The 57,671-nt window shown below is 62.8% G+C and carries 49 protein-coding genes (2 of these 49 only partly in view); 18 read left to right on the top strand and 31 right to left on the bottom strand.

The genetic code is table 11. The annotated features are described in order from the left end of the window. Together EK373_RS29040 and EK373_RS29035 are read left to right on the top strand one after the other, a co-directional pair. Positions 1–67: the final stretch of an SdrD B-like domain-containing protein gene (locus EK373_RS29040; protein WP_129648460.1), read on the top strand. Its footprint begins 5,534 nt before the window's first position; the window shows 67 of its 5,601 coding nt (coding positions 5,535–5,601); its start codon lies beyond the left edge, outside the window; its stop codon occupies positions 65–67. Between the two features lie 4 nt (positions 68–71). Beyond that, positions 72–5,282, top strand: a complete 5,211-nt coding sequence (locus EK373_RS29035; protein WP_129648458.1) for an OmpA family protein — start codon at positions 72–74, stop codon at positions 5,280–5,282. A 406-nt stretch (positions 5,283–5,688) separates the two neighbouring features. On the opposite strand, the gene EK373_RS29030 is transcribed toward EK373_RS29035, so the two are convergent. From EK373_RS29030 to EK373_RS29020, 3 genes are all read right to left on the bottom strand, one after another. Next, the gene (locus tag EK373_RS29030; RefSeq protein ID WP_129648456.1) at positions 5,689–6,012 is read right to left on the bottom strand and encodes a hypothetical protein; all 324 of its coding nucleotides are present in this window, start codon (positions 6,010–6,012) and stop codon (positions 5,689–5,691) included. Between the two features lie 203 nt (positions 6,013–6,215). Next, positions 6,216–7,316 (bottom strand): right-handed parallel beta-helix repeat-containing protein, encoded by a 1,101-nt coding sequence (locus tag EK373_RS29025; RefSeq protein ID WP_129648454.1) that lies wholly within the window; start codon positions 7,314–7,316, stop codon positions 6,216–6,218. A gap of 240 nt (positions 7,317–7,556) precedes the next feature. Beyond that, complete coding sequence (locus tag EK373_RS29020; protein ID WP_129648452.1) at positions 7,557–7,823, bottom strand: DksA/TraR family C4-type zinc finger protein; 267 nt, start codon at positions 7,821–7,823, stop codon at positions 7,557–7,559. 376 nt (positions 7,824–8,199) lie between these two features. Here EK373_RS29020 and EK373_RS29015 point away from each other — a divergent pair, with 376 nt between their 5' ends. Next, a complete protein-coding gene (locus EK373_RS29015) occupies positions 8,200–8,538 on the top strand; it encodes a hypothetical protein (protein ID WP_129648450.1) in 339 nt (112 codons plus the stop codon). Between the two features lie 11 nt (positions 8,539–8,549). Here EK373_RS29015 and EK373_RS29010 read toward each other — a convergent pair whose 3' ends face one another. Continuing rightward, complete coding sequence (locus tag EK373_RS29010; RefSeq protein WP_129648448.1) at positions 8,550–9,008, bottom strand: TIR domain-containing protein; 459 nt, start codon at positions 9,006–9,008, stop codon at positions 8,550–8,552. A gap of 106 nt (positions 9,009–9,114) precedes the next feature. Between EK373_RS29010 and EK373_RS29005 the strand changes: the two genes are divergently transcribed. The 3 genes from EK373_RS29005 (at position 9,115) to EK373_RS28995 (ending at position 13,115) form a co-directional block, all read left to right on the top strand. After that, positions 9,115–9,858, top strand: coding sequence for an endonuclease/exonuclease/phosphatase family protein (locus EK373_RS29005; RefSeq protein WP_129648446.1), 744 nt, complete (start codon positions 9,115–9,117; stop codon positions 9,856–9,858). Between the two features lie 19 nt (positions 9,859–9,877). Then, positions 9,878–11,914, top strand: a complete 2,037-nt coding sequence (locus tag EK373_RS29000; protein ID WP_129648444.1) for a 3-hydroxyacyl-CoA dehydrogenase NAD-binding domain-containing protein — start codon at positions 9,878–9,880, stop codon at positions 11,912–11,914. Between the two features lie 139 nt (positions 11,915–12,053). Beyond that, positions 12,054–13,115, top strand: coding sequence for a cyclic nucleotide-binding domain-containing protein (locus EK373_RS28995; RefSeq protein ID WP_129648442.1), 1,062 nt, complete (start codon positions 12,054–12,056; stop codon positions 13,113–13,115). Between the two features lie 15 nt (positions 13,116–13,130). Here EK373_RS28995 and EK373_RS28990 read toward each other — a convergent pair whose 3' ends face one another. The 11 genes from EK373_RS28990 to rrtA all read right to left on the bottom strand — a co-directional run bounded on the left by EK373_RS28990 (position 13,131) and on the right by rrtA (position 22,810). Further along, positions 13,131–13,481, bottom strand: coding sequence for a PilZ domain-containing protein (locus tag EK373_RS28990; protein ID WP_129648570.1), 351 nt, complete (start codon positions 13,479–13,481; stop codon positions 13,131–13,133). A gap of 34 nt (positions 13,482–13,515) precedes the next feature. Beyond that, on the bottom strand, positions 13,516–14,571 hold the full coding sequence (gene holB / locus EK373_RS28985; RefSeq protein ID WP_129648440.1) for a DNA polymerase III subunit delta': 1,056 nt from the start codon (positions 14,569–14,571) through the stop codon (positions 13,516–13,518). A gap of 21 nt (positions 14,572–14,592) precedes the next feature. Next, positions 14,593–15,249: a dTMP kinase gene (gene tmk / locus EK373_RS28980; RefSeq protein WP_129648568.1), complete on the bottom strand. Its 657-nt coding sequence runs from the start codon at positions 15,247–15,249 to the stop codon at positions 14,593–14,595. Continuing rightward, the gene (gene mltG / locus EK373_RS28975) at positions 15,249–16,271 is read right to left on the bottom strand and encodes an endolytic transglycosylase MltG (RefSeq protein WP_129648438.1); all 1,023 of its coding nucleotides are present in this window, start codon (positions 16,269–16,271) and stop codon (positions 15,249–15,251) included. The genes tmk and mltG overlap by 1 nt, the downstream gene beginning before the upstream one ends. Positions 16,272–16,280: 9 nt before the next feature. Beyond that, positions 16,281–17,087 (bottom strand): aminodeoxychorismate lyase, encoded by an 807-nt coding sequence (pabC, locus tag EK373_RS28970; RefSeq protein ID WP_129648436.1) that lies wholly within the window; start codon positions 17,085–17,087, stop codon positions 16,281–16,283. Next, a complete protein-coding gene (locus tag EK373_RS28965) occupies positions 17,084–18,550 on the bottom strand; it encodes an aminodeoxychorismate synthase component I (RefSeq protein WP_129648435.1) in 1,467 nt (488 codons plus the stop codon). The genes pabC and EK373_RS28965 overlap by 4 nt, the downstream gene beginning before the upstream one ends. 16 nt (positions 18,551–18,566) lie before the next feature. Beyond that, positions 18,567–19,811 carry a beta-ketoacyl-ACP synthase II gene (gene fabF, locus EK373_RS28960; RefSeq protein ID WP_129648433.1) on the bottom strand — a complete coding sequence of 415 codons (1,245 nt, stop codon included), beginning with the start codon at positions 19,809–19,811 and terminating at the stop codon, positions 18,567–18,569. A 151-nt stretch (positions 19,812–19,962) separates the two neighbouring features. Further along, positions 19,963–20,205: an acyl carrier protein gene (gene acpP / locus EK373_RS28955; protein WP_066920125.1), complete on the bottom strand. Its 243-nt coding sequence runs from the start codon at positions 20,203–20,205 to the stop codon at positions 19,963–19,965. A gap of 158 nt (positions 20,206–20,363) precedes the next feature. Further along, positions 20,364–21,116, bottom strand: a complete 753-nt coding sequence (gene fabG, locus EK373_RS28950; protein ID WP_129648431.1) for a 3-oxoacyl-ACP reductase FabG — start codon at positions 21,114–21,116, stop codon at positions 20,364–20,366. Continuing rightward, a complete protein-coding gene (gene fabD / locus EK373_RS28945; protein WP_129648429.1) occupies positions 21,113–22,072 on the bottom strand; it encodes an ACP S-malonyltransferase in 960 nt (319 codons plus the stop codon). Before fabD ends, fabG begins: the two co-directional genes overlap by 4 nt. Before the next feature lie 93 nt (positions 22,073–22,165). Continuing rightward, positions 22,166–22,810 carry a rhombosortase gene (gene rrtA, locus EK373_RS28940; protein WP_129648427.1) on the bottom strand — a complete coding sequence of 215 codons (645 nt, stop codon included), beginning with the start codon at positions 22,808–22,810 and terminating at the stop codon, positions 22,166–22,168. 85 nt (positions 22,811–22,895) lie between these two features. Between rrtA and gspH the strand changes: the two genes are divergently transcribed. The 7 genes from gspH to EK373_RS28905 are packed head-to-tail and all read left to right on the top strand — an operon-like array spanning position 22,896 to position 28,233. Continuing rightward, positions 22,896–23,519, top strand: coding sequence for a type II secretion system minor pseudopilin GspH (gene gspH, locus EK373_RS28935; RefSeq protein WP_157994590.1), 624 nt, complete (start codon positions 22,896–22,898; stop codon positions 23,517–23,519). Next, positions 23,509–24,078, top strand: coding sequence for a type II secretion system minor pseudopilin GspI (gspI, locus tag EK373_RS28930; RefSeq protein ID WP_198683729.1), 570 nt, complete (start codon positions 23,509–23,511; stop codon positions 24,076–24,078). The genes gspH and gspI overlap by 11 nt, the downstream gene beginning before the upstream one ends. Beyond that, positions 24,075–24,749, top strand: coding sequence for a type II secretion system minor pseudopilin GspJ (gene gspJ / locus EK373_RS28925; protein WP_129648421.1), 675 nt, complete (start codon positions 24,075–24,077; stop codon positions 24,747–24,749). The genes gspI and gspJ overlap by 4 nt, the downstream gene beginning before the upstream one ends. Then, positions 24,746–25,708, top strand: coding sequence for a type II secretion system minor pseudopilin GspK (gene gspK / locus EK373_RS28920; protein ID WP_157994589.1), 963 nt, complete (start codon positions 24,746–24,748; stop codon positions 25,706–25,708). The genes gspJ and gspK overlap by 4 nt, the downstream gene beginning before the upstream one ends. Then, on the top strand, positions 25,708–26,979 hold the full coding sequence (gene gspL / locus EK373_RS28915; protein WP_129648417.1) for a type II secretion system protein GspL: 1,272 nt from the start codon (positions 25,708–25,710) through the stop codon (positions 26,977–26,979). The genes gspK and gspL overlap by 1 nt, the downstream gene beginning before the upstream one ends. Next, the gene (gspM, locus tag EK373_RS28910; protein WP_129648415.1) at positions 26,979–27,476 is read left to right on the top strand and encodes a type II secretion system protein GspM; all 498 of its coding nucleotides are present in this window, start codon (positions 26,979–26,981) and stop codon (positions 27,474–27,476) included. Before gspL ends, gspM begins: the two co-directional genes overlap by 1 nt. Positions 27,477–27,483: 7 nt before the next feature. Then, the gene (locus EK373_RS28905; RefSeq protein WP_129648413.1) at positions 27,484–28,233 is read left to right on the top strand and encodes a type II secretion system protein N; all 750 of its coding nucleotides are present in this window, start codon (positions 27,484–27,486) and stop codon (positions 28,231–28,233) included. A gap of 16 nt (positions 28,234–28,249) precedes the next feature. Here EK373_RS28905 and EK373_RS28900 read toward each other — a convergent pair whose 3' ends face one another. From EK373_RS28900 to EK373_RS28875, 6 genes are all read right to left on the bottom strand, one after another. After that, positions 28,250–28,789, bottom strand: a complete 540-nt coding sequence (locus EK373_RS28900; RefSeq protein WP_129648411.1) for a TerB family tellurite resistance protein — start codon at positions 28,787–28,789, stop codon at positions 28,250–28,252. A gap of 118 nt (positions 28,790–28,907) precedes the next feature. Continuing rightward, on the bottom strand, positions 28,908–29,351 hold the full coding sequence (locus tag EK373_RS28895) for a hypothetical protein (protein WP_198683728.1): 444 nt from the start codon (positions 29,349–29,351) through the stop codon (positions 28,908–28,910). A 36-nt stretch (positions 29,352–29,387) separates the two neighbouring features. Then, positions 29,388–32,750, bottom strand: a complete 3,363-nt coding sequence (locus tag EK373_RS28890; protein ID WP_129648407.1) for a UvrD-helicase domain-containing protein — start codon at positions 32,748–32,750, stop codon at positions 29,388–29,390. After that, positions 32,743–35,412, bottom strand: a complete 2,670-nt coding sequence (locus EK373_RS28885; RefSeq protein ID WP_129648405.1) for a PD-(D/E)XK nuclease family protein — start codon at positions 35,410–35,412, stop codon at positions 32,743–32,745. The genes EK373_RS28890 and EK373_RS28885 overlap by 8 nt, the downstream gene beginning before the upstream one ends. An 11-nt stretch (positions 35,413–35,423) precedes the next feature. Then, on the bottom strand, positions 35,424–36,695 hold the full coding sequence (locus EK373_RS28880; protein WP_129648403.1) for an aminotransferase class I/II-fold pyridoxal phosphate-dependent enzyme: 1,272 nt from the start codon (positions 36,693–36,695) through the stop codon (positions 35,424–35,426). Positions 36,696–36,835: 140 nt separating this feature from the next. After that, positions 36,836–37,690 carry a maleate cis-trans isomerase family protein gene (locus EK373_RS28875; RefSeq protein ID WP_198683726.1) on the bottom strand — a complete coding sequence of 285 codons (855 nt, stop codon included), beginning with the start codon at positions 37,688–37,690 and terminating at the stop codon, positions 36,836–36,838. 131 nt (positions 37,691–37,821) lie between these two features. Between EK373_RS28875 and EK373_RS28870 the strand changes: the two genes are divergently transcribed. Both EK373_RS28870 and EK373_RS28865 read left to right on the top strand, forming a co-directional pair. Further along, positions 37,822–38,571: an electron transfer flavoprotein subunit beta/FixA family protein gene (locus EK373_RS28870; protein WP_232831358.1), complete on the top strand. Its 750-nt coding sequence runs from the start codon at positions 37,822–37,824 to the stop codon at positions 38,569–38,571. After that, positions 38,571–39,512: an electron transfer flavoprotein subunit alpha/FixB family protein gene (locus tag EK373_RS28865; RefSeq protein WP_129648401.1), complete on the top strand. Its 942-nt coding sequence runs from the start codon at positions 38,571–38,573 to the stop codon at positions 39,510–39,512. The genes EK373_RS28870 and EK373_RS28865 overlap by 1 nt, the downstream gene beginning before the upstream one ends. Before the next feature lie 84 nt (positions 39,513–39,596). On the opposite strand, the gene EK373_RS28860 is transcribed toward EK373_RS28865, so the two are convergent. The 5 genes from EK373_RS28860 to EK373_RS28840 all read right to left on the bottom strand — a co-directional run bounded on the left by EK373_RS28860 (position 39,597) and on the right by EK373_RS28840 (position 45,267). Continuing rightward, positions 39,597–40,076: a peroxiredoxin gene (locus EK373_RS28860; RefSeq protein WP_129648399.1), complete on the bottom strand. Its 480-nt coding sequence runs from the start codon at positions 40,074–40,076 to the stop codon at positions 39,597–39,599. Between the two features lie 160 nt (positions 40,077–40,236). Then, on the bottom strand, positions 40,237–40,869 hold the full coding sequence (locus EK373_RS28855; RefSeq protein ID WP_198683724.1) for a GntR family transcriptional regulator: 633 nt from the start codon (positions 40,867–40,869) through the stop codon (positions 40,237–40,239). Between the two features lie 215 nt (positions 40,870–41,084). After that, on the bottom strand, positions 41,085–42,002 hold the full coding sequence (locus tag EK373_RS28850) for a hydroxymethylglutaryl-CoA lyase (protein WP_129648395.1): 918 nt from the start codon (positions 42,000–42,002) through the stop codon (positions 41,085–41,087). A gap of 73 nt (positions 42,003–42,075) precedes the next feature. Next, positions 42,076–43,791: a dihydroxy-acid dehydratase gene (gene ilvD / locus EK373_RS28845; protein ID WP_129648393.1), complete on the bottom strand. Its 1,716-nt coding sequence runs from the start codon at positions 43,789–43,791 to the stop codon at positions 42,076–42,078. A 90-nt stretch (positions 43,792–43,881) separates the two neighbouring features. Next, on the bottom strand, positions 43,882–45,267 hold the full coding sequence (locus EK373_RS28840) for a class II 3-deoxy-7-phosphoheptulonate synthase (protein ID WP_129648391.1): 1,386 nt from the start codon (positions 45,265–45,267) through the stop codon (positions 43,882–43,884). 262 nt (positions 45,268–45,529) lie between these two features. Here EK373_RS28840 and EK373_RS28835 point away from each other — a divergent pair, with 262 nt between their 5' ends. The 3 genes from EK373_RS28835 (at position 45,530) to EK373_RS28825 (ending at position 49,258) form a co-directional block, all read left to right on the top strand. Next, positions 45,530–46,687, top strand: coding sequence for a saccharopine dehydrogenase family protein (locus EK373_RS28835; RefSeq protein ID WP_129648389.1), 1,158 nt, complete (start codon positions 45,530–45,532; stop codon positions 46,685–46,687). 1 nt (position 46,688) lies between these two features. Continuing rightward, positions 46,689–48,209 carry an L-piperidine-6-carboxylate dehydrogenase gene (gene amaB, locus EK373_RS28830; protein WP_129648387.1) on the top strand — a complete coding sequence of 507 codons (1,521 nt, stop codon included), beginning with the start codon at positions 46,689–46,691 and terminating at the stop codon, positions 48,207–48,209. 74 nt (positions 48,210–48,283) lie between these two features. After that, a complete protein-coding gene (locus EK373_RS28825) occupies positions 48,284–49,258 on the top strand; it encodes a ketopantoate reductase family protein (RefSeq protein ID WP_129648385.1) in 975 nt (324 codons plus the stop codon). 7 nt (positions 49,259–49,265) lie between these two features. On the opposite strand, the gene EK373_RS28820 is transcribed toward EK373_RS28825, so the two are convergent. The 5 genes from EK373_RS28820 to hrpA form a co-directional block, all read right to left on the bottom strand. Continuing rightward, positions 49,266–51,584: a TonB-dependent receptor gene (locus EK373_RS28820; protein WP_198683723.1), complete on the bottom strand. Its 2,319-nt coding sequence runs from the start codon at positions 51,582–51,584 to the stop codon at positions 49,266–49,268. A 169-nt stretch (positions 51,585–51,753) separates the two neighbouring features. Further along, a complete protein-coding gene (locus EK373_RS28815) occupies positions 51,754–52,410 on the bottom strand; it encodes a hypothetical protein (protein WP_129648381.1) in 657 nt (218 codons plus the stop codon). A gap of 13 nt (positions 52,411–52,423) precedes the next feature. Next, entirely contained in the window at positions 52,424–53,812 is a 1,389-nt protein-coding gene (locus EK373_RS28810; RefSeq protein ID WP_129648379.1) for a selenium-binding family protein, read from the bottom strand. Between the two features lie 247 nt (positions 53,813–54,059). Beyond that, a complete protein-coding gene (locus EK373_RS28805) occupies positions 54,060–54,518 on the bottom strand; it encodes an anthrone oxygenase family protein (protein WP_129648377.1) in 459 nt (152 codons plus the stop codon). Positions 54,519–54,557: 39 nt separating this feature from the next. Beyond that, positions 54,558–57,671 carry the 3' portion of an ATP-dependent RNA helicase HrpA gene (hrpA, locus tag EK373_RS28800; protein WP_129648375.1) on the bottom strand. Its footprint extends 780 nt past the window's final position, so only the last 3,114 of its 3,894 coding nucleotides appear in the window; its start codon lies beyond the right edge, outside the window — the gene reads right to left on this strand; it ends in the stop codon at positions 54,558–54,560.

Below are 57,671 nucleotides of genomic sequence, written 5' to 3'. Positions count from 1 at the left end.
GCCTGAAGTGTTCTGGCGACGCGGCGGCTCTCCGAAGCAAGCAGCCGTGCAAGCAACCAGCAGGTGAACGGATGATGCATCACAAGTATCTATCGCTCTTGTGCGGAACATTGCTTGCAATCGCCGCGGGCGCCGAGCCTGTCACCGAAACGTCGCCCGGCAGCGCTGTCGAGCGGCATTTGTCGAGCGATGAGGCGATCTCGCAATGGACGCATGACGCGCAACGGATCAACACTGAAGCCGGCGACATGATCGTTCAGACGCAAGTGACCAAAGAGGAGCTCGAGACGGTCAAGCTGCAGAACGTGATTCCGCCGATCCGGTTCGAGTCCGGCGTGGCCGACATTCCGCCCGGATACATCGAATCGCTGCGCAAAGTGCTCGACAGTATGCGCGAGCGTCGCAACGTGCGACTGCACCTCGTGGGACACGCCGACGATCAACCGCTGTCGGACGCACTCGCTCGCCAATACGGCGACAATGCGGGCCTGTCGCGCGAGCGCGCTGGCGAAGTGGCGGAGTTCCTGCAAGAACGATTGAACCTGCGGCCGGAATCCATCTCGTACGAATGGGCTGGCGATACCAAACCGATCGCGACGAACGCAACGGCCGAAGGACGGGCGCGGAATCGTCGGGTGGAAGTCGAGGTGTGGTACGACGAGATGCGCGAGCGCGCCGCTCGGGAGGACGTGCTCCTCAAGGAGAACTTCCGGCGCATCAAGGTGTGCCGCATGGAGACGGTATGCAAAATGCGCTTCATGGAAGGGCACTCGCGCCGGGCTCGCATCAGGAATCTCGTACCGCCGCTGCGTTTCAAAGACGAAACCACCGAAGTGCCGGATGCTTTCGTCGAACACATCCGCAAGAGCCTGCACAACCTGCAGGGCAAGCAGAACGTGACGGTCAAGTTCATCGGCTACACCGACGACGTTCCGCTGGTCGGACGCGATGAGCGCATCTACGGTACGCATGTCGTTCTGTCCAAGGCTCGGGCGCATCGCGTGGCGCTTGCCATTCAAGAACGGCTGCTGCTGTCCTCGGCAGGAGTGTCGAGTGACGGACGGGGCGCAACCTTGCCGCTCGCGTCCAATGACACCGACCAGGGCCGCGCGCTGAATCGGCGCGTGGAGGTCGAGTTCTGGCACGACGATCCGCTGCAAGAGATGCCCGAGGAGCCACAGCTGTGTCCAAGCGAAGGTGGTGAGGAGATCGTCACCAAAGTCTACGAGCCCTCCTGGGGGCGCATCGAGCCATTACAGCTCGAGGGCGGACGCGCCATCATCCCCGCCGGCTACACCGATCGACTGCGTCGGGCGATGAACGATATCGCCGACCGAACGAATGTCCGGCTACGTTTCGTTGGGTACACGAAGAACGAGCGGCTGGATCGCCGAACCGCGAGCGTCTACGGCGATGACGTGGGTTTGTCCGCCGCACGCGCCCGTCGGGCGATGGACGCGATTCGCGAGCAGATGCAGCTTTCCCCATCGCAGGTAGAGCACGAGGGACGCGGCTTCGTGCACTCAGGCGATGTCGTGAATGTCGGCTTTACGCAAGACGAGACTTCGTACATCGTCGTGCAAGTGGTGTACGACGAGGCCGCAATCGTCGACGACTACGATGGCGTGGATATCACCAAGCTCACGCGCGAGTTGTCTCCGAAGAACCCATTCGGCTTGAACCTGATGCGCATTACCGTCGATGGCCAGCCGGTCGACGACAAGAACCGCAGCTCCGCTGACATTCAGCGCTGTACCGACGTGGCAATGGATCGTGCCGATATCCAGTTTCAGTTCGACAATCTGCAATCGAACCGGCGCTTGAGTGTGGCCGCCTCGCCGACGACGGTAGTCCTGCACGATGCGCCGGTGGATTTCGCCGCATTGGAGTCAGACCACGAGCAATCGGTGGAGTCGCTGCCTGAAGAGTCCGCGCCAAGCGACGAAACAGACTGGATCACGGACGACCGTGAAGAGCCGGAGGCAAGCGACGCACCTGACGAGCAACTGCCGCGGTTTATCGGCCCGCCCGTGCGGTTCCGCATGTACGCGAACTATTCGGCTTTCCTCGATCGTGCCGAAGTACGCATCTTTGCCGCCGATCAGTCGCTGCAAGCGACGCCCGTCGCAATCGCGGTGATCGATGCCAACGGCTTCGCGGAATGGCAGGCCACCGCCGATGGCGTCGAAGCGCCTTCGCGCGAGTTGAAGTACGTGCTACGTGCGTACGACAAGACAGGCAACTTTGACGAGACCAGTCCGCAGCCACTGTGGCTCGTGCACGGGACCGAGGCGGTGAGCGACCCCGATCCCGATGCTGAGCCCAGGCACGATGAAGCACTGCTCGCCGGCTACGGGGAGAGCGCACTCTCGGTGAGCAACATTCGTCTGGGCAGCGGCACTGTGAAAGTACGCGGCAGTGCCATTCCCGCACATCACACGGTGTGGGTTGCGGGCAAGCAGGTGCCGGTCGATGCCGGCGGCAATTTCGTTGCCGAGGAAGTCCTGCCGTCCGGTCTGCACACCATGGAAGTTGCGGTGCTGGATGAAACAGGCAGCGGCTCGCTGTATCTGCGCGATCTGGAGTTCGAGCGCAACGACTGGTTCTACGTCGGCGTCGCCGATCTCACCGTCTCGGAGAATCGAACATCGGGCCCAGCCGACCTGCTGCAGGGTGAGAATGCACCGTACGACTACGACTCGAGCTTCGATGGTCGCCTGGCGTTCTACATCAACGGCAAGTTCAGCGAGCATTGGGGAGTGACCGCGAGCGCCGACACTCGTGAAGGCCCCGTCGAGGATCTCTTCAGCAACTTCCTCGACAAGACGCCCGAGTCGCTGTTCCGCCGCATCGACCCTGACTATCACTACCCGACATTCGGTGACGATTCGATCATCGAAGACGTCGCCCCCACGCTCGGCAAGTTCTATGTGAAGGTGAATCGGGATCAGAATCACGCACTGTGGGGCAATTTTAAAATCAACTATCTCGGCAACGAGCTCGCCCATGTCGATCGCGGCCTGTATGGCGGCAATCTGCACTTCCAGTCCGAAGGGACCACGAGCTTCGGCGAACAGCGTCTGGCGCTGGATGGCTTTGCCGCAGAACCAGGCACGCTCGCAAGTCGCGAGGAATTCCGCGGCACTGGCGGCTCACTCTACTTTCTGCGCAATCAGGACATCCTGGTGGGCTCCGAGCGCGTCCGCATCGAGCTGCGCGACAAGGATTCGGGGCTGGTGACGGGCGTGAAGAACCTGCAGCCCGTGCTCGACTACGACATCGATTATCTGCAAGGCCGCGTCCTGCTCACTGAACCGCTCAGTTCGACCGCCGACGACAATCTGCTCATTCGCAGCGGCGGCCTGAGCGGCGATGAGGCGCACCTGGTGGTTCGCTACGAGTACACGCCGGGCTTCAGCGATATCGACGCGCTGGCGACCGGCGGACAGGGCCACTACTGGATCAACGACCATGTGAGGGTCGGCTTGACCGCGAGCGCGAGCGAGGAGGGCGATGCGGACAGCTCGCTCAACGGCGCAGACGTGACATTGCGAATGAGCTCGGACTCCTGGCTGAAGCTGCAAGGCGCGAAGAGCGAAGGCCTGGTCTCCAGCTCGATGTATTCCGATGACGGAGGTTTCGGATTCGTGAGCGACGGCGCGACCATCCTCAACGAAGCGGGCGCCAGCGCCTATCGTGCCGACTTGAGCGTCGGGTTCGATGACTTCGTCGACGCCATTCCTGGGCGCATCACGCTGTACACCCAGACGCTGGGCGAGGGCTACTCCGCGCCGGGTTTGACGACGCCCACCGATACGCAACACAACGGCGGCACCTTGCGGGTACAGGTGACGGAGCAACTCCAGGTGCGCGCGAAGGCCGACAAGAAGGCGCAGGAGCAGGGGTACAGCATCAATGCACAGGAGCTCAACGTCGGCTACCAGCTCACCGAACGCTGGAACGTGAGCACTGGTGTGCGCAAAGATGAACGCGAGTACGAAGGCGCGATTGTTCCGGTGAGCCTGCAGCAGGGCGAGCGCACCGATGGCGTACTGCAGGTCGGCTTCGATTCGCGTTCGACGTGGCGCGCGTATGGCTTCGCACAGAACACGTTATCCCGCTCGGCCGAACGTGAGGCCAATGGCCGCGTCGGACTGGGCGGCTCGTATCGGTTCACAGATCGATTCCGCGCTGACGCGGAAGTCTCCGATGGAGATCTGGGCCCTGGCGGCAAAGTCGGCACGAATTTCCTGTATTCCGAGCGCACCAGTCTTTATCTGAATTACGCGCTGGAGAACGAGCGGACCGACAACGGTCTGCAGGGCCGTCGCGGCAATCTGATCTCCGGCATGAAGCGCCGCTTGTCCGATTCAAGCAGCATGTATGTGGAAGAACGTTATCAGGACACCGAGTCAGCTTCGGGCCTGACGCATTCCACCGGCATGTCGCTTGCGCCGAATGAGCGCTGGAACTTCGGCACGAACACCGACATCGGCACGCTGGTCGACTCCCGTACCGGTGCAAAAATCGATCGCGAGGCAGGCGGTGTGCGCATGGGCTACGGGTTCGAGTCAGTGCAGTTTTCCAGCGCCGTCGAGTATCGTGTGGACAAGACGCGCCAGCCGGATCAGGCGCTCGCCGAGCGCACCACTTGGCTGTATCGAAACAGCTTCAAGTATCAACTCACGCCCGACTGGCGTTTGCTCGGCAAGTTCAATCATGCCGACAGCAAGAGCTCGCTCGGACAGTTCTACGACGGCGGCTACACCGAAGCCGTCGTGGGCTATGGCTTCCGGCCCGTCGAGCACGACCGTTTGAACGCACTGGCGAAGTACACCTACTTCTACAATGTGCCGACGACGGAACAGGTGACTCCTCAGTACGTCGCCGCGCAATTCATTCAGAAGAGTCACATTGGCGCGCTCGACTTGACCTACGACCTCACGGATCGCTGGTCGGTTGGCGGCAAGTATGCTTACCGGCTCGGTCAGATCAGCCTGGATCGGGAGGCCCGCGAGTTCTTCGATAACTGCGCGCAGCTGTACATCCTCCGAACGGATCTCACATTCGCCGAGCAATGGGAAGGGTTGATCGAAGGCCGCATGCTCGACATGACGGATCTGAACGAGCAACGCAGCGGCGCGCTGGTCGCTGTGTACCGCCACGTCGGCAATCACGTAAAGGTCGGCGTCGGTTACAACTTTACGGACTTCTCCGAAGACCTCACGGATCTGAGCTTCGAGCACCAGGGTGCGTTCTTCAACATCGTCGGAGCGCTGTGAGCCGCTCCACTGAATTCTTTGTGTCATCGCGAGGTAAGTTCATGAAGAGGCTTTATCTGATTGGCGTGGCCCTGTGCTGTGTGACTGTGTCTGGATGCGTCGTTCACGATCATCATCGACCGAGGTTGCCAGGTGCGAAGGTCGTCGTGCCGGTTCCGGTCGTCGTCGGCGGCCAGGCGCATTGCCCACCGGGTCAAGCGAAGAAAGGCAACTGCTGAGAGCTCGAAGCTCGCACTCAGCGAGGGCGTTAAAGGATTTCGGCGCGCCAGCCAAAGCCTGGGCGGAAGCTGCCGAGCGCTTTGGATTGGACCCCGGATAGGGATCTCCATAAGGCGCATAATGCATATTATGTCATCTCAAGGATGCGCCTCGTATGACCATCCGATGCCTCTCGTATCCACCAACTTCAGTCACTGCCGTACTCACGGCACACGGCTGGAGACCCCTGCAGAATCGGCTGCACAGCCACCTCGTTCCAGGCGGAGCCATTCGCGAGCTGAAGTCGTTCGACGACCAGCAAGGAAAGCATCGTGTAATGGTCCTTGGTGGGTTTGTCGAGCTTGACCATCCAGCACTTCCGCGCGTCTTGATGCAGACGGCCGCTATGCCAACCGCCCTCGATTGATTTCGAGGTGATGCGAATCACCCCACCACTCGTAAGGGGCAACTCGGCGTGGGCAGTGGCGGTCAATGCGAGTGCCAACGATAGGGCCGAGAGAATCAGTTTCATGTCTGGACTCCTTGCAAACTTGACCGCGGTGATCGCGCTCTGGCGGGTTAGGCAATGAAGACATTGTGTGGATCGGCGCTGCGCCCGCCATCGGTCGAAGGAGCCAGATAATTCGCCGATTGCCAGCGCCGAACGACGTCTCACCTGTCAGAAGCCGGGCCACGTTGCGCTGGCCCGGCTGAGCTGCACTGTCGCGAGTCTCGTTACGGAGCGCAGTTCAAGATGTCAACGGCCCTGTTGGCAGTCACGGTGCCGGGGCCCGACGGTGCGACATAGCCGCTGCTGTTGGGCGCGCAAAAGATTCCGATGCTGTTGCCCACGATGGTTCCGCTCGCATCGCTGAACACCACGGAGGCAGTCTTCGCCACGTGAACTCCGGTGCCGACGTTGTTGCTGACAAAGTTCTTGTTGCCATTCACCGAATTGAAGAAATGAATGGACGACCCGCTGTCCGCGAGCAGGCCGACGCCGGTGTTGTTCACCACCGTGGTGTCGGATAGCTCGAGCACGCCACCGGAGCGCGCGACGCCGCCGGTTGTATTGTTGCGTACCAGGACGATGTCGGGCCCGATGCCGTCCGGCGTCAGGCTGGTGGCATTGACCGTGCCGCCCTTGAACGCGAGCAAGCCTGTGACGTTCTGCTCGATCGTGCTGTTGCTGACCAGTGCCACGCCGCCGCGGGATGCATAGACACCGACGTTGCTCGAGCGGATCGTCGCCTGGGTGATTTCCATCGTGCCATTGTCGGACGCCACCATCGCGAGGTTGGTCTGCTCGGCGATGATGTTCCTGAACACGGCGTGGGAGTTCTTGTTGACCGCTGCACCTCCCTGCGGCCCTCGCAGCGTCAGATTTTCGATTCGGACATCGTGAGCACCGTTGGTCACGTTCACCGAGAACAGCGGCGCCGAGGGCGCCTGTATAGTCGCTGCCTCCACAACGCCGTTCAGGGTGACGTTACTGCGCTCGATCACGACAGCTTCAGTGCAGGTCCCTTTGATGTAGATAGTCAGCAGTCCCAAGCCGTTCGCATGCAACTGCAATACGTCGTTGATGCTGCCGCCCGCTGCGCAGTCGACCTCAGCATCCACATACCTGTCTCTCGCCTGCAGCTCACCGACTTGCATCTCGAGCTGCTTCACGTGCTTTCTCAGCTTCTTCAGCTTCTGTTCGACCTGCGGCAACGTCGTGGCATCGGCCTCCTCCTCCTGCGCCACAGAAAACGTACTCACACTCAACAAGGCTGTCGCTACACATACGCCCAGTACTGTGCGCAAGCCGTTGTGACGATCGATGTCTCTCATGATGACTTCCTATCGGGTTTTTATTGATGTGCACGAAGCAGTTGTGCTCCGGCGCGGACGTCGTCACGGCTGTCGAGTCGCGGCTCGATCCGTGAGCGGACGTCCCATCTTAGTTGTTGCCCGTTGATCAGATCTGAGAGGAAACTCTCTCGTTTTCAAATCCACGTTGCAGAAACTCAACGGCAAACTGCTCGCGAGTCATGAGCTCGCGAGCTTGGAGATGTTTCTAAATGTTCTTCGTCAGCGCAGCTGGCTGTCTTTACTGCCGCGCCGGTTGTAGCCGCTGAACGCAGCCTGCTCTTTATCTTCAGCTTCCTGGCAGAGGATGCACAGGCGCACGCCCGCGATGGCTTTGCGGCGGGCCTCGGGAATCTCGGCGCCGCAGTCGGCACAGTGGGTCAGGCCCGGACCGCTGGGCAGCAGACTCTTGGCGCGCTCGACGGCGTCCTTCACGGTCGCGTCGATCTGATCCTGAACTGCGCCGTCACCGGCCCAACCTGTGGCCATTGTCACCTCGCCGCCTGATGCCGTTCCGAACGGCCATAGATGAGGGCGAGTGTAAGCGCGTGCAAGGTCTCGGGCGCATCCCGCACCGGCATCATATTGAGACGATTACGCTTCTATGCTGACCTGCCGGAGAGCACTACCTAAGCAAAGCGACCACATCGGGGCGTCCTCCGGATCGCACTGCCAAAAAACTCTCTCAGGGCCGTTGCCTTTCGAAGTCGCTGGAGTATATTCCGGCCATAGACGCTTGAGCGGATGGAAAAAATGCCGCCGGGCGACTGAGTAACTTCTCAGCTATCGCTCGCCGTTGTTGTTGCTGGAATGATCGTGTGATCCTTGGCGCCATCAGCGGCTAACCCATCCGGGAGTCAGTTGAATGAGCAGCGCCTGGGAGAATTTTTTCGCCGCGACGGTCGTGCTTGCCTCGGCCGGGCCGATCAAGCATCGCCTCGTCGAAGCCTATCGCGAGCACCTTGCCGATCTGGAAGAAGACGAACTGCCGCGGGAGATCCGCGACGAATTCAGCTCATTGAGCTCCGCCATGTGCTGCGTGCGCCCGATGAAGGGCGAGAATGCGATTCAGGCGACCGTCCGCAAGATGTCCGACCTGGAGGCCGGCGGCTTCGCCGTTCGGATCGTTGGCATGCTTGGTGTCCTGGCCCGCCTGCAGGCGGCGCAGCGAGCGCCGAAGCTGCGCGCCGTGGGCGAAGACTGAGTCCCTTTCGACTAGTCCAGCTTGAACTCGATCGTGTCCCAGCGGGCCGTGTCCTCGTGACGGGCCTGCCGGCGGATCGCGTCCGCGATCGAGCGCTCGTTCCACTCGACGATCTCATCGCCGAGCGCCTCCAGCTGCACCGGCACCTTCTCCCTGACGCCGAATTTCTCCAGCACGATCACCGGCTTTTCGAAGCCCTTGGCGCAGTTCAACTGGAAGTCGATCAACTCCCGATGCCGCTGGTACAGCGCCGCCGGCACGATCACCACCTCGGCCAGGTTGATCTGCTTGCGTAATTCGTCCTTCATCGCCTCGCGCGAACTGGTGGCGAACTCCGGGTTGCTACAGTTGCGGTAGTAGAAATTGTGCGAACTCTCCAGATACTCGAACACGCGGTGATAATCGTCCGAGGGCTCGAACGCATGGCTGACGAACACCCGCACCGGATTTTGTTGAGAAACGCTGCCCACTTGGCTGGCTCCCGCCGCGATGATGGCCCCATTCTAATCCATAATGCTGCTGTAGAATGCGGCCCCGCCCGCGGTCCCACGCCGATGGTTTGAGCTCACGCCACAGATGCGCTTCGTCCTGTACAACATCCGGTACGCCACCGGTTTCGGCCCGGCCTTCCACCTGCCGGTGCCGGGCGCAGGCTACCTCCGCAGCAATCCGCGCGTCCTGAATGGCATTACCGAGTGGCTCAAGTCCCTGGATCCGGACCTGGTGGGGTTGATCGAGATCGACACCGGCTCGATCCGCTCCGGGCTGGTCAACCAGGCCAAGCAGATCGCCGATTCGCTCGGCCATTACTCGACCTACCAGTGCAAATACGGCACCGCCTCCATCAACCAGCTGATGCCCATCGTACGCAAACAGGGCAACGCGTTTCTGGCCGCGCCGCGCGTCGAGGGCGAGCGCTTCCATTATTTCGAAACCGGCATCAAGCGCCTGATCATCGAGCTGGAACTCGAGGAGTGCGCGATCTTTCTCGTGCACCTGTCGCTGAAGTTCCGCCATCGCCACGACCAGCTGCGTCACCTGCACGAGCTGGTGAAGCGCGCCAGCAAGCCGGTGATCGTGGCCGGCGACTTCAATACCTTCTGGGGCGATCACGAGATCTATCTGTTCATGGAGGCCTCGGGCCTGAAGAGCGCCAATCGGCTCGGCCTGCCCTCCTACCCCAGCAACAAGCCCCGCAAGGAGCTGGACTTCGTGCTGTATTCCAACGGCATCGAGGTCACTCAATTCGATGTGCCGGACGTGCGGTTCTCCGACCACCGGCCCTTGATCTGCGATTTCAACATCCGGCCCAGAACCTGAACAACAAGCGGAGTCGATCATGACCGAAGCTACGGCCGCTGCCAGCGGCGCCGCTCATTGGCGTTTGGAAACCGAAGCGAACGGCATTGCCTGGCTGATCGTCGACAAGGCCAATGCGGCGGTGAACAGCCTGTCGCGAGAGGTGATGGAAGAGCTCGACGCCATTCTCACGGCGCTGGCTCGCACGCCGCCCAAAGCATTGATCGTTACCTCGGCCAAACCCGGATTCATCGCCGGCGCCGACATCAAGGGATTCGTCGGCATCGACTCGCCCGAGGCCGCTTATCAGATGATCCGGCAGGGTCAGCAGGTGGTCGACAAGCTGGCCAACCTGCGTTGTGTCACCGTCGCCGCGATCAATGGGTTCGCACTCGGCGGCGGCCTGGAAGTCGCCCTGGCCTGTCGTTACCGCGTAGCCGCCGACGATGCCTCGGTCACGCTCGGATTTCCGGAAGTGCAGCTGGGTGTGCATCCGGGCCTGGGCGGCACAGTGCGCGCCGTCCAACTGGCCGGGCCGATTGCCGCGATGGATCTGATGCTCACGGGCCGACACATCCGGCCCAAGCAGGCGCTGCAGATGGGCCTGGTCGACAAGCTCGCCCCGGCCGCCCAGCTGCGTGACGTCGCCCGCTCGATGGCGCTCAGTCCGCCGCCCGTAAAGACGATGTCGCTGAAGCATCGGCTGCTGAATCTGGGGCTGGTACGGCCCATTCTCGCCGGGCAAATGCGCTCGCAGGTCGCGAAGCGCGCACGCCCCGAGCACTACCCTGCTCCCTACAAGCTGATCGAGTTGTGGCAGGAATATGGCGCCTCGGGCGAGCGCGCCTACGAGGCCGAAGCCCGCTCGATGGGCAACCTGTTGTGTACGCCGACGTCACGCAATCTCGTGCGTGTGTTCTTCCTGCAAGAGCGGCTGAAATCCGCAGGCAAGAGCGGCGAGCCGCTGAAGCATGTACACGTCGTCGGTGCCGGCGTGATGGGCGGCGACATTGCTGCCTGGTGCGCAGCGCGCGGTCTCACCGTCACGCTGCAGGATCGCGAGGAAAAATACGTCGCGCCCGCCATGGAGCGCGCAAGAAAATTCTTCGAGAAGCGTTACCCCGATCCAGCCAAGCGCAATGAAGTGCTCGCTCGGCTGCAGGCCGACGTTCCCGGGGCCGGCGTGCCGCAGGCGGATCTTGTGATCGAAGCGATCTTCGAGAACCTGCAGGCGAAGCAAGAGTTGTACGCCCGTCTCGAGCCGCAGATGAAGCCGAATGCCGTGCTCGCCACCAACACCTCGAGCATCGTGCTCGAGCAACTCGCCGAAAAACTTACGCAACCCCAGCGACTCATCGGTCTGCATTTTTTCAATCCCGTGGCGCGCATGCCGCTGGTCGAAGTGATTCACGCGGCGGACACGGATCCCAAAGAAATCCAGGCGGGCCTCGCCTTCGCACGGCAGATCGACAAGCTCGCCATCCCTTGTCACAGCGCGCCGGGATTTCTCGTCAATCGAGTGTTGATGCCGTACTTGAGCGAAGCGGTGCGCGCCGCTCAGGAAGGCATTCCACTCGCGCTGATCGATCGGGCCGCGGAGGAGTTCGGCATGCCGATGGGACCCATCGAACTGGCCGACGTGGTCGGTCTGGACGTGGTCATGAGCGTGGGCAAAGTTTTCTTCGAGACCGGTGCCGAAGTGCCGCCGGTGCTGGCGACGCGCTTCTCGGCCAAGAAATTTGGCAAGAAAACGGGTGAAGGCTTCTATGTGTGGCAGAACGACAAGCCGGTGAAACCGCCCTATACCGGTCAGAGCGCGCCCGATGATCTGCAGGATCGCCTGCTGCTGCCTTTGGTCAACGAAGCGGTCGCGGTGCTGCGGCAACGCATCGTGGAGGATGCGGATCTCATCGACGCTGGCGTGATCTTCGGTGCGGGCTTTGCGCCGTTCCGAGGCGGTCCTTTGCAATACGCGCGTGCGCGCGGTGTCGATGCCGTCGTCGCCCGATTACAAGAGTTACAAAATTCCCACGGTGACAGATTTGCGCCGGACGAAGGGTGGGATTTACTGCGTTGATCGAGGCCGGTAGCGCGGTCTTACCGGCAAAGGGGCTGTGCTACCATCCCCGACGGATCTGTCAGCCCAGATCTGCCCTGGATCCGCGGCGCCGTCCGTCGCGTTGCTCGGGCAACCGGCCCTTCGATACTGGAGACACATGGAGAGCAAGCCGCTCGATCTTGGCCTGCTTCGGTCATTTTCCCCGCTCGACGGATTAAAGCCCGAGAATCTGCAGACGCTGGCGCGCAAAACCGTGCTCCGCGAACTCTCTGCGGGGCGCTTGTTGTTCAAGGAGGGCGACAGCGACAAGCGCACGTATTACCTGGTGAGCGGTGTCCTCGAGTTGCTGCGTGACGATCGAGCCGTCACCGTGTTGCGTGGCGGTTCTCCGGAAGCTCGCAACCCCATCGCACCATTCACACCGCGACGTTACACCGCGCGCGCCGTATCCGATCGCGTCGAGTTCATGGTCATGGACAGCGACATGCTCGACATGATGCTCACCTGGGATCAAACCGGCTCCTACGAAGTCGGCGAGTTGAGCAGTGCGAACGAGCAGACGCCCGCGAGCGACGACTGGATGACGACACTGTTGCAGACCAAGGCGTTCCATCGCATTCCGCCGGCGAACATCCAGGCGATCTTCATGCGCATGCAACGCCAGGAAGCCAAGGCCGGCGACGTCATCATCAAACAAGGCGACGACGGCGATTATTTCTATGTGATCGTCAAAGGCCGATGCGTGGTGACGCGCGAGACGCCGCTGAACAAGGCCGGCATCAAGCTCGCCGAGCTCAGCATGGGCGACACCTTCGGCGAAGAAGCCTTGATCGCCGATGCCAAGCGCAACGCCAATATCACCATGCTCACCGACGGCGCGCTGATGCGCCTGGCCAAGGACGATTTCCGCAAGCTGCTGAACGAGCCGATGCTGCACTGGGTGACGTTCGATCAAGCCAAGGACATCGTCGCCAAGGGCGGCAAGTGGCTCGACGTGCGGTTGCCCAGCGAGTTCGACAACTTTCACATCGAAGATGCGCTCAACCTGCCGCTGTACTTCATCCGGCTGAAATTGAGAACGCTCGACCCGAAGGTTCACTACGTCGTGGTCTGCGATACTGGCCGACGCAGCTCCGCCGCAGCCTACATTCTGGCCGAGCGGGATTTGAATGCGTCGGTACTGAAAGGCGGGATGAACGCGGCGAATTTGAAGAAATAGCGCCGCCGGAGCTGCTCACATCGTGTGCGTCGGCTTATCGCCGCCGAGGGCGCCCGCCAGATAGCTCTCGATCTTGCGCTGAGTATTGCCCCGATCCTGTTCGCTGAACTGCACGCCGATGCCGGCGGTGCGTTTGCCCTGCGCGCCCTTCGGCGTCATCCAGATCACACGGCCGGCGACCGGTAGCTTTTCGTCCTCGCCCATCAGGTTCAGCAGCATGAATACTTCATCGCCGAGCCGGTAATTGCTGTTGGTCGGAATGAACAGGCCGCCGTTCTTCACGAACGGCATATAGGCCAGGTACAAGGCGCTCTTGTCCTTGATTGTCAGAGTCAGCAAACCGGGCTTGCTGCTGGGTTGACGCATCACCATGCGATCTTTCCGACCTTGAGAAAAAGACTCAGCTCGCGCGCGCCACCGGCGCCTTCCCAGGCGCCAGCACTTCCAGCAGAGCGATCAGCCAGGATTCCACGGCCAGCTCGCGTTGGAGCGCGGTACGGGCCAGTTGCGCTTTCAAGGCCCGGGTGCGGTCCACCATGCTGTACAGCGCGCTTATGTTCAACGGCCGCGACGGGCTTGGCAAGTGCGCAGGTCCCCCTGGGAACGTGACCCGATCGTCACTTCCGGCAATCCCTGTGCGCGCGAGCGCCGACAGCCACAAGTCGAGCCAGATCAGCCGGTCGATGAGCGCGTCTTTTTCCCACTCCGCCGCGACCTGGGTCACATCGGCGTCGCCGCTGAGCAAATCGCGTAGGGATTTCTGCATGTGCTGGTTGAGCGCATCGAAGGCGCCATCGGCGTAGGCCAGCGCTTTGAGCGGGGCCCCGCCGCTGAACTCCAGCAGCGCCGGCGAGACTGCCTTGCCCGACTCCTGCTGCAGCCAGGCCATCGCATCGGCCGTCGATGGACGCGTGATAGTGAGCTTCTGACAGCGACTGCGCACGGTCGGCAACAGGCCCGACGGCCGCGATGTGAGCAACACGAGCAAGCTGCCCTTCGAAGGCTCTTCCAAGGTCTTCAGCACGCTGTTCGCCGCGCCCGGCGTCATCTGATGGGCCGGCTCGATGATGGCGACCTTATAGCCTTGTCGGAAGCTGGTCTTCGACAACTCCTCGCAGGCCGCGCGCACCTGATCGACCGAGAGCTGCGTCTTGTCTGCTTCGGGCGCGACCCAGTACAGGTCCGGATGCGAGCCCGCTTTGATGAGCGCACAGCTCGCGCACGCGCCACAAACTTCGAGCGCGCCATCGACCGACTTCTCACAAAGCACCGCCGCCGCGAGCCACGCTGCAAACGATTCGGTGCCGAGCCCTTCGGCGCCCTGCACGAGAATCGCGTGCGGCAAACGGTTCGCCGTCCACGCCTGACGCAGCTGTCCGATCGCCGCCGAGTGCCACGGCAACAAGCGGGGGCTCGGCAAGGGTTGCGGCTCGGCTTGTTCCTCTTTCTTGGCCATGACTTGAATTGTAACTGTGGGTTATGAACGCTGCGCCGGGGACAACTTCAACAGGCGCTCGGCGATGACCTGCTGAATGGCGACAGTCACCGCTTCCAGACTCTCGGTGGCATCGATGATGGCGAAGCGCTTCGGCTCCTGGCGTGCACGATCGAGATAAGCCGCACGGACCCGCTCGAAAAATTCCTGCCGCTCCTGTTCGAAACGATCGCTCGTTCCTGCAGCTGCATTTCTCGCGCTGGCGCGCGCCGCACTGACCTCGAGCGGTGCATCGAGCAACAGCGTCAGATCGGGACGCAACGTTCCTTGCACCATCCGTTCCAGTGTCGCGATGTTCTCGGTCGGCAAGTGCCGGCCGCCGCCCTGGTAGGCGTAGGTCGCATCCGTGAACCGGTCGCAAATCACACATGCGCCACGCGCCAACGCCGGTCGAATGACATTCTCGATGTGCGTCGAACGCGCCGCGAACATGAGCAGCAACTCGCACGTGCTCGGCATTGGCTCGTCGTTCGTTTCCAACAGCAACTCACGAATGCGCTCGGCGCGGTGCGTGCCGCCGGGCTCACGCGTCACCACCACCTCGACGCCCTGCTCGGCGACGAAATCCTTGAGACGACCGATCTGCGTGGATTTGCCCACGCCCTCGCCGCCTTCGATAGTGATGAACTTACCGTGCATCATCTCTTACTGCGCAACTTCTGCAGATAACGTTTTACAGCGGCGTTGTGCTCGGCCAGCGTCCGCGAGAAGTAATGACTGCCATCGCCATTACCCGTCGCTACGAAGAACAATGCGCCGTTGCTCTCGGGATTCACCGCTGCCCGCAGGGAATCCAGTCCGGGCAGTGCGATGGGTGTCGGCGGCAAGCCCGAGCGCGTGTACGTGTTGTACGGGGTATCGCGCAACAGATCCGTGCGGCGGATGTTGCCGTCGTACGCGCTCATCATGCCATAGATGACCGTCGGATCGGTCTGCAGTCGCATGCCCCGCCGCAGGCGCTCGACGAACACGCCCGCGATCTGCGGCCGCTCGGAATCCAAGGCCGTTTCCTTCTCGACGATGGAGGCCAGAATCAGCGCTTCGTACGGGCCGGCCAGCGGCAAATCCTTAGCTCGCGATTCCCAGACCGTCTTCACTTCCTGCTGCATGCGTCTGAACGCCATGCCGAGCAATTCGATGTCGGTGGTGTTGCGGGCGAAGCGATAGGTGTCCGGAAAGAACTGCCCTTCCGGATGCAGATCGGGCTGGCCGAGCGCGCGCATGATGTCTTCCGGCGAACGCGCGGCATAGTCGCCGCGGATCGATGGCGACTGCGCAAGCGCTTTGCGAATGTCGGCGAAGGTCGAGCCTTCGATGAAGGTGATGCTATGGAGCAGAACCTCGCCTGAGTTGAGCAGCTCGAGCAACCCGCTCGGCGTCAGCCCCGGCGTGAGCTGATATTCGCCTGCCTTCAACGAGTGATCGCGCCTGGTGATGCGCGCCCACGCCGTGAAGACCAACGGCTGATCGAGCAGGCTCTGATCGTTGAGCGCGCTCGCGACGGTACGTAGCGATGCACCCCTTGGCACTTCGAACACCGTCGGCTCGGTGAGCGTCGCGATCGGCGTCTGCAGCCACTGATGGCTCCACCATGCCAGCGCGCCTGCCGCCACGATGCCCAACGGAACCAACACACCGAACAGACGCAACAGGGTTCGCATTCCGATCCTTCACTCGCTCAGCGATAACGCATTCGCCAGACGTGTCGCTACGTCGGACGTTGTCCATTGCCACGACTCGAGCGAGGCCACCGAACGGATGCCACGCACCGCGTTGGTGATGAAGACTTCGCTCGCCGTTGCCAGATCGTGCGGCCACAGCGGCTCTTCGCTGACCGCCAGTTTCAGTTTCGCGGCCGCTTTGATCACTTGCGCGCGCATCACGCCCTGCACGCCGCAGAAGCGCAGATCGGGCGTCACCAGCACATTGTCACGAACGATGAACACATTGGCCGAGGTCGCACACACGACTTCGCCTTCGGTGTCGAGCATCAAGCCCTCATCGACCTCGCCTTCGCGCCACTCGCTCTGCGCCAGCACCTGTTCGAGTCGATTCAGATGCTTGATACCCGCGAGCCGAGCGTTGCGTCCGAGTCGGATGTCACACCACCGCAGACGTAACGCCCCGTGCGGCACTGGATTGAAGGGATGCAGCGCCACGACCCGAGTGCTCGACATCGCATCGCTCGGCCGATAGCCGCGTCCACCCGCTCCACGGGTCACGATGATTTTCAAGACGCCGCGATCCGCCTCGGCCGTAATCTGCGCGATCTCACGCAGCAATGTCTGTCGATCCGGCGGGGCGATGCCCAAGCGGGCGCACCCGGCAAACAAACGCTGGCAATGATCGTCGAGAAAGCGCACGCGGCCGTTGACCAGCAACGCCGTCTCGAACAATCCGTCGCCGTATTGAAAACCACGATCGTCGGCGGGAATGTGCGCCGATGCTTCGCCGTTGACGAGCATGGCGAGCGTCATGACACGACACCGTCGGTATCCGAACCCAACGCTCGCAGCACGCCGCGAGCTTTCGCACGCGTCTCGGCCAACTCGCGCTCGGGCACGGAGTCGGCAACGATGCCGGCCCCCGCCCTCAGAGTGAGTCGCTCGCCCGCCACTTCGAGCGTGCGAATCAGGATGTTCGTGTCCATGCTGCCGTCCCGGTTGAGATAACCGAGCGAGCCGGTGTACGCACCACGCGCCACCCCTTCGAGCTCCGCGATGATCTCCATGCAGCGGACCTTGGGACAGCCGGTGATCGTGCCGCCCGGAAACACCGCACGCAGTACATCGCCGGGCGTCGCCTCGGGGCGCAGTGTGCCGCTCACATTGGAAACGATGTGATGGACGTGCGCATACGACTCGATGGTCATGAGCTCGTCGACCTTCACGGTGCCCGCTTCGCAGATTCGCCCCAGGTCATTGCGTTCCAGATCGATCAGCATCACGTGCTCGGCCCGCTCTTTGGGATGAGCGTGCAGCTCGCGCGCGAGATCGACATCGGCGGCAGCAGTCTGGCCTCGTGGACGCGTACCCGCAATGGGCCGCGTGGACACATGGCGCTCGCGCACCGATACCAATCGCTCCGGCGAAGAACTGACGACTGTGATCCCTTCGAGGCGCACGATGCCGCTGAAGGGCGCCGGATTGGTTTCGCGCAGTCGTCGATACAGATGCTGAGGCGTGACGCCTGCGGTCAGTTTCGCTTGCCAGCTGCGCGAGAGGTTCGCTTGATAGATGTCGCCGGCGGCGATGTATTCCAGCGCGCGCTCCACACTCAGCAAGAACTTGTCCGGCGCATCTTCAGTCACATCGCCCGCGACCAATGGCGCCTGAGGCGAAATCATCGCGGGCGCGTGCACGAGATCATTTGCCATGCGCGCCAACAAGGACTCGAACGCCGCTTCGGCGACCAGCCAGGATTTGCCGCTGTTCCGCTCGTGAACAATTGCTGCGGGCACTCGAATCGCGGAGGCAATCGGGCCTGCGGCCGGCAATGGAAGATGCAATCGCGGCTCGATTTCGCCAGCGAGCTCATAGCCGAGATAAAGCAACCAGCCCCCGCTGAACGGCAGCTCGTTGTCTGCACGAGCTCGAACGCGCTCGGCTTGCCACCAATGATCCAGCGCGGGAAGGAATTTGGCCGGTCCTGCGGATCCCTGCGCGGACGACATTCGGGCGTCCTGCCCAGCACCCTCGACCGCGCCGGTTCGACCGCTCAGCGTGCCATCACGCCGCAGCGACAGGTGCCCCTGCGGATATGCGAACAGGATATCGAAGCGTGTGCGCGCGTTGCCGGCAGCGGCACTTTCGAAGAGCGCGGGATAGCGGTCGGGAAAAGCGGCGTGCAACGCCAACAGCGCCGAGGCATGTGCGCTGACGGGTTGGATCAATGGCGCTCGCTCGATCGACAGGGACGTGGGCGACTCCGGGCCGCTCATGAAGCCCCTCGGCCGATCAATCGAGCTTCTTGAAGATCAGGCTGCCGTTGGTGCCGCCGAAGCCGAACGAGTTCGACAGCGCCACCTTGATCGGCATCTTGCGCGCGACTTTCGGCACGTAGTCGAGATCGCAACCCTCGCCGGGATTGTCCAGATTGATGGTCGGCGGAGCGACCTGATCGCGAATTGCGAGAATCGAGAAGATCGCTTCCACCGCGCCGGCGGCGCCGAGCAGGTGGCCGGTCATCGACTTGGTGGAGCTGACCGCGAGCTTCGAGGCGTGATCGCCGAAGGCGCGCTTCATCGCAAACGTTTCGGCGAGGTCGCCGAGCTCGGTCGAAGTCGCGTGCGCGTTGATGTACTGCACTTCGCTCGGATTGAGCTGCGCATCCTTCAACGCATTCGCCATGGCAAGACGCGCGCCCTCGCCGTCTTCCGGCGGCGCGGTCATGTGATGAGCATCGCCACTCATGCCGAAGCCGACGAGCTCGGCATAAATGCGAGCACCGCGCTGCTTCGCGTGCTCGTATTCCTCGAGTACGACGGAGCCGGCGCCATCGGACAGCACGAAGCCGTCGCGATCCTTATCCCACGGACGGCTCGCCGCCTGCGGGTCGTCATTGCGCGTCGACAACGCGCGCGCCTGGCAGAAGCTGCCGAGACCGAGCGGCGTGGTCGCCATTTCACCGGCGCCCGCGATCATCACATCGGCATCGCCGTATTGAATCAGACGCATGGCCAGACCGATCGAGTGGGTCGAGGTCGTGCAGGCCGTCACCGTGGCGATATTCGGCCCGGTGAGCTTGAAATCGATCGAGACGTGGCCGGAGATCATGTTGATGATGCTGCCGGGCACGAAGAACGGAGAGATGCGCTTCGGGCTCTTGGTCTCCATCCACTTGGTGTGATTTTCCTCGATGGTGTCGAGGCCGCCGATGCCGGCGCCCATCGCCACTCCGATGCGTGCCGCATTCTCCGGCGTCACCACGATGCCGGAGTCCTTGATGGCATCGGCCGCGGCTGCATAGCCGTAGTGCATGAACGGGTCCATGTTCCGCAGGCGCTTGGCCGGCAGATATTTCTCCGCATCGAAGTCCGCCACTGCGCCGTGAAAGCGCACGGGAAATGCGCTCGCATCGAAACGAGTGATCGGCACGATGCCGCTCTTACCTTCGAGCACGTTGCGCCACGCCGTATCGAGCTGCGAGCCGACGGGAGAGACGATGCCCAGACCAGTGATGACGACGCGTCGCTTGGACAAACGGTTACCTCAGAAGCGTAACTACGGAAGACGTGGAGAATACATGGAGGGCGACTGGCGGAAGACCGTGGTGATTGCGGCCTTCCTTGATGCTTCAGCGTGGCGCTGCCGAGATGTCGACGTGGGCGCCGACAGCTCGTGTGCGAGGCCTTTAGGCCTGGTTGCGGCGCTCGGTGATGTAATCGATCGCCTGCTGCACGGTCGTGATCTTCTCCGCGTCCTCGTCCGGGATCTCGGTCTCGAACTCCTCTTCCAGCGCCATGACCAACTCGACCGTGTCGAGCGAGTCGGCGCCCAGGTCGTCGACGAAGGAAGCGTCGTTGGTGACTTCTTCCTCTTTCACCCCCAGTTGTTCGGCGACGATGGCTTTGACCTGCTGTTCAATACTGCTCATTTGTGTACGAGTCCTCTATGAGGTGCTTAAACCCTTCGCTCGAGACCGACCCTTTTTGTTCATGGGTGGGGTCGCACGGGGGGCGTATTCTAAGTTAAGAGCCCTAAAGGGCCAACATTTGCGAAACTTATCGGTGTCTGGGCCTGACTTGGCGTCGATCAGACCATGTACATGCCGCCGTTGACGTGCAGCGTTTCACCGGTGATATAGCCGGCCTGTGGCGACGCAAGAAACGCCACAGCATGGGCAATATCCTCGACAGAACCCAGTCGTCCCAACGCAACTTGTGCGCTCAGCTGCTGTTGTTGCTCGGCCGGCAGCTTGGCGGTCATGTCGGTCGCGATGAAGCCGGGCGCCACCACGTTCACCGTGATGCCGCGCGAGCCCACTTCGCGTGCCAGAGATTTGGAGAAGCCGATGATGCCGGCCTTGGCCGCGGCGTAATTGGTTTGCCCGGCATTACCCATCACCCCGACCACCGAGGCGATGCTGATGATGCGTCCCCGGCGGGCCTTCATCATGCCGCGCAGGACCGCTTTCGACAGCCGGAATACCGACGCGAGATTGGTGTTCATGATGTCGTCCCACTCCTCCTGCTTCATGCGCAGGAGCAGGTTGTCGCGGGTAATTCCTGCATTGTTCACCAGAATGGTGAGCGCGCCTTCCTTGCCTTCGATGTCCTTGAGCGCGTTCTCGCTCGAGGCCGCATCGGCGACATTCAGCACGAGGCCGCGGCCCTTGAAGTTGCCGGCGGCAAGCCAGTCAGTGATGCCTTGAGCGCCGGCTTCGGAGGTCGCCGTGCCGATGACCGTTGCACCATTGCGCGCCAATTGCTCGGCAATGGCGCGGCCGATGCCACGCGAAGCGCCGGTGACCAGCGCGATGTCCTGCGACAGCACTTGCTCGCTCATGACTGACTCCGGCAGGCCGCGAGCGCCTGTTGCAAGCTCTCGGGATCCTCGATCGAGAGCATCGCGATGTCCTTGTTCTTCTCGATGCGGCGATTGAGCCCGGTCAGCACGCCTTTCGGCCCACACTCGATGATCGCCTTGGCGCCGCCGCCGAGCATGGCGCGCACGGTTTCGGTCCAGCGCACCGGCTTCACCAGCTGTTGCACCAACGCCTGGCGAATGCTGTCCGGTCCCTGATGCGTTTTCACATCGACCGTATAGATGTCGCGCACTTCGGGCTGCGCGAACGACACGCTTTGTAACTTCTCGGCCATTCGATCGGCCGCTGGCTGCATCAACGCCGTGTGCGAGGGCACGCTCACCGGTAGCTTCATCGCGCGCTTCGCGCCCTTGGACTTCAGCACTTCGATGGCGCGATCGACCGCGATGGCATTGCCGGCGATCACGACCTGACCTGGAGAATTGAAATTCGCAGCCTGCACGATTTCGCCAGCGGCGCCACTCTGGGTGGCTGCGGCGCAGGCCGCTTCCACTTCGGCATCCTCGACACCGAGAATCGCGGCCATCGCACCCTGCCCGGCGGGCACGGCTTCTTGCATGGCCCGGCCACGAAACTGCACCAGTGCGACCGCGGTTTTGAAATCCAGCGCGCCCGAGCAGACCAATGCCGAATATTCGCCGAGGCTATGGCCGGCCATCGCCGCAGGCAGCGGACCGCCGTGCTTGCGCCAGACCCGCCAGGTCGCGACACCCGCTGTGAGCATCGCCGGCTGAGTGCGCTCGGTGGCGCCGAGTTGATCCTCGGGACCTTGCTGGCACAGCTGCCACAGGTCGTAGCCGAGCACCGACGACGCTTCGGCAAAGGTTTCCTGCACCAGCGGTTCGGCACTCGCCAGCGCGGCCATCATGCCGACCGACTGCGATCCCTGCCCGGGGAATACAAAGGCAAAACTCATTGAGCTCCTGTGGGTCTTCGGCCACTTTCGTGACCCGACCGTGCATGACCAACCGCATGCGGCGCGCGATTATAACGATCCGCCTCCGGGTGGCTAGATCCTTGACTTTACGGCCACTTGCCTGTGGGCGTGCAACCACAGGATGAGCCCGGCCGCGAGCCCGCCCAGGGCGCCATACCGATGCGCTTCCACAACGACCGGCAGATCGCCCATCAACAGCAGCCCGCCGTGCTGGTATTCCCAGGCCAATTTGCCGACCAGAATCGCGGTCAAGGCCAGCGACAGCCGCTTGGGCTGGTACTGCCACCACGACACCGCCCCTGCCGCGAGCGCGCCGTGCAGAACCCCCGATAAACCGACGTACCAGAGGATGTGTGGCTCCCAACACACAAATGCGAGGTCGATGGCCAGCGCACCGAACAGCGCAATCAGCAGCCAGCCCCGCCAGGAATAGTCGCCCTTGAAAAGTGCGGCGATCAGCGCGACCCCGCCGGCGTTCAGCAGCATGTGCCAGGTGTTCAGGTGGACCAGGTGAGCTGTAAAGAGCCGCCAGTATTCTCCCTGCAGAACGGCCTCGCGCTCATAGCGCAGCCACTGCCGCCCGTCTTCGCCGAGTAGCGACAACAGAACCAGCCCCAGCCAGAGCAGTCCAATCACCCGCCGCTCCTGCCTGTCGGGCATCCATTGCCGCAAGCGCTGCGAAAACGACAGGGCGGGCCGGGACAAGCCGTCACTCATTGATACGATCTGCTTTGTTATGATCCGGCGCCTTACGCACCACGGTAGAGCTCATATTATCCACACCTGCACCCGGCCTCGTTGGATGGAGCGGCACGGCGGCTTCACGCTGCTGGAGTTGCTCGTGGTGCTGGTGATCGTCGGCATCATGGTGGCGATGGCGGCGCTGTCGTTCGGTGTGCTCGGACGCGATAGTCAGGCCGAAGATGAATCCCGGCGTTTCTGGACGGTGCTGCAACAGGCCCGCGAGGAAGGCGAAATGCAGGTCGAGGATCTCGGCATCTTCGTGTCGAGCGGCGCCTACGAATATTTGCGCTTCGATTCCCGCAAGGATGAGTGGCAACCCATCGACGGCGACGAATTGTTCCAACAGCGCGCGTTGCCCGAGGGCCTGCGCTTCCGGCTGCGACTGGAATCGCGCGAGGTGGTGCTCAAGCCCAACCTGCCCCAGCGTGGCGACAAGGACGAGAACAAGAAACACCCGCCGCACATCATGGTGCTCTCCAGCGGCGATGTCAGCCCGTTCGAACTGGAGATCGAGCGTGAGGGCCAGCCAGCGTTGTGGCGCGTGACCGCGCACGCCGACAACAACCTGCGCGTCGAGGTTCGCGACGACCGCAACCAATGGGCAGCGCTGCTGGAAACCAAGCCGCCCGAAGACAACAAGAATGACAAACGACAGCCGACACGGGTGTCCAGTGCGCGCTGATCTCTGCAAGCTCAAACGCAGCACGTCCGGCTTCACGCTGATCGAAGTGCTGGTGGCGCTGATCGTCGTCGGTCTGGGCATGCTGGCCGTCATTCAGACCGTGAGCCAGACCGCGAACAACACCTCGTACATCCGGGACAAAACCATCGCGCATTGGATTGCGATGAATCAGCTCACCAAGGTGCGCCTGGAGCCCAACGCACCAGCCGTCGATAAATCCTCGGATGAAGTGGAAATGGCCGGGCGCGACTGGCGCTGGACCATGGAAGTGAAACAAACGCCGGTCGAGTCGATCCGTCGCATCGAAGTGAGCGTGCGTCCTTCGGAGGCGCCGGAAAAAAGCTCGCTTGCCTACGTCACCGGCTTCTACGGCACCGCCATCGCACCGCCGGGCGTCACGCAGATTTCCTGGCGAGGCTCGCAACAACAAGGTGGCGGCCCGCCGGGCGAGCGACGTCGCGATTCCGAAACCGAGCCGCCGCCGCAGCAGCCGCAGCCCGAGCCGGGCGAACCGGTGAATCCGGAGCCCGAGCAGCCGGGCGAGGATCCCAGCTCATGAGCAGGGTAAGTGCGCCAGCGCGTTCACGTGGCCCGCTCAACGAAGCGATACGCGGCAGCGGCCGCGAGTCAGGCTTTACGCTCGTCGAAGTGCTGGTGGCGATATTTATTTTCGCCATCGTCAGCGCCATTGCGATGGGCGGCTATAACGAGCTGGTCAAACAAAGCGACGTCGTCAATGCCGGCGCCGCACGCACGCGCGCCATTCAAGCGACCATGCAACGTTTGAACCTGGACTTTACATCGCTCGAGCCACGTCCCGTGCGTCAGCCCTTGGGCGACGGCCTGGTCCCAGCGCTGCGCGCCGATGAGAAAGGTGGCGGCGAATCGCTCGTCGAGTTCACGCATTCGGGCTGGAGCAATCCCGCCGGTGTGCCCCGCTCCACTTTGCAGCGCGTGGCCTATCGCGTCGAAGACAACAAGCTCATTCGTGACTACTGGCTCGCTCTCGATCGCACGATGAGCAGCGAGCCGGAAAGCGCGGTGCTGGTCGACGGCGTCAAGAGCCTGAAGTTCCGTTTCATGGATCCGAACCGCACCTGGCACGAGCAATGGCCACCGCTCGGTTACTCGCCCGCCGAGGCACCCTGGGTGCGTCCAATCGCGGTCGAATTCACGCTCGAGCTCGAAGACTGGGGCGAGCTGAAGCGATTGGTCGAGGTCTCGGGATGAAGAGCCGCCGTCATCAACGAGGTGTCGCGCTCGTCATGGCCGTGCTGATCGTGGCGCTCGCGACCATTCTGGCGGCGGAAGTGGGTTTCCGCGGCTATCTCGATCAGCGCCGCACAGTGAACACCTTCTCGCTCGATCAATCGTTCGAGATCGCGATGGGCGGTGAAGCCTGGGCCTCGGACGCGCTGCGCCGGGACAAGATGCAATCGAGCAAGACCGATGACTTCACCGAAGAGTGGGCCACGCCCATTCCGCCGATTCCGCTGGAAGATGTCGGCGGTGAATTCGAAGGCCAGCTCGAAGACCTGCAGGGCCGCTTCAATCTCAACGATCTGGTGACCTTCGACCAGGCAGGTCAGAGCACGCAGAACGAGCCTGCGGTAAAACGCTTCGAGCGTCTGCTGACGCTGCTCGAGATCGAGCCGAAATGGGCCGGCTACATCGCCGACTGGATCGACGCGGACAACAACGCCGGCTTCCCCGACGGCGCCGAGGATCCGGTGTACACGAACTTGTCGCCGCCCTATCGCACCGCGAACATGCCCATCACCCGCGCGAGCGAGTTGTTGGCGTTGCCGGAGTTCGGCGCGGAGCGCTATCGAAAGCTCGCACCGTTCGTCACCGCCTTGCCAGCCGGTCAGCCCATCAACCTGTGTACGGCTTCACCCGAGTTGCTCGATGCGATGATTGGCGACAACCGCGAATTCACGCTTGGCCGCGAGGCCGGCCAGCAAACGCGCCAACAGCGTTGCTTTCCGACGGTGAGCGAATTCCAGGCGAGCTTGTCGAACGATCGCAAGCAAGAGCTGGACGACATGATCGGTGAAACCAGCGATTACTTCCTGGCGACGATCTGGGTCACCCTTGGCACTCAAAGGTTCACCCTGTACAGTTTGTTGTATCGAAGCGGCGGCGCCAACCAGGTCCGTCCCATCCTAAGAAGCTACGGAACGCTCTGATGCCGGAACTCCTAGTTGTCCGCTTGCATCCCATCGCGGCCGCCCAACCGGGCGGCTCGCAGGCGGCGCCACAAGCCGAATGGTTGGTCGTCGACGGCGCCGGCGCCCGGCGCGGCAATGTCTCGTGGGGCTCGCTCAGCGATGCCGCCGCGCTGTCCCAGACTCGCAAGACCGTCGTGCTCGTGCCCGGCACCGATGTGCTGCTGGCCGAACCGGTGTTGCCGCTGAAGAGCGGCGCGAAGCTTGCGCAAGTCGTGCCCTTCGCGCTCGAAGAACAACTGGCCGCGGACGTCGAGGACATGCACTTCGCCGTCGGCAAGCGCGAGTCGCGTCCGGGCACGCCGGTCGCTGCCGTCTCGCGAGCTCGCATGGATGAGTGGGTCGCGACGCTGCAAGCAGCCGGCTTGTCCACCGACACGATCCACGCCGAAACGAGCGTGTTGCCGACGGTAACCGGCGCGGTCGCCGTGCTCATCGATGGCAAACGCTTGTATGTCCGTCGCGAGAATCAGCCCGGCACGGTCATCGAAGTCGAGCCCCTCATCGAAGCGCTGCAGATGGCGCTGGCAAGCGGCGAAGAGGCCCGCGAGCACGTCACCATCTTTGTTTCTGAAGAAGACTACGAACGCGAGCGCGAACTGCTCGAGGGTCTGCGCGAATTCACGGCCAGCCTGCAGTTGAAGCTGCTGCCGGATGGTCCCCTGCCGCTATTGGCCTCGAACATTCCCAAGGCGGGTGCGGTGAACCTGCTGCAGGGTCCGTACGCCGCCAAGACCAAGCTCAATATTTCTTTCGCGCCCTGGCGCTACGCGGCCATTCTCGCCGCTGTATTCGTCGCCGCGCACGTTGGCATGAAGACCTGGCAGTACTTCCATTTCAAGAACGTGGAAAGCCAGCTCGATGCGCAGATCGCCGAGGTATTCCAACAGGCCATTCCGGGCGCACCGGTGCCTGATCCGCTCGAAGCGCGCCGTCAGGTCGAAGCGGTGCTCGGGCAGTTGCGTGGCACGGGTCCGACCAGCGGCATGCTCACGACGCTCGCCATGCTGAGCGAGGCAATGGCGCAGGCGCCGAATATCGATGTGGAAGCGCTGTACTACCAGCAGGACGGCACCGATTTGCGCGTGCTCGCGCCCAAGGATGAAACGGCGGTGCTCGATCGCATCCTGCAGGTGGCCAACGAACGAGGCATCCGGGGCGAGATCAAGTCGACCAATCCGCGCGACCAGAAGATCGAGGGACGGCTGCGGTTCCAGAAGGCAGGCGCGTGATGCAACAGCTCAAAGACAAGTTCGATTCGCTGCAGCCTCGCGAGCGCGTCATCGTCATCGCTGGCGCCATCCTGGTGCTGGTCGTTGCGGTGTATGTGCTGGCGCTCGCACCGTTGTACAGCGCCGTCAATGCGCAGGCCAAGCGCGTCGCGCAGAAGGAAGGCGATCTTGCGTGGATGCGCAGCGTGTCCGGGGAAGTTGCCGTGCTCAGCGCCAATGCACCGAGCCGTCCGGGCCCGAGTAACGAATCCATGGTCGTGCTGATCGACCGTACCGCGCGTGAGTGCGGCTTGGGCGCCTCCCTGACGGGCCAGACTCCTAATGGCGAGCGCGGCATTCGCGTGCGACTCGAAGGCGCGGAGTTCGACAAGTTGATGGTGTGCCTTGGCACGCTCCAGCAGGTGCACGCGGTGGATGTCGAATCCGCCAGCATCGATCGCGCAGCACAGCCCGGTCTCGTCAATGCCAACCTGGTCCTGACCCGCGTCGGCGCATAACAACTCTATGAAGCGACTCTGGCCGTTGGTCGCGCTCGGCGTGGGCGCATTCCTCATCTTCGCGGTGGTCACGTTGCCCGCGAGCCTCGTGTTGTCCTGGCTCGGCTCCTCCGGTGTTTATGCCGGCGGCGTCTCCGGCACGATCTGGAATGGCCGCGCGCAGGTGCTGCAGGTTGAAGGCGTGAACGTTGGCAGTGTCGAATGGAAGCTGCACGCCCTGCCGCTATTCACCGCGCACGCCAATGCCGACGTGAAGGTGACGCGCATCGATGGCTTCGCCCAGACGCAGCTCAGTGTCGGGCCCACCGGCACGATGAGTTTCAAAGCGCTGAGCGCATCGCTGCCGCTGAGTGCTTTGCCGGCCAATGCGATCCCTGGCGGCTGGGCCGGCACGCTCAACGGCCGCTTCCAGCAGCTCACGCTGGAAAACGGCTGGCCCACCCAGGTGAATGGCTCGCTGGAAGTGAAGGATCTGAACGGTCCGGCGCGCAAGCCTGCGAAGGCGGGCACCTATCTGATCGTGTTCGATCCCGCCGCCTCGACTGCGGACGTTTTGAAGGGCGCGATCTCGGATGCCGGCGATGGCCCGCTGCAGCTCAACGGCACCCTCCAACTCAAGCCTGATCGCAGCTATGCCCTCGAAGCTTTGATCGCCGCGCGCCCCGATGCGCCTCGCAATCTGGTGCAGGCGCTGGAATTCCTTGGCCCGCCGGATGCGCAGGGCCGCCGACAATTCAATACCGAAGGCACGCTGTAACTTTCAGTTGCGGCGGCTAGCTCCACTTGCCGCCGGCGGCCTTCTGCCGGCTCGCGAAGTAACGTTCGGTCGCCTCGATCAGCTTTTGCTGCTCGCCATTGATCGATCCGTCGAGCGCCGCAATCCGACGCATCATGCCGAGCAACGAGATCACGGCGGAGGGTTCGAACTTCGCCGCGCTCAGCTCCAGGATCTTGTCGAGATGATCGACGATATAAATCTCGTCGCGAATCAGATGTGAGCTCGCCAGCAGCAGGTCGGCGGCTTCATCCCGTGAAATCTCGAATTCGTTCTGGAACAGATTCTGCAACTCGCGCTTCTGGTCCGAGGTGATCTCGCCATCGGCCTTGGCGATGCCCAGCAGCAGCACCGCGGCCACGTCCATCGGTCGTTCCAGTCGATAGATGGGCTTGGCGCCATAGGTGCGGCTCCATTTCCAGCGCCGATACGCCAGGAACGGATTGATGGAGCTCAGACTGAATCCCGAACGCTGCAGCGAATTGATCGCCCACAACAAGCCAGCGAGCGCGGTGATCGCGGCGATGATGACGTGCACGAAAGCTCCTGCCGGTGCAAACCTTGAGCTGGGATGGGCGCTAGTTTAGCCAGCGGTGCGGCGCGGCGGCGATGTTTCTCGGAGCCGAGTGTGAGCTGGGTCTCTTTTGTGCCGGGAGCTACTCTTCAGTAACGCTGGTTCGGACCTCCAGCCCCGCACTCACCAATTCATTCATATGAGTGTCGAAGAGGATCCAGCTTCGGTCGTGCGCAGCCAGGATGTACTCGAAAAATCGGCACTCCCGCAGCATCGCAATGATTTTCTGCGCGTCCCCCGAGTAGACAGGCCACGGTGGGCTCTCATCGTCCGTGACGATCAACCTTGCGTTGGTACGCTGACCGACCAGAGTTGCAATCTTCGCAAGGCCATCAGTATCTGCGTACGGCATGCGGACCGCACTGCATTTCAGGGACTCCCACCAGCGCAGACTCGACGGGTCGGCAACATAGGTTTCAGCAAGTCCCCGCAAGTAAGTGTCCGCAGCGTCAGCCGGCATTCGGGTGATACCCCCAACTCGGCGAGACGCTGCATCCAGCTCAGCTACGATTTCACTATCAACCATTGCCCACCCGCCGGTCGTGATGGATGCCGAGCCCGGTTATCCGACCGGCACTTCTCGCCACTGCTTCATCAACGGGAAATACAGCGCCGCCCGCACCGGCTGATCGGGTCGAAACAGTTTCATCAGACGGGCGTAACGTTGCAGCTGATCGCGATAGCGGCGGACTTCATCGGCAAGGAACTGCTCCAGGCCGCCGCCTTCGTGGGAGCCGGTTTTGAAATCGACGATCCAGCGCACGCCGTGCTGGTCGACGAACGTCCGGTCGATCACGCCGGAGACGATTTCGCCGTCGAACACGCCGCTCAATGCCAGCTCAGACTCCGCTTCGCTCAACGAGGACGATAAGCCCAGCAGCCAGCGACCGCGCTCGTCGGCAAGAGTCTGCGCCATGGCGGCGACGACTCGTTCGGCGGCCGCATCACATCGATCCGGCGGTACGCCAAGCTCAGCAAGCTCAGCACAGAGCCGCGCTCGATTGGGCGATGGCGTCGCACGCTCAACGCCCGCACGGACCAGCCGATCCAGTTCACGGTGAACGAGCGTCCCGATGTGACGGGCAGTTTGAGAGGCCCAGTCAAACTCGATCTGCGCCTCGAGATCGCTGAGGTTCACCACCTTCGCTGTTACGGATGCGTCCGCGGTCGGCGGCTGCCATTGCAGCGGCAGGCGACGCACTCGAAGGGAAGGCGTCGGCGCGGAGGCGAACAGATCCTGTTGTGGTTTCGTCTGCACGCTGGATTCGAAGTGAGATTTCACTTCAGGCCATAGCAAACGAAGCATCGATCCGGTCAGGGGCTCGCGCAGTTCCGCGCCCTCCTCCGTTTCTTTCACTCGCACCCGGCCGAGCAGGTGCAGGACGCGCTTGGCGCGAGTTGCCGCCACGTACAACAGTCGGCCGCGCTCCCGGGCGCTGCGCTCGCGTTCCAGCAGTTCGATCCAACGATACATCGGATCGGAATCGGTCCCGGCGGCCTTGATCGGCGCGAACACGATGCCGCCTTCGCGGCCGGGAATCCGCGTCCAGCGCATCAACTCACGACTCTCGCCTCGCAACAACCGATCCAATGCCGGCAGGATGACCACGTCATATTCCAGGCCCTTGGATTTGTGGATCGTCATCACTTCCACGCGCGCTCGATTCTCCGGCCGCGGGCGAGCAAACAATCGATCCAGCTGTTCTTCGAGCCGCGCGGCATCGTCGAGATCGCCGGCAATCTCGATGTTGTCGAGCCGGCGCAGGTAGGCATCGGCATCATCGAGATCTTGAGGCCGGTGCAAGGTCGCCGGGCCGCCCAACGCATTCCAGGTGCGCTCCACCCAGTCGCGCAACGAAAGTCGCCCTCGCTGCGCTAACGCAGCTTGAAGAATCGAATGCACGCGAGTGACGCGTTCGCGGCCCTCGCTGCTCAGCGTGTCGCTCGACTCGAGCGCGCGACTCAGCAGCTCGTTGACCGTCGACGATCGATTGTTGCCGACGATCGCGTGCAGGTCATTCAACGTAAGGCCACACCACGGCGCACGCAGCACCGCAAGCCACGAAGTTCTATCGGCGAGATGGACGAGCGCGCGCGTCAGCGCGGTCAGATCCTGCACGACAGGTCGATCGAGCAGCGCTTCGATCTCGATCGCCTGGAAATCAATTGACGCCGCGTGCAGCTGGCTTGCGATCAAGCCCACGTGCGTGCGTGCCGTGACGAGCACAGCGACCGTCGTTTCCGGATCCTCGGCGAGGCTCTTGCGAACCAGCTTGACGACCTGGCGCGCCTCGGCGAGCTCATCCTTGTCGAACGACGGATGAACCTTCACACCGCCTCGCGTGCTCGGCAGCGCTGCGACACTCGGGCTGTAGCGCACCGCGCCCTGCTCCGCATTGTCGGTCGGCGACAGCACGCCCGGGAACACACGGTTCACCCACTCGATGATGGGACGCGTCGAACGGAAGTTCGATGTGAGCTGCAACGGCTCGAGCCGAACGTTGCGCAGTCCCTGCCGCTGCAGCTGCAGGAACAAACCCACCTCGGCTTGACGGAAGCGATAAATGGATTGCATCGGATCGCCGACGCAGAACAGCGTGCGACCGTCGCCTTCCGTCCAGCCCGCGGTCAGCCGCTCGAGCAGATCGAGCTGGCCGAAGGACGTGTCCTGGAACTCATCGACCAGTAGGTGTTGCAAGCGATAGTCGAACGCCAGGGCCAGATCCGTGGGCTCTTCGCTCGAGCCCAACGCCTGCAGCGCTCGCAACGCCGCTTCGATGTAATCTGCCTGTCCTTGCGACTGAAACACGATCTGCAGTTCCGCGACGGCCACGGGCAGCACGGCAAGTAGCGCCTCGAGGATTGTCCACTGCTCCGGCGAGTAGGTCGGTCGCGGCAGATTGCGAAGTGCCCCCAACTGCGCGATCAGCTCGGCATCCTGCGCGAGTTCTGCGAGCACACCGAGCATCTGCTCCTTCTGCTGAGGATGCGTCGTCGGAAAGCCGCTCTTCTTCGTGACGGTCTGATAAGGCGAACCATCACGCTTCAGGAACACGCTCGCCAGGGCCAGCCAGGCATCGATGGTGTCGCTCTGCGCATTCGGACATGCGTGCGCATTCGAGCACGCATCGAGCAGCAGCCGTTTTTCCTCGTTGACCCCGGCCACATCGCGCAAGTTGGACGCGGCGAACACAGCGAGGTCCCAATACTCACGACGGCGCACATCGTTCAGCAACCCGCACAGCGTCGTGAGATGTCGCTTGATCACGTTCTGCAAGGTTTGCTCGAGCACGGCGCGCAAGTCGTCGTGCGCACCGGCACTCACGATCTGGTGCAGCCATTGATCGCGTTTCGCCATCAGCTCGCACAGCAGGTCCGCGAGCAGATCGGTGCGATTGCCGAGGTGCACGATCAACGATTCAAGATGGTCCGCGACCGCTGAGCCTTCGCCGAGCCGTTCGATCAGTCGTCGCGCCGCCGTTTCATACAAAGGCCACGGATCTTCGGCCGGCTCCAGCGCCGAACCCGTGCCGGCGAGAATCGGCAAGCGCCGCGCGAGCGTTGAGTTGAGCGCATCGATCGTTTGAATGCGCAGTCGCGACGGATGCTCAGCGAGTTTCCAATTGCGCTCGATATCGGCAGCACGCACCGCGCGCGCCAATTCCCAGGTTGCGAGCTTGTGCGCCGACTCAGGCTGCGGACCGCCGGCGGCTTCGATGGAAAGCAAGATACGATTGCGCATTTCCGCGGCGGCCTTGCGCGTGAACGTGATCGCAAGGATCTGTTCCGGATGCTCGACGGTGGCGAGCAATCGCAGATAGCGCTGCGTGAGCAGCTCGGTCTTGCCGGAGCCTGCCGGCGCCTGCACGATGAACGAGCGCGTCGGATCGAGCGCGCGCTTGCGGGCTGCAGCGTCGCTACTCATCGTGGTGCTCCGCCTCGTCTTCCTGCACCCGTTCGCTGATCCGGCAGAACGCGCTCAAATGACAGTACGTGCATTCTTGCGGCAGCAGTGGATCCACCGCGGCCTGGCCTTCGACGAAATGCTCCGCAAGTTGCGTAAGTGACTTGCGCCAATGAGCTACGAGCGACGGCCAATCCGGTGGATGATCGGGCTTGAGTCGCACATGCCCTGGATACGCGGCCACGCCCTCGCCGATGAACGCCCCGTCGCTCCAGCCACGGTATTCCACCGCGCCGGCGGCCAAAACGACATACGCGAGTCCGCGCAACGACTCTCCGTGCGCCAGTCCATACAAAGGCAGCTGCGGCCGCAACGGCCGACCCGGTCGCGTATCGAGCCATTGCCGCGGCGAGTGCGAGTCGCCGAGTTTGTAATCGATCAGCAGATTGCCGCCGTTACCGAGCTCGTCGATGCGGTCCGGCTGCAGCGTGATCGACAGTCCACCAATGGCGTACGGCTCGGACTTCTCGGTCAATCTCAATGCAAACGACGGCCGCTCTTTCTCCACGGCCAACAACTGCAGCACTTGCTTCGTGACATTGCTCGCTTCCAGCGCTGCAAGACGCTGCCGGTAGCGAACCGTCGGTTGCAGCGCCTGCATCGTGTGACGCTCGGCGCTCGCCCGTACCCGTTGCGCCAATGTTTCTTCGTCGATCGCGAGCAGTCCCGCGTGACTTCGCAGCGAGCCCCAGATCTCTTCCAGCACTCGGTGCAGAATGATGCCGCGATCGATCGGCTCGACGCCGACGCTCACCGTCGGCATGTCCTCCGCCCCGAGGCGAATCTGCGCCTGCGCTCGGAAGGGACAGCGAGATTGCAGCTCCAGCGTCATCGCACCGCCTCGCGCGCTTCTCACGGTCAGCCGGGGCGCGAGCTCATCACGCATCTGTTCGAGCAGCGGTCGCTGATCGAACAGAGTTCGCCGTAGCGGTCGCACCGAGGCGATCGCCATATCATTGCCTTTGACCGTCGGCCACGACGCCAACATCGGACTGGGCTGCAGCTCGGCCTCGCCTTCCTGGCGCGGCCAGCTCAACACGACCTGCGGTGCGCTGCCGGTCCAGCGTGCGAGTCTCGCTCGCGACAACTGCATGACGCCTTCCGCCGTCGCTTCGGGAATCTTCGCAGCGCGCTGCAGGGCGACCGGCAACAAAGGATCGGGATTCACGGGCTCGGGCAGGCGCGCGGCATCGAGCCCGGTCACCCAGGTGGCATCGAAGGTCATGCCCGCAACGGTCGCAGGATCGATCACCGTGATCGACGTAGCCTGCGTCTCCGGCTCGAACGGAGTGTCTCGCAACAGCTCCTGCAAACGAGACAAGGCCGCCGCTGCAGACAGCGACGCCGTCACCGCATCCAACGTACCAAACTCCGCGAGCGCCGCGTGAAACTTGAGCACCGTTTGATGTTCGACGCTGCTCAACGAACGCTCGCCGGGCCAGCCGACCGCGCGCAGCCAGGCGTGAAAACGTTCGGCCCAGGCGCTTGCGCCGGTGGATGAGGTCTTGCCGCGAATCTCTCCGCCAATGTTCCGTGCAGCGAGCGCCAGCTGATCGCAGCCCGTCGTGCTCGCCCAGCGCTCGAGCTCAAACCAATCCCAGCGATCTCGCTGATCCTCACGCAGCCGGAAGTCCGCCATGGCGCGCCGATCTTTCTCCGCTTCGCCGCCCGCAATGAACGGCGAACGTAACAACCGGCCTGCGTGTGTCGCCGGTCGATCGTGCAAAGCGAACTGCAGGACCAGGAGCGCGGCATCCACGACGGGATAGGATGCAAGCGGCGCAGGCGCGGCGATCACGACGGGAATCTTCGCCGACTCGGCCTGAATGCTTCGCTGCCCGGGCGCGAACACATCCTCGAAGACTCGCTGCACTTCGGCGCGCCGCGATTGCAGATCGGCGACGACCACGCCGACCGTGCTCTTGCCGGTTGCGATCTGCGCACGCGCCCAACGCGCAGCCAACTCGAGCTCATCGTCGGCATCGCGCGCAGTGACGACCACGACCGAGCGCGATGTTTGCTCGTCCGCTTCGATGTCAGCAATCTTGCCCCGCGCACGCCAGCGCTCGATCAATCGAGCGACTGACGGCGGGATGCTGTCGAAGCCCGCGAGCGCCAATGTTTCCTCGGGCACGAAGTTCGCATCGTGGGCCCAATGCGCCAGACGCGTTTCATCGATGGCTTGCAGTTTTTCGCAGCGACGCAGGAACTCGGTGCACCAGGCGTACAAGGCGCGGCCTTCGGAGCTATCGCTATCGTTCAGCGCTGCAAGCGGGATCAAATATTCCTGCATCCGGCGCCAGCTGCGTGCGGCGAGCCGGGCGGCGTTGGAGGGATTGAGCAGGTTCTCGCCCCACTCGCTTGCGTTGACCAGACTGTCCCAAAGGATTCGCGCCTGGGCGTTGGTCAACAAACGGGCGTGATGAGCGTGCGTGCCGATGGCTCGTGCTTCGAGCCATTGCTGAGCGAGCCACGTGGACCACGGCAGAACGCGTGGCGTGCGCCAGACGGATTGCCCCTGACTCTGCGCGTGCCGGGCGTAGCCCAGCCGCAGCGCATGCGCGAGCCTGCGGCTCGCGGTGAGCACCGTGACGCCCTGATCTAGAAGCGAATGGAGCCGCAATGCCCCTTAACTCATGACTGGTTGCGGACGACCTTCAAATCCGGCGCCGCGCGTGACACAGGCTCGGCCCCATCGCCGTAGCTGTCCAACAGCTCCTCGATGCGGCGGAACACGTCGGCCAGCACTTCGGCCCGGGGCAGAAGCGTGATGCGGAAGTGCGTCTTGTAAGGCGTGTTGAAGCTCGTGCCCGGCGCGAGCAGCACATGCTTGTGCTCGAGCAGATCCATGGCGAAGCGCTGATCGTCGAAGCCCGGCAGTACGCCGTCCTTGACGCCGATGAACGCGTAGATCGCACCGCGCGGTGCGTGCACCTGCAGATACTTGCTGTTCGCGACGCCATTGAGAATGGCCTGCCGCGATTCATACAAACGGCCGCCCGGACGCGTCAGCTCCAGAATACTCTGGTAGCCGCCGAGCGCGGTCTGCACGGCCCACTGCCCCGGCACGTTGCTGCACAAACGCAGCGACGACAGCTTGTCGAGCGCGCTCAGATACTCGCGGGCCGACTCGACATCGCCGGAGAACGACACCCAGCCGACGCGATAGCCGCAGGCACGATAGACCTTCGACAGTCCCGACATAGTGGCGCACAACGTGTTCTGCACCAGCGTCGCCATCGGCACGAACTTCGCATCGTCATAAACGATCTGGTCATAGATCTCGTCCGAGAACACGACCAGGTGATGCCGCTCGGCGATGCGCGCGATCGCTTCGAGCGTGGCGCGCGAATACACGGCGCCGGTCGGATTGTTTGGATTGATCACGACAATGGCGCGTGTCCGGCTGGTGATCAACGCCTCGATCTCTTTCGGATCAGGCTCGAAGCCGTTGGCGGCGTGACACGGATAGTGCACGGCGCGGCCGCGATTCAAATTCACCGCCGCCGTCCACAGCGGATAGTTGGGCATCGGCACGAGGACTTCATCATCGGTCGACAGCAAGGCGCGCAGCACCAGGTCGATGAGCTCGCTCACGCCATTGCCCATAAACACTTCATCGGCGCTCACACCGCGCACGCCGCGGCTCTGCTGCTGCATGACCACCGCCTCGCGGGCCGGGAAGATGCCCTTCTGGTGGCTGTAGGCTTCGCTCGCCTTCAAGTTCTCGATCATCGCCAGCCGCATGGTCTCGGGCGTGCGAAATCCGAACACCCCGGGATTGCCGATGTTCAGCGGAATGATGTCGTAGCCCCGCCGCTCCATTTCATGGGCGCGCCGCGCCAGGTCGCCGCGAATTTCATACTTCACGTTGGCGAGGCCGGCACTGGGGCGGATGGAACGCATAGGAAAGTCGCTGGTGACCAGGGGTTGGAGACTGGCCCGGAAGATAACAGAATCCTGCTCGACGAAGTGCGTACAGGTTCAAAGGCCGTGCGCCATTACAGCCTCCGACCAGCCCCCGGTCTCCCGCCGCTAACCCCAGCTCAATGCTCGGTCAGCAGCGAGCCGAAGCCCTCGATCTTGTCCTCGATGCCCGTGCTCCGTAGCGCGTGCCAGTAGGTGCAGGTGTTCACCGCCAGCACCGGCTTGCCGAGCCAGCGCTCGGCTTCGGCGGCGATCGAGGCGAACGCCAGGTTCGTGCCCACCTGGAGAATCAGCTCGACGCTGCTGTCGTCCACCTCGCGTACCGCCCGGCGCAGGCGCTCGGGCGCCTCGTGGGCCATCAATAGCGGGCTGTTGCTCTTCAAGCCCAGCAAATTCACCACCTCGAAGCCGCTGTCCGTGAATAAACGCCGCACCTGGGCGTCGCCCGAGGGCATGTACGGGGTGATGACGCTGATGCGTCGAATCCCGCCGTAGCGCTGAATCGCGGCCAGGCAGGCCTGCACTCCGAGGATCACCTTCACGCCGGCGCGGGCCTCCAGATGGGCCTGGACCGCGTTGGCGTCCATCACGCCTTCCCAGAAGGTCTCGGCGTTCATGCCGCAGACGACGGCGGATGGCGAACAAGCCATGACTGCGTCCAGCGCCGCTTCGATGTTGCTGCGGACCTGTCCCATCATGGCGACGAACTCGCTCTCGGTGCCGACCGGCGAGTCGGGAATGACCACCCGGGCCATCTGGTTGGTCACGCCGCGCGGGCGCATGGCGTCGAATTCCGGCTGCACGATGGTGTTGGTCGCGGGGGCGATCACACCGTATTTCAGGCGGGGAGCAAGTGCATCTGGCATGACGGTGCGACAGTGGTTCTGGTTGAGGCCGGCGAGTTTAGCCGGTTGTCGACCGCTGCCACCGGTGACCGGATTCCACTTCCCGAAATACACCGTCAGTTTCGGCATTTTTCCCCTGCGGAACATGGCAGTACGCGACACGTTGTCGATTGACTCGCGCGCTACGTTCCAGTAGCGTGCCCGGCCGCTGCGGCGGCCTGCAGCCCTCGTTTTTCTGCGGTATTTATCGGAGCCGAAAGTTGAGCAAGATTCTGGTGGGCCTCAAGCGCGTGGTGGACTACAACGTCCGCGTCCGCGTCAAACCCGACGGCACGGGTGTCGTGACCGACGGCGTCAAAATGAGCATCAATCCCTTCGATGAGATCGCGCTGGAAGAGGCGCTGCGCATCAAGGAGAAAGGGGGCGCGACGGAAGTCATCGTCGTCAGCATCGGCCCCGCCGACACCCAGCAGCAGCTGCGCACCGGTCTCGCCATGGGCGCCGACCGCGCCATCCTCGTGCAGGCCGACTCGGTCGTAGAACCCCTCGCCGCCGCCAAGGTGTTCTTGAAGCTCATCGAGAAAGAGAGCCCGCAGATCGTGTTGCTCGGCAAGCAAGGCATCGACGACGACAACAACCAGACCGGCCAGATGCTGGCCGCGCTGTGGGATCGTCCGCAGGCCACGTTCGCCTCGAAGGTCGAGCTGGAGGGCGGCAAGGCCAAGGTCACGCGTGAAGTGGACGCGGGTCTGGAAACGATCGAAGTCGACCTGCCGGCGGTGCTCACCACCGACCTGCGCCTGAACGAGCCGCGCTACGTGAAGCTGCCGGACATCATGAAGGCGAAGAAGAAGCCGCTCGAGACCGTTGCGATCGCCTCGCTCGGCGTCGACACGGCGCCGCAGTTCAAGACGACCAAGTACGAGCCGCCCGCGGCGCGTTCCAAGGGCGTGATGGTGAAAGATGTGGGCGAGCTGGTTGCCGCCCTCAAGCAGAAGGGGCTCGTCTGATGGCCAAGATTCTCATCGTCGCCGAACATGCCGGCGGCAAGCTCAATCCCTCCACCGCCAAGTGCGTCTCCTGCGCCAGCACGATCTCCGGTGCTGAAATTCACGTTGCCGTGTTCGCGACTGACGGCGCCGCTGTCGCCGCCGAGGCCGCGAAGATCCAGGGTGTGAAGACGGTGCTGACCGTCAACAACGCGGCGAATGCCGAGCCGCTCGCTGCTGTGCTCGCGCCGCAGGTGGCCGCGGTTGCTGCCAATTACACGCACGTGTTCGGCCCCTCGACCACGTTCGGCAAAGACTTGATGCCGCGAGTGGCGGCGCTGCTCGGCGTCGGCCAGCTGAGCGACATCATGGCCGCCGAAGGTGCTTATAAGTTCCGTCGGCCGGTGTACGCGGGCAACGCGATCATCACCGTCGAAGCGCCGCAGGATAAGAAGCTGGTCGCGACCGTTCGTACCGCATCGTTCCAGGCGGCTGCGCAAGGCGGCAGCGCGGGTGTGGAAGCTGCAAATGTTTCTGCGTCACTGCCCTCTCACACTCGTTTCGTCTCGCGTTCCGCGGCTGCCACGGGTCGTCCGGACCTGCAGACCGCGCCGCGCGTCGTGTCGGGCGGTCGTGCGCTTGGCAGCTCGGATAACTTCAAGATCATCTTCAGCCTCGCCGACAAGCTCGGCGCCGCGGTGGGTGCATCGCGCGCGGCGGTCGATGCCGGCTATGCGGCGAACGATCTGCAGGTCGGCCAGACCGGTAAGATCATTGCGCCGGAGCTGTACGTCGCCGTGGGCATCTCGGGCGCGATTCAGCACCTGACCGGCATCAAGGACGCACGCACCATCGTTGCCATCAACAAGGACGCTGAAGCGCCGATCTTCGAAGTGGCGGACATCGGCCTGGTCGGTGATTTGTTCACGCTCGTGCCGGAGTTGGAGAAGGCGCTGGGCTAAGTCCACTCCGCCATAGAGCCGATTAAAAAGGCCGCCGCGTCATGAGATGCGGCGGCCTTTGTTTTGAGGAACGTAGAGCAGCGGTTACAGCTGCGTGAGCACGTGATCCGCGCTCGACACCTTGAACTCGCCCTTCTGCTCGACATTCACCTGCTTCACCACCCCGTTATCCACCACCAGCGCGAAGCGCTGACCACGGATGCCCATGCCGAAGCCCGTGGCGTCCATGTCCAGGCCCAGCGCCTTGGTGTACTCGGCGTTGCCGTCCGCCAGCATTTCCACCTTGCCGTCGGTGTTCTGGGATTTGCCCCAGGCCTTCATCACGAACGCGTCGTTCACGGCCATGCAGGCGATGGCATCGACGCCCTTGCCCTTGATGTCACCAGCCTTCTCCACGAACCCCGGCAGGTGCTTGGCATCGCAGGTAGGCGTGAACGCACCCGGCACCGAGAACAGCACGACTTTGCGGCCCTTGAAGAAGTCTTCGGCGCTGATCTTCTGCGGTCCATCCTTGGTGATCTGCGTGAATGTGCCCGCGGGCATTTTGTCGCCGACTTTGATCATGACCATCCCCTCGTTGCTGACGTGAAACTGGAATGGACCATTGTATGCGTCGAGCGCTGCCCTGGGTACAGGGAAGTACCCCGCCGCTTCAGCGGCGGACGAGCGGCAAAAGTCACGCCTTTTGCCGACTCGTCATGAGGGTCGTGGCAGGATGCCCGAATCAGACAACTAGCGTTCCGCGTGCGCCGAGAATATGCGAGCGCATCAGTGCCGAGCTCCAGTCACCATCGCGCGCCTCCAGCGCCCGGACGATTTCCAGATGATGCGAGGCACTGCGGATCAGGTCTTCGTCCTGATACGTCGTAAATGATTTCAGCATGTACGGCACTTCGATCAGCGAGGCCAGCGCCGTCACCAGGCGCGGGCTGCCCGCGAACTCGTGAATGCGACGATGGAAGTGGCTGTTGAGTGCACCGACGCGCTCGAGATAACCCTCAGGCTTCGCCAGCGTCTCGTGATACTGATCTTCGGCGAGCTGACGCAATTCGGCGATCCCCTCGCCGGTGATGCGCCGGGCGGCGCGTGCGGCTCCATACGATTCGAGCATGGCGCGCAATTCATACACGTCGTCGCGATCTTCGTGGGTCCATTCCGTCACGATCGCGCCCTGGTGCGGGACGAATTCCAACAATCCTTCTGCGTGGAGTTTTCGCAACGCCTCGCGCACGGGCGTGCGACTCACGCCGGCGACTGCCGCGACTTCCTGTTCGGTGATTCGGGAGGATGCTGGATACACGCCGCGCACGATGCGTTCACGTACAGTGTGATACGCCTTGTCCACTGCCTTGGCCATGGTGCTCCTTCGGACATTCGGTGATGGAGGCCCGCAATCTGCCAGTGCATATTGATTGGGTATGAACGGGCCTCGTATGAGACGAGTGTATACGCGCCCCACCATGCCAAACAGCAATATACGCACCCCATTCACTAACTTAAGTTAGGGGCGCGAACCCTGCCGAAGTGAGCCCGGGACTACGCGGGCTGGAAATCAGAGAGGAAAGCGAGCTATCAGGCTGATGCCCTTACAGTTCCAAGCGGGAAGCCGCCGGCCTTGGAGACCATGCTCGGGACCGGTTTGCCACGCTGCTCGCCGAGCCAGCGAGCGGTCTCGATCAACTTGGTGAGATCGATGCCCGTGTCGTATCCAGCACGGCTCAACATGTACACCAAATCTTCGGTGCCGACGTTTCCAGTCGCGTTCGGCGCGAACGGACAACCACCGACGCCGCCGACGCTCGCATCGAGCGTGCTGACACCGGCGAGCACAGCGGCGTACGCATTCGCGACTGCTGTATTCCGTGTGTTGTGAAAGTGACAGCGAATCGCGACATCGCCGACCACGCCGCGCACCTGTTCGACGAGCGCTGTAACTTGACTCGGAACCGCAACACCGATGGTGTCGGCGAGCGCGATCTCGAGCGGACGGGACTGCGCGAGACGACGACAAATCTCTACCACACGCGACGCCGGCACTTCACCTTCAAAGGGACAGCCGAACGCCGTCGACACTGTCACTTGCATCCGCACGCCCGCCTCGCGCGCCAGCGGTGCAATCTCTTCGATCGTGTGAATGAGCTCCTCGGTGGTCGCGCCCTGATTGCGCTCGCTGAAGCTGTTGGTCGCAGCCGTGACCAGACCGACTTCGGTGCAGCCGGCTGCGAGCGCACGATCGAAGCCCTTGCGATTCAGCACCAGGCCGACGTACTGCACGCCCGGCACTTTCGGCAAGCCGGCGAGCACCGCTTCGGCATCGGCCATCTGCGGCACACGCTTGGGATTCACGAAGCTGGCCACTTCCAGACGCTTAAGTCCCGAGGCGACCAAGCGATTGATCAGCTCCAGCTTGGTTGCCGTCGGCAGAACTTCGGGCTCACTCTGCAATCCATCGCGCGGCCCAACTTCAACAATCTCGATCGCTCGCGCCATTGCTAACTCTCAACATCTCGTCAATTTGAGATACAGCCTCGCCGCCGCCGGCGGGGCAAAACATACGATCCGGTCAGTGGCTCTCGCACGCATCGCCGTCAGTGATCGCGCCCAACGAGGCGCTGCTGACTTCGCGAGCATACTTTGCGAGCACGCCGCGGGATGCGTACGGTTTTGGCGCCTGCCAATCCGCACGACGCTTCGACATTTCAGCGTCGCTCACCGCGACCTGAATTTCGCGAGCCACCGCATCGATCGTGATCTGATCACCATCGCGAATCAAACCGATCGGCCCACCGACCGCCGCTTCCGGCGCGATGTGACCGACGACGAAACCACGGCTGCCGCCGGAGAAACGACCGTCGGTGATCAAAGCGACCTTGTCCGCCAGGCCCGCGCCCGCGATCGCACTGGTCGGGCTCAACATCTCACGCATGCCCGGTCCACCTTTGGGGCCTTCGTAGCGAATCACAACCACGTCGCCCGCCTCGACCTTGCCATCGAGAATGGCCTGCACCGACGCTTCTTCGCCGTCGAACACCCGAGCGCGGCCGGTGAACGACAAGCCTTCCTTGCCCGTGATCTTCGCGACCGAGCCTTCCGGGGCGAGGTTGCCATAGAGTACGACCAGGTGACTCTCAGGCTTGATGGGATTGTTGAAGGCGTAAACGATGTCCTGATTCTTCGGATACGGTTTCACGCTCTTCAGATTCTGCGCCAGCGTCTTGCCGGTGACGGTCAAGCAATCCCCGTGCAGCAGCCCTTCCTTCAGCAGGATCTTCATCAGCGGCTGAATGCCGCCGATGCGCACCAGCTCCGACATCATGTATTTGCCGCTCGGGCGGAGGTCCGCGAGCACCGGCACTTTCTTGCCGATGCGAGTGAAATCGTCGAGCTCGAGCTTCACGTTCGCCGCGTGCGCGATCGCCAGCAGATGGAGCACGGCGTTGGTCGAGCCGCCGAGCGCGATGACCGTGGTGATCGCATTCTCGAACGCTTCGCGCGTCATGATCTGCGAGGGCGTGATGCCGAGCTTCGCAAGCTTCACGACGGCCTTGCCGGCGTTCTTGCAGTCTTCGATCTTCTGTTTCGACACCGCATCCTGCGCCGAGCTGTTCGGCAAGCTCATGCCCATGGCTTCGATCGCCGACGCCATGGTGTTCGCGGTGTACATGCCGGCGCAGCTGCCCGGCCCCGGGATCGCCTTGCGCTCGATCTCATCCATTTGTTTCTGAGTGATCTTGCCGCTGGTGAGGGCGCCGCGCGCTTCGAACACCGAGATCACATCGAGATGGCCCGCACCCGGCCGAATCGTGCCGCCATAAACAAACACCGCCGGACGATCCAGCCGCGCAAGCGCCATCATGCAGCCCGGCATGTTCTTGTCGCAGCCGCCGATCGCGACCACGCCATCGAAGCCCTGCGCACCGGATACCGTTTCGATCGAGTCCGCGATCACTTCGCGTGACACGAGCGAATAGCGCATGCCGGGCGAGCCGTTGGAAATGCCGTCAGACACGGTAATCGTGCCAAATGTCGTGCTCTTGCCACCCGCCGAATCGACCGCGGCCGCGGCGGCCTTCGCGAGCTTGTCGATGTGCATATTGCACGGCGTGAGATTGCTCCAGGTGGAGGCAATGCCGATCGCCGGCTTCTTGAAGTCCGCATCCTTGTAGCCGACTGCCCGCAACATGGCGCGGCTGGGGGCCTGCTTCAGGCCATCGACGACTTCACTGGAGTAGCGGCGGAAATTGACGGCGGGCTTGGGAGCTTGCTTTTTCGTGGCCATAGGAACGACGCGAAAGGAAGATCGAGGCGACGGCCACTATTGTAGTGGCCGTCGCCGAGTGCGAGGCAAGTTATTAACCAGTTCTTATATTCAAATATTGATCACGGCGCTCTTCTGCGCGCCTTTTTTCGAGTGCAAACCAGCGATACGCATAGCCAGCTCCAGCGCCTGTTCATGATTCAGACGCGGATCGACCTGCGATTTATAGGCGCGCGCGAGGTCTGCATCCGTCAGACCCCGAGCGCCGCCCGTGCATTCGGTGACATCCTCACCTGTGAGCTCGAAATGCACACCCCCGAGCCAAGAACCCAGTTCGCGGTGGATTCGGAATGCCGACTCCAGCTCGCTGACGATGTTTTCGAAGCGCCGTGTCTTCAGGCCCGAGGTGGCCGTCTCGGTGTTGCCGTGCATGGGATCGCAGATCCACAGCACGGGGCTGCCGGTCGCACGCACCGCCTGAATCAGCGGCGGCAGACGCTTCTCGATGTCTTTCGCGCCCATGCGATGGATCAGCACGATCCGGCCGGGCTCGTTGTTTGGATTGAGGGCGGCAAGCAGGCCCTGCACCCATTCCGCGCTCATCGAGGGGCCCACTTTGATGCCCATCGGATTGGAGATGCCGCGGAAGAATTCGACGTGTGCGCCATCGAGCGCCGCGGTACGCATGCCGATCCAGGGCATGTGCGTGCCGAGGTTGTACCAGCGCTGCGAACGCGGGATGAAACGCGTCTGCGACTGTTCGAGCAGCAGGTGCAGCGCTTCGTGACTTGTATAAAAGCGCGTCGTGGTGCTCTCGTGAATCGGCTGGCCCGAGGCGGCTTCGAAGAAATCGAGCGATTCGGAAATCGAGTGCACGACCTTTTCGTACGAGTCCTTCAAAGGCGAATGCCGCACGAAATCCAGATCCCAGTATTCGGGGTGGTGCAGGTCGGCGAAGCCGCCATCGATCAGCGAGCGAACGAAGTTCAGCGTCAGCGCCGAGCGCTCGTAGCCTCGCAGCAGCAGCGACGGATCGGGCGTGCGGTCCTCGGCGGTGAAACCCGGACGATTCACGTTCGCGCCACGGTAGCTCGGCAGCGTCACGCCATCGCGGGTCTCGGTGTCCGCCGAGCGGGGCTTTGCATACTGTCCAGCCATGCGGCCGACGCGGATCACCGGCTTCTTCAAGCCATAGACCAGCACCAGGCTCATCTGCAGCAGGATCTTCAGCTTCTTGGCGATCTTGTCGGACTCGCAGTCCTCGAAGGTCTCGGCGCAGTCGCCGCCCTGGAGCAGGAAGCGCTCACCGCGCTGTGCGGAGGCAATCTGTTCCTTCAGCGCTTCAATTTCCCAGGAAACCACCAGCGGCGGCAGCCGGGAGAGCTGGGCGACGACGCTGTCGAGCGCGGCTTGATCGGGATAGGTGGCCTGCTGCTGTGCCTGTCTGGACTGCCAGCTCGAGGGATGCCAATGAATCAGGTCGGGAGTACGCGTCATAGCGGGGCGGGAGCCTAGCACCCGATCCGTGCGAAGCAAACGGACCGAAGGCGAAAATTGCATACAGTTCGAGCAAAAAGTGCCGGGTCTCGCCCCCGAACGAGGCGCCTGCCCGCCATGGCGTTTACAGTTCCGGCCTTCCGGAATTAAATGACGACCCTCGGCCGGTCCTGCGTATGCGAAGCGCCCCGGCATTCGGGCATCCTGCCCAGCACCGCACCCGCCGGGCTCTGCGACCCGGCCCGCAGGCAAAGGAGCACGCATGGCGAAGGTTCTGATTCTTGGCGCCGGCAAGATCGGCGCGCTGATTTCCGGGCTGCTGGCGGAGTCCGGATCGTACGAGGTGCACCTTGGCGATGTGAGCGCCGACGCCGCCAACGCCGTCGTGAGTGCGCATCGTCTGGCCAACCTGCACGCGCACCATGTTGATGCAGCCAATGCCGATGCCCTGCGTGCTCAGCTGCAGAAGCATCCGGTCGATGCGGTCATTTCCAGCCTGCCCTACTACTGCAACGTCGGCGTCGCCGAAGCGGCGCGCAAGGCAGGCACCCATTACTTCGATCTCACCGAAGACGTCGAAGTCACTCGCGGGGTTCGCAAGATCGCCGAGGGCTCATCGCAAGCGTTCGTTCCTCAATGCGGCCTCGCGCCCGGCTTCATCTCGATCGCCGCAAATGAGCTCATCGGTCACTTCGACGAGTTGCGCGCGGTGAAGCTGCGCGTGGGCGCCCTGCCCCAGCATCCCCACAACGTCTTGAAGTATTCGCTGACCTGGTCGACCGAAGGCTTGATCAACGAGTACGGCAATCCGTGCGAAGCCATCGTCGACAGCCGGCGGCTCGAAGTTGCGCCGCTCGAGGGCCTGGAGGAGATCGAGATCGACGGCACGCTCTACGAAGCATTCAATACCTCGGGCGGCTTGGGCTCGCTCGCCGAGACCTACGGCTCGCGCGTGCAGAACATGGATTACAAGACCATGCGCTATCCGGGCCACTGCGATCAGATGCGACTGCTGATGAACGATCTGAAGCTCAATCACGATCGCGACACGCTCAAGCGCATTCTGGAAAACGCCGTGCCGCAGACCTTGCAGGACGTAGTTGTCATCTACGTCGCGGTCACCGGTAAACAAGACGGTGAGCTGCGCGAAGAGAACTACGTCAACAAGGTGTACCCGCAAGTGATCGCGGGACGGCTGTGGTCGGCGATTCAAGTCACGACCGCCTCGGGCATCTGCGCCGTCGTCGATCTCGTGATCAATAGCGGCGGCAAGCACCACGGCTTCGTGCGCCAGGAAGACTTTCGTCTGCAGGACGTGCTGACGAATCGCTTCGGCAAGCACTACGCCGCGGTTGGCGGCAAAGAAGTGTCCGGTCACATCGTCGTGAGCGGACAGACCGGACATCAACGCAGGCACTGATATGCGCGAAATATTCTCGTCCCTGGATTTGAGTGAAACGAACTCCGGCGCCTGGTCGGGCGACGGCGGCTGGTCGAACGACACCTCAGGCCCGCTGATCGCTTCGGTGAACCCGACGACAGGCGATCTATTGGGCCGGGTGCGCGGCGCGACCGTGGCGGACTACGAGCGCATTCTCGTTTCCTCGCGCCGTGTGTTCGATCAATGGAAGGTCGTGCCGGCGCCGAAGCGTGGCGAAGCCATTCGTCTGGTGTCGGAGGAGCTGCGCAAGCACAAGAGCGCGCTCGGCAGTCTCGTGACGCTCGAGGTCGGCAAGATCAAAGCCGAGGGCGATGGCGAAGTACAGGAGATGATCGACATCGGCGACTTCGCGGTCGGGCAGTCGCGCATGCTGTATGGCCAGACCATGCACTCGGAACGGCCGTTCCATCGCATGTATGAGCAGTGGCATCCGCTTGGCATCGTCGGAATCATCAGCGCCTTCAACTTTCCGGTCGCGGTGTGGTCGTGGAATGCGTTTCTCGCGGCGATCTGTGGCGATGTGAGTATCTGGAAGCCCTCGCCCAAGGCGCCGCTGTGCGCCATCGCCGTGCAGAAGCTGGTGAATCGCGTGCTCGAACGGCACGGTTTTCCCGCCATCTTTCAGCTCCTGATCGCAGGCAACGAGCTGGCGGAGAAGCTGGTCGAGGATCGTCGCGTGGATCTCGTGTCGTTCACCGGCTCGACGGCGGTCGGTCGCAAAGTCGGCGAGCGCGTCGCCGCCCGGCTCGGCAAAAGCCTGCTCGAGCTCGGCGGCAACAACGGCATCATCGTCGATGAGTTCGCGAACCTCGATCTCGCCGTGCCTTCGATTGTATTCGGCGCCGTCGGCACAGCAGGCCAGCGCTGCACCAGCACGCGTCGTGTGTTCGTGCACGAGTCGCGCTCGAAGGAGCTGGAGCAGCGACTGCTCCGAGCCTACTCGCAAGTGCGCATTGGCGATCCGTTGAAGGCCGAGACGTTGATGGGCCCGCTCATCGACGACGCCTCGGTGCAGCGCTATCTGCAGGCCATCGAGAAAGCACAGCGTGCAGGCGGCACGGTGCTGTGTGGTGGCAAGGCCAAGCCGCCAGGCAACTTCGTCGAGCCCACCATCATTCGGGCACGCGCGGATTGGGAGATCGTGCAGACCGAGACGTTCGCGCCCATCCTGTATCTCATCGAGTATCAGGCGCTCGACGACGCCATCGCCATGCATAACTCCTCGCATCACGGCCTGTCGTCGGCGATCTTCACCGACAACGTGCGTCACGCCGAAAAATTCCTGTCGGCGTTGGGCAGCGACTGCGGCATCGCCAACGTGAATATCGGCACGTCGGGCGCGGAGATTGGTGGCGCGTTTGGCGGCGAGAAGGATACCGGCGGCGGACGCGAGTCCGGCTCCGACAGCTGGAAGGCGTACATGCGACGCCAGACGAACACCATCAACTGGAGCCGCGAGCTGCCACTTGCGCAAGGCATCGATTTCAAAGTGATGGGCTGATCCCAATCTCATCAGCAAGGCGCGGGCAGGCTTGATAGCCTGCCCGCCTCCGTGGTGTCGATGGGAGACTTCAAGTGGCACGTAGTGAGTTCGCGATCGTGGGCGCCGGCGCGCTCGGTTCCATCCTGGCCGCTCATCTGCTTCGCAACGGCCGCTCGGTCGCCCTGCTCGCCCGCGGACAGCGCGCTCAGCAACTGCGAGAGCAAGGGCTTCGGATCAAGGGGCTCAGCGAGATCTCCATGCCGGTTGAAGTTGTCACGGATCCGGCTCAAGTGCGCGAAACCGGCACGCTCATCATTGCTACCAAGACGCCGGGATCCGAGCAGACGATGGCGTCGCTGCGACACGTGCAGGTCGATCGTGCGGTGTCGATTCAGAACGGCGTCATGAAAGATGAGCTGCTGTCGCAGACCTACGGACGCGAGCGTACGCTCGGCGCGCTCGCCGACACGAGCGGCGAATTGCTCGCCTCCGGCGAGGTGCTGTTCACACGCAATGTGAATTTATTCATTGGGGAACTGGATGGCGCGATGAGCGATACGGCTCGTGGCATCGTGAAGACCATCGACGATGCCGGCGTGCGCGCCACACTTGTTCCAGACATCGTCTCTCGTGAGTGGAGCAAATTCGTCGGCTGGGTGGGCTTCGTGAGCTTGTCGCTCACGACGCGGGTCGCCACCTGGAAATTCTTGTCCGATCCCGATGCAGCGCTGCTGATCGCGCGACTGACGCGCGAGCTCGGTTCGCTCGCCCGTGCGCTCGGCATCGCGTTGACTGAAGATCGAGCCATCTTGCCGCTGGGCTTGGTGATGAATGGCACCGAGGCTCAAGCGGTCGCAGCGGTGCAGAGAGTCGGCGCCGATTATCAGACGAAGGCGCCGGAGCATCGCATGTCGTCACTGCAGGATCTACTCGCAGCGCGTCCGCTCGAAATCCATGAAACACTCGGCTATGCGCTGCGTAAAGGGCAGGAGCTGAATCTTCCGATGCCCCTGCTTGGCAGCTTGTATTCGTTGGTCAGCGCCATTGACCGCACGCGAGATCGGTAGCTACCCATCAGAACCTGTACGTCACGGTCAGCCCGTATTCCCGCGGGTCGGCGACTGTCACCGCGCCGCCTGGGCCGCCGACGACATGGCTGAACTCGTTGATCCAGAGAGCATACTGCTTGTCAGCAAGGTTCCGGACATACAGCTGCGCGCCCCAGCGATCGCCGGAATCGAGGTACGTGAGCGTCGAATTGATCAGGCCGATCGGGCCCTGCACGCCGTAAGGCCCCGGATTGATGTTGAACGCAACTTCGCTGCGCCAGGTGTAGTCCACGCGCGGCGTCAGTGAGCCGTGCCCAAAGTTCATTGCGTACTGAGCGGCAAGCGCGCTGGTCCACTTCGGGACGAAAGGCACGACGCTCCTCGTCGATAATCCCGTTGCCACGGTCGCGGCCGAATCGACACTCGTGAACTTCGCGTTCATGTAGCCCGCCGTCGCCTCCAGGCGTGCCGCTTTCGGTCCGAGCACCACCACCTCCAGCTCGCCACCGTAGATGCGCGCGGCCGCCGCATTCGTCACGAACGGTGAAAACGCGAGCCCCTCCTTATCGATACGACACTCGCCGTTGGGCAAACGGATGCACGCCGCCACCGTCTGCTGCAGATCTTTGTAGTCTGTAGAGAAAGCGGTCGCGTTGAGGCGGATGTGTCTATCCAGGAACTCGGCTTTCTCGCCGATCTCGTAGGTGAGCGCAAACTCCGGGTCGTAGGGTGTCGTGGCGACAGCCGAGGTCGCACGGCCATTGAAACCGCCGGAGCGCGATCCCCGCGCGACACTGGCGAAGAGCAGCAGATCGGGCGTTGCCTGGAAGTCCACGCCGAATCGCGGCGTAACGGGTGTCCAGGTGCCCCGGCGCTGCAATGGCGCGGTGGATGCGGCATCGGCATTCAACTCGTTGGGGATGCCCGCACCGTTGCCGCGAACGAGAGATCGCATCTGCATGTTCGGATCGAACGCGGCCGAAGCAAAGTTGCTGAATTGCGCATACCTGACGCTCCACTCCTTGGTTTCGCGCGTGTAGCGGACGCCCGCGCTTACGTGCAGGCGGTCGGAGATTTTGTATGAACCGTGCACGAATGCTGCGTAAGAATCGGTTTCCTGGTTGTTGAAGTTCACCCAACCCGCCTGCAGCGGAGCAAAGAACGCATAGGCATCGTTGGTCGCACCGCGTTCACCGAAGTAGTACAGCCCGCCTACGTACGCGAGGCGATCCGCCAAGGTCTCGCCGTCGATGCGCAATTCCTGACTGAACCAGTGCGACTTCCTGTAGCTGTAAGACACCGCCGGGTCGTAGATCGCACCGGTGCCGCCACCGCCGTTTTCGAAGGCCATCGAGGAGACCTCACGATAGGCAGTGATCGAATGCAGTGTCGCATTGCCAGTGCGGTATTCGATGTTCACCGACACGCCATACGCATCCAACGGATTTTCCGTTGGCGCCCGCCCGGAAGTTGCATAGCGGCCCGGATTCACTCCCGGTGTTGTGTCGCTAAACGGTATTCCCCCAGGAATCTGGCCGGCCGCGACCAGGCCGTTGTAAGTCGCGAAGAAGGCCTGGTTCGGATCGTAACCGGCCGGATGGTTCGGCAGCATGTGAGAGCGGCCGGTCGTGGTGTCGCCAATGATGTCGACAGTCAGGTCGGGACTCGCCGTCCATCGCAGGTAACCGCGACCGCCGAGGCGGTCGACGCTGCCGACACAGGCGTCGTCGTACATCCGGCGGGCGAGACACCCCCGACGTTTCTTGAGACCGCTCAACCCCAGGGTGAGATTGTCCGCGAGCGGAACACTCCCAGTGCCGCGCGCCTCGAACTGGCCGACGTTGCCTGCCGTCAGGGACAACAATCCGCCTCCGTCCGGGTCCGGGGGATTGCTGATGACGTTGATGGCGCCGCCGGCGGTGTTCTTGCCGAACAGCGTCCCTTGCGGCCCACGGAGAACTTCGATGCGCTCGACGTCGACCAAATCGAGGACAGCTCCATCGGCGCGCGCGTAGTACACGCCGTCGACATAGAGACCGACGCCCGGATCCGCCGTGACCAAGTGATCGGAAAGGCCCACGCCACGAATGAACATGGCAATCGTATCGGGGTTCTGGCCTCCGGTGTTCGTCATGAACACGTTGGGCGTGAACCGGCCGATATCGCGCAGGTCCTTAGCCGAACGCGCCTCCAGCTGCTCCATCGTCAATGCGGTGACGGCGACCGGCGTCTTCTGCAGTGGCTCTTCGGTTCGACGCGCCGTGACGACGACTTCATCAAGACCGCTGGCTGAGGGCACTTGCGCAACCGCGAGCGTCGGCGCGATCAACAATGCCAACGTCATTTCCGCTGCACGCCTCGATCGAGTCCTCTCGCCAGGGCTGCTCGTAGCGTTCATCAGCTTCGTCATCTACCTTTGTGGAGTCAATCCGATCCAAGACGTCGCCGGAATCGTAGGCTATCTTGATGCTGAATGTCGTCGCTGCAGGAGTTGCTGGCCGGGCGTCCGCTCGTCATCGCAACGCCATGACGAACAGAATGACTCCCGCGCCGACCAATGCGAACACCCAGATGAGATCGATATTGATCCAGCTGCGACGAAGGAAGGCGAGACCTGCCCACTCATAGACCACGATGGCGACCGCGCCAGCCGCGGCAAGCATGGCAAACGTGTGGACGCCGAGGACTGCGAGGGCGGTTCCGGCAGAGGGTCCGAGGAGCGACGAGAATGCCGCCACGTGATGCGAGTGCTCGCTATGCGCGTCGCCGAGGGGCATGCCCAACAGCACCGGGATCAACATGAGACCTGCGCCATGCGCTGTCGCCATCAGAAACGACCACAGCAGGAGTTGAGCGCCGCTCACCTGCATTCCCGCGCGCCCGCGGTGACGAGCGAACAAACGATACAGACCGAAGGCGATGAGCGCGACCGCCGCGCTCATCTCCAGTGCAGTGATATCGAAGAAGATGCGCAACACACTGATCGCCACGATCACCGCCGCAGCCGACAACGCGTGGCCCGCTGCGATCGGCAACAATGCCTGGAGCACGGCCGCCCGGCTTTCACGCTGAAGGCCGAGTGCGACGGCGAACAGCCAGCCCATCGCAGGGTTCAGGCCGTGAAAGGCGCCCAAGCCCGCGAGCGCCACCCACGGCCATAGCGCGTTCACGGTCAGCGCCGCGTCATGGATAGCAGAACGTGTCCGACGACGAGTCCCCACCCTCCAGGCGAATTTGATGTGTGCGGAAGCCTTCCTCCGCCGGCAGGAAGAATTCCGGATCGAGCTTCAGCCCGCCGTTCGGGTCCGCGTCGCACTTCACCATCCAGCCTTGGATCCCTTCCGGATAGAACTGCGCGTCCCAGGCGCGATACAGCCCGTTGGTGAAATAAACGCGCCGGCCGTCGCGACTTACTTCGACCATCTGTGGCCCGCCGTTCAGCGGCCCGCTGGCCGGATGCGGCGAATGATTCACGATGCCACCCAGTCGGACCGAGCCGGTGAGGCGCGGATGAAACGGATCTGACACGTCGTATTGACGGAAGTCACCCGTGCCCCAGCACGACACGTACAAGAATCGATCATCGAGCGACAGATTGATATCCGCGATGAGCGGCGGCACTGCCTTGAAGCCTTTCAACAACGGCGGCAGTTGATCGGGCTCCGCGGCTTCCGCCGGAATCTCGATCACCTTCTGTGCGGCCCACTGGCCATTCGAGCGATGCCACAGCCAAACGGACGAGGACAAATCCTTCAGACTGATCACCACGCCGGCGAAACCGTATGCCTTGGTCGGGTCGCGCGCCTGGCGCAGCTCGAGCACGAGTTGCTGTTCCGCGCCCAGATCGATCGCCTGCACGTGCTTGCGCCGACGCAGATCCCACACGTGCAACTGATGCCCATACTTCGAGTTGAGCAGCAGCTCCGGCACTAGCCCGTTCTCGATCATGTTGGGCGTGCCCCATTCGCTGGTGATCTGCACGTCATGACCGAGATGCCACGCGAAGTCATATGCGAGCTGCTGCGGGCCGCGGTCCACTTCCCAGCGTCCGAGCACGTCGAACGCATCGTGATCGAGCAGAAAGATGCCGCCCGGGCCCTCGCCATCCGGGGCGCCGAGCGCGCTCACATAAATTCCTTCCGGTCCGCAATGCAGCGTGTGCGGACGCGAGTACCCCGCGCGCCGATGAACTTCGCCCGGCTCGATCACCTTGACGATCTGCGGTGCGCGCGGATCAGGTTTGGTGTCGAGAATGTGGATGCGCGAGGAGCGCAACCCCGGCACGATCAGATAGCGCCGCTCGACATGCGGATGCGGTGCGTAAGGACACAGCGCGGAGCTGCAGGCATTCCAGCCGAAGTGATGCAGCTCATCGCCGGCTTGCGGCATCGGGATGCGATTGATGAGCTCGCCGTAATTCGATGATTGCGGATCGAGATCGACGACACCGAGCGCATCGGGCTCGGTGCCCTCGATATTGAGAATGGCCATGTAGGCAAGCTTCTCGGCCGGAGCCTGCATCGCCATCCGCGCGGATGGATAGAACGTCGGATCGGGTGTCCAGGTTGCCATGGCGCCTCCGTAGCGGTCGAGGCACGTGCGTGCACCGGAGGACATATGCATGCGCCCGGCCCGTCGACCGATGTCGCGACGAGTGGGATCTTTCAGGAGAAATGCGTTACCTCCGCAGCGGGACATTCTAGGCCAATCCGGCGGACCCGGTCTGCCTCCGTCGCGAAGTTCGTGGCGCCGGGCTGCTGCGTAGGAAGACCAGCAATCCTCCGGGCTTGAAAGCCCGTACGCACAGCCGTTAGCGGTCTTAGTCGGCGATCACGAACGCGGCTGCCGCCAGAAGGCACGCAAGGGTTCTCACATGATTCCAGCGCGTCCACGGGGAGCGATACGCGCGCCACTGCATCTCCATGTCGTCAGCCGACGGCGAGACTTTCGCCAGCCTGTCGTTGAGCGGCACGTTGCACACCATCGTTACGCCGATGGAGCCGATCAGATAAAACAATGCACCTGCCACGATCAGTGGTGAATCGAGTTGGTACACCAGCAGCACCAGGCACAGCAGCGCGGTGCCGAAGAACACCAGGAAGAACAGCGGATTCAGAATGACCCGATTGATGCTGTTCATGGCCGCGACCGCGCCGGCGGCTGGCAGGCGGTCGAAGGAACGCATGATGGTATTCGAGAAGATGAAGAACAGACCGGCGTTGAGACCGCTGCCGATGGCGCTCAGGATCAGCAATGCGGTCCAGACATCGTCCTTCATAAGCCCCCCATGCGATGTTCAGCCGCTACTGTAAAACATCTAGGCCGCGCGCTGGACTTCGATGCGAGCGCGCTCAATCTGATCGGCGATGCGCTTGTCTGACACCGGCAATACCGCCTTCAGATCCTGCGCGAACAGCGAGACGCGGAACTCCTCGATCATCCATTGCAGGCGATCGAGCTCGGGGTGCGTTTCGCCCTTGGGCGCTTGCGAGCGCAATCGTTGATACGCCTGCGTGGCCGGAGAGATCTGTTTCATCAAGTCCGCATCGCGCTTCTGATTGCCAGGCGCTTTATCGAGCCGGCGGGTCAGCGCCTTGAAGTAGCGCGGCAGATGCGGCCATAGCGCGGTCGGCACGCTCGCCGGGAAATCGCCTGGCACGAGCATCTGCAGTTGTGCTTGAACGTCGGTGCGCAGTGCCTGAAACATCGCACCTTCGAGCGCCGTAAGCTTCATGCGTGAGTTGCGCAACTCACGCAGCGCTGAGGCCGTGTGCTCGATCACCCGATCGGTTACTTCCCCGAATCGAGCGCGATGCTTGTCCAGCAACGCATCGAACTGAGCGGCCGAGCGCGGCAGAGCGCCCTCTTCGCTCAAGAAGCATTCGACGAAACACTTCTCCGCCAGCGCCTCCGCAATGGGACGCGAGTTATTCAATCCCTGAGCGAGCAGCATCAGCTCGCTGCGCTCCGAGCAGCGCTTGCGGGCGTATTTGAACTGCTCGGGCAACGCCAGGGTGGCGAGCCGCAAGACGCCCAAGCGCAACATCCCTTCGGCATCGACCAGCGTCGCAGCCTCGGCCACCTCGACGCCTTCACCGCGATCTCGCAGCGTCGGAAAAACAGAGAAGCGCAGTCCGCGCCGCTGCACGGACTCTTCCACGGCGAGATCACCAAAGTCCCAACGCCGATGCACGCTGCCCGAGGGCGTCGGCTTGTGCTCGCCCGACTTCGCTTCGGTCTCACGCACCGCGCGCTTGAGCGCCGCAAGGTCGCGACCTTCGGCGAGCGTCTTGCCATCGAGATCGGCGACGCGGAAGTTCACGCGCAGGTGCTCGGGTAAGGGAAGTGCCGCCACCTCCTCCGCCGTGACCGTCATACCGCCGACGCGAGTGATCCACTCCGCAACCGCCGCGTTGAATTCCTTCGACTCATCGATCTCTGCCGCCGCGCGCGCCGCGTGCTCGGGCACAGGAACAAACGACTTACGAATCTGCTTGGGCAAGCTGCGTAGCAGTTGTGTAATCGTCTCGACGCGCCAGCCGGGAATGGGACGAGAGAAGTCACCCAGCACGGCGGAGCTCAACAGCGGCTTTGGCAGCACCACCGTCACGCCGTCGCTCGTCGAGCCGGGCTCGAAACGATATTCGAGCGGCAGTTCGTTGCCGGTGACCGCCAGGACCGGCGGAAATTCCTGTGCCGTGATCTCGGAGGCATCGCGACGGCTAATGTCGGCCATGGTCATCTGCAGCTGCTGCGCATGACCCGGCGTTCTCAGCCACTTCTCGAGCGCCGCGACTGAATTGACCGTCTGCGGCAGGCGGGAAAGATAGAAATCACAAAGGGCCTGCTCATCGGCGAGGATGTCGCGACGGCGGACCTTTGCCTCCATCACTTCGACCTGCTGACGCAGCCGCCGATTGTGCTTCAGGAAGTCGGCCTTGAGTCGCGAGTGTCCTTCGACCAGCGCCTCGCGCACGAAAATCTCCTGGGCCTCGCGCGGCGAAACGTTGCCAAGATTGATTCGTCGGCGCGAGGACAGTGTGAGTCCATACAGCGCGACCGACTCGAACGCCGCGACGAACCCGCGATCTTCCACCCAGTGCGGCTCACTGTAGCTGCGCTTGATCAAGTGCGCGCCAGCAGACTCGATCCACTGCGGCTCGACGGCCGCGACCGTGCGAGCATAGAGCCGCGTCGTTTCCATCAGGTTCGCCGCGACCACCCATTTCGGCGGCTTGCCTGCGAGCGGCGTGCCGGGAGCAATCACGAAGCGCGTGCCGCGGGCGCCGTCGTACTCGCGCTTTTCATCGAGCGCACCGATGTTGCCCAGGAATCCGGTGAGGATCGCCTGGTGCAGATTTGCGTAGTCCGCGGGCGCGCTGTTCGGCTTGAGCTCCAACTCCTTGACCGTTTCGCTCAGCTGCCGATGCAGCTCCTGCCACTCGCGAGCACGCATGAACGCGATGAAGTTTTCGCGACACCATTTGCGCAGCTGGCTTCCAGAGAGCTCCGCCACCTGCGTCTGATACGTGTTCCACAGATTCAGCACGCCGACGAAGTCCGAGCGGGGATCGGCGAACGCCGCGTGCTTTTGATCGGCCTGTGCTTGCGCATCGGACGGACGTTCGCGTGGATCCTGCGCGGCGAGGAAGGATGCAATGACGAGCATCTCCGCAAGACAGCTGTGATGACTCGCGGCCAACAGCATGCGGCCCAGTCGCGGATCCACGGGCAGCGACGACAGCTGCCGGCCGAGACTGGTGACGCGACGATCATCATCGACCGCCTTCAGCTCTTGCAGGAGTCGATAACCGTCGTTGATCAATCGCGTGTCGGGCGGATCGACGAACGGAAAGGCCTCCGGCTCGCCCAGTTCCAGCGCGGCCATCTGCAGGATGACGCTCGCCAGATTCGTGCGCAGGACCTCGGGCGGGGTGAAGGCCGGACGCAGATTGAAATCATCCTCCGCGTACAAGCGGATACAGATGCCCGGCGCCTCACGACCCGAACGGCCTTTGCGCTGGTCGGCGCTCGCTTGTGAGATCGGCTCGATCGGCAACCGCTGCACCTTGCCACGCACGCTGTAACGGCTGATGCGCGCAAGCCCCGAGTCGACGACGTGCCGAATGCCCGGCACCGTCAAGGACGTCTCAGCGACGTTCGTCGCGAGCACGACACGCCGCGAACCGTGCTTCTCGAAGATCTTTTCCTGGTCGCGCGTCGAGAGCCGCGCATACAGCGGCAGCACTTCGGTGCCATGCAGGCGGGCCTTCGAGAGTGCATCGGCGGCATCACGAATTTGTTTCTCGCCCGGCAGGAACACGAGCACATCGCCGCGATCCACGCGATCCAGTTCCTGGACCGCCGCGACGATGCCCTCATCCAGCGACAACTCGTCATCGTCTTCATCGGTGCCGGTCAGCGGCCGATA

It is taken from the genome of Peristeroidobacter agariperforans, assembly GCF_004138335.1.
GTDB lineage: Bacteria > Pseudomonadota > Gammaproteobacteria > Steroidobacterales > Steroidobacteraceae > Steroidobacter > Steroidobacter agariperforans.
Note: the sequence above shows the minus strand (reverse complement) of the source record. Positions and strands in the feature narration are given on the sequence as shown.

Excerpts from the sequence above, each read along its gene's own strand:
- EK373_RS28990 (WP_129648570.1), bottom strand. The coding sequence starts at position 13,481 with ATGCGTCAACCCAGCAGCAAGCCCGGTTTGCTGACTCTGACAATCAAG.
- EK373_RS29015 (WP_129648450.1), top strand. The coding sequence starts at position 8,200 with ATGAGCAGCGCCTGGGAGAATTTTTTCGCCGCGACGGTCGTGCTTGCC.
- EK373_RS28805 (WP_129648377.1), bottom strand. The coding sequence starts at position 54,518 with ATGAAGGACGATGTCTGGACCGCATTGCTGATCCTGAGCGCCATCGGC.
- gspM (WP_129648415.1), top strand. The coding sequence starts at position 26,979 with ATGCAACAGCTCAAAGACAAGTTCGATTCGCTGCAGCCTCGCGAGCGC.
- amaB (WP_129648387.1), top strand. The coding sequence starts at position 46,689 with ATGCGCGAAATATTCTCGTCCCTGGATTTGAGTGAAACGAACTCCGGC.
- fabD (WP_129648429.1), bottom strand. The coding sequence starts at position 22,072 with ATGAGTTTTGCCTTTGTATTCCCCGGGCAGGGATCGCAGTCGGTCGGC.
- EK373_RS28895 (WP_198683728.1), bottom strand. The coding sequence starts at position 29,351 with ATGGTTGATAGTGAAATCGTAGCTGAGCTGGATGCAGCGTCTCGCCGA.
- fabG (WP_129648431.1), bottom strand. The coding sequence starts at position 21,116 with ATGAGCGAGCAAGTGCTGTCGCAGGACATCGCGCTGGTCACCGGCGCT.
- pabC (WP_129648436.1), bottom strand. The coding sequence starts at position 17,087 with ATGACGCTCGCCATGCTCGTCAACGGCGAAGCATCGGCGCACATTCCC.
- holB (WP_129648440.1), bottom strand. The coding sequence starts at position 14,571 with ATGGCCAAGAAAGAGGAACAAGCCGAGCCGCAACCCTTGCCGAGCCCC.
- EK373_RS28840 (WP_129648391.1), bottom strand. The coding sequence starts at position 45,267 with ATGACGCGTACTCCCGACCTGATTCATTGGCATCCCTCGAGCTGGCAG.
- gspK (WP_157994589.1), top strand. The coding sequence starts at position 24,746 with ATGAAGAGCCGCCGTCATCAACGAGGTGTCGCGCTCGTCATGGCCGTG.
- tmk (WP_129648568.1), bottom strand. The coding sequence starts at position 15,249 with ATGCACGGTAAGTTCATCACTATCGAAGGCGGCGAGGGCGTGGGCAAA.
- EK373_RS29005 (WP_129648446.1), top strand. The coding sequence starts at position 9,115 with ATGCGCTTCGTCCTGTACAACATCCGGTACGCCACCGGTTTCGGCCCG.
- EK373_RS28875 (WP_198683726.1), bottom strand. The coding sequence starts at position 37,690 with ATGCCGAAACTGACGGTGTATTTCGGGAAGTGGAATCCGGTCACCGGT.
- EK373_RS29025 (WP_129648454.1), bottom strand. The coding sequence starts at position 7,316 with ATGAGAGACATCGATCGTCACAACGGCTTGCGCACAGTACTGGGCGTA.
- mltG (WP_129648438.1), bottom strand. The coding sequence starts at position 16,271 with ATGCGAACCCTGTTGCGTCTGTTCGGTGTGTTGGTTCCGTTGGGCATC.
- EK373_RS28810 (WP_129648379.1), bottom strand. The coding sequence starts at position 53,812 with ATGGCAACCTGGACACCCGATCCGACGTTCTATCCATCCGCGCGGATG.
- EK373_RS28880 (WP_129648403.1), bottom strand. The coding sequence starts at position 36,695 with ATGCGTTCCATCCGCCCCAGTGCCGGCCTCGCCAACGTGAAGTATGAA.
- rrtA (WP_129648427.1), bottom strand. The coding sequence starts at position 22,810 with ATGAGTGACGGCTTGTCCCGGCCCGCCCTGTCGTTTTCGCAGCGCTTG.
- EK373_RS29000 (WP_129648444.1), top strand. The coding sequence starts at position 9,878 with ATGACCGAAGCTACGGCCGCTGCCAGCGGCGCCGCTCATTGGCGTTTG.
- ilvD (WP_129648393.1), bottom strand. The coding sequence starts at position 43,791 with ATGGCCACGAAAAAGCAAGCTCCCAAGCCCGCCGTCAATTTCCGCCGC.
- EK373_RS28820 (WP_198683723.1), bottom strand. The coding sequence starts at position 51,584 with ATGACGTTGGCATTGTTGATCGCGCCGACGCTCGCGGTTGCGCAAGTG.
- gspL (WP_129648417.1), top strand. The coding sequence starts at position 25,708 with ATGCCGGAACTCCTAGTTGTCCGCTTGCATCCCATCGCGGCCGCCCAA.
- EK373_RS28995 (WP_129648442.1), top strand. The coding sequence starts at position 12,054 with ATGGAGAGCAAGCCGCTCGATCTTGGCCTGCTTCGGTCATTTTCCCCG.
- EK373_RS28865 (WP_129648401.1), top strand. The coding sequence starts at position 38,571 with ATGGCCAAGATTCTCATCGTCGCCGAACATGCCGGCGGCAAGCTCAAT.
- EK373_RS29030 (WP_129648456.1), bottom strand. The coding sequence starts at position 6,012 with ATGAAACTGATTCTCTCGGCCCTATCGTTGGCACTCGCATTGACCGCC.
- EK373_RS28905 (WP_129648413.1), top strand. The coding sequence starts at position 27,484 with ATGAAGCGACTCTGGCCGTTGGTCGCGCTCGGCGTGGGCGCATTCCTC.
- EK373_RS28890 (WP_129648407.1), bottom strand. The coding sequence starts at position 32,750 with ATGAGTAGCGACGCTGCAGCCCGCAAGCGCGCGCTCGATCCGACGCGC.
- EK373_RS28855 (WP_198683724.1), bottom strand. The coding sequence starts at position 40,869 with ATGGCCAAGGCAGTGGACAAGGCGTATCACACTGTACGTGAACGCATC.
- EK373_RS29035 (WP_129648458.1), top strand. The coding sequence starts at position 72 with ATGATGCATCACAAGTATCTATCGCTCTTGTGCGGAACATTGCTTGCA.
- EK373_RS28835 (WP_129648389.1), top strand. The coding sequence starts at position 45,530 with ATGGCGAAGGTTCTGATTCTTGGCGCCGGCAAGATCGGCGCGCTGATT.
- EK373_RS28965 (WP_129648435.1), bottom strand. The coding sequence starts at position 18,550 with ATGAGCGGCCCGGAGTCGCCCACGTCCCTGTCGATCGAGCGAGCGCCA.
- EK373_RS28850 (WP_129648395.1), bottom strand. The coding sequence starts at position 42,002 with ATGGCGCGAGCGATCGAGATTGTTGAAGTTGGGCCGCGCGATGGATTG.
- EK373_RS28860 (WP_129648399.1), bottom strand. The coding sequence starts at position 40,076 with ATGATCAAAGTCGGCGACAAAATGCCCGCGGGCACATTCACGCAGATC.
- gspH (WP_157994590.1), top strand. The coding sequence starts at position 22,896 with ATGGAGCGGCACGGCGGCTTCACGCTGCTGGAGTTGCTCGTGGTGCTG.
- gspJ (WP_129648421.1), top strand. The coding sequence starts at position 24,075 with ATGAGCAGGGTAAGTGCGCCAGCGCGTTCACGTGGCCCGCTCAACGAA.
- acpP (WP_066920125.1), bottom strand. The coding sequence starts at position 20,205 with ATGAGCAGTATTGAACAGCAGGTCAAAGCCATCGTCGCCGAACAACTG.
- EK373_RS29020 (WP_129648452.1), bottom strand. The coding sequence starts at position 7,823 with ATGGCCACAGGTTGGGCCGGTGACGGCGCAGTTCAGGATCAGATCGAC.